The 56,861-nt window shown below is 63.3% G+C and carries 52 protein-coding genes, 3 tRNA genes and 1 riboswitch (2 of these 56 cut by a window edge); of the genes, 33 read left to right on the top strand and 22 right to left on the bottom strand.

From position 1 onward, the window contains the following. From R2N11_RS00570 to R2N11_RS00585, 4 genes are all read right to left on the bottom strand, one after another. A protein-coding gene (locus R2N11_RS00570; protein WP_199031631.1) for a phosphatidylserine decarboxylase crosses the window boundary here: on the bottom strand, window positions 1-64 show its start. The gene continues 584 nt to the left of window position 1, outside the view; 64 of the gene's 648 nt are visible here — the first part of the coding sequence; its start codon is at window positions 62-64; its stop codon lies beyond the left edge, outside the window. A 145-nt stretch (window positions 65-209) separates the two neighbouring features. Next, window positions 210-1,226, bottom strand: a complete 1,017-nt coding sequence (gene ilvC, locus R2N11_RS00575) for a ketol-acid reductoisomerase (RefSeq protein ID WP_199031630.1) — start codon at window positions 1,224-1,226, stop codon at window positions 210-212. A gap of 63 nt (window positions 1,227-1,289) precedes the next feature. Further along, a complete protein-coding gene (ilvN, locus tag R2N11_RS00580) occupies window positions 1,290-1,781 on the bottom strand; it encodes an acetolactate synthase small subunit (RefSeq protein ID WP_021195003.1) in 492 nt (163 codons plus the stop codon). Further along, window positions 1,781-3,538 carry an acetolactate synthase 3 catalytic subunit gene (locus R2N11_RS00585; RefSeq protein ID WP_316679770.1) on the bottom strand — a complete coding sequence of 586 codons (1,758 nt, stop codon included), beginning with the start codon at window positions 3,536-3,538 and terminating at the stop codon, window positions 1,781-1,783. Before R2N11_RS00585 ends, ilvN begins: the two co-directional genes overlap by 1 nt. Window positions 3,539-3,906: 368 nt before the next feature. On the opposite strand from R2N11_RS00585, the gene R2N11_RS00590 reads away from it, so the two are divergent. From R2N11_RS00590 to R2N11_RS00635, 10 genes are all read left to right on the top strand, one after another. Continuing rightward, window positions 3,907-4,473: an RNA polymerase sigma factor gene (locus R2N11_RS00590; RefSeq protein ID WP_199031628.1), complete on the top strand. Its 567-nt coding sequence runs from the start codon at window positions 3,907-3,909 to the stop codon at window positions 4,471-4,473. Beyond that, on the top strand, window positions 4,470-4,913 hold the full coding sequence (locus tag R2N11_RS00595; protein ID WP_316679771.1) for a DUF3619 family protein: 444 nt from the start codon (window positions 4,470-4,472) through the stop codon (window positions 4,911-4,913). The genes R2N11_RS00590 and R2N11_RS00595 overlap by 4 nt, the downstream gene beginning before the upstream one ends. 11 nt (window positions 4,914-4,924) lie before the next feature. Next, complete coding sequence (locus tag R2N11_RS00600; protein WP_316679772.1) at window positions 4,925-5,785, top strand: DUF3106 domain-containing protein; 861 nt, start codon at window positions 4,925-4,927, stop codon at window positions 5,783-5,785. A 94-nt stretch (window positions 5,786-5,879) separates the two neighbouring features. Continuing rightward, the gene (locus R2N11_RS00605; protein WP_316679773.1) at window positions 5,880-6,404 is read left to right on the top strand and encodes an RDD family protein; all 525 of its coding nucleotides are present in this window, start codon (window positions 5,880-5,882) and stop codon (window positions 6,402-6,404) included. A 26-nt stretch (window positions 6,405-6,430) separates the two neighbouring features. Then, window positions 6,431-7,450: an esterase/lipase family protein gene (locus R2N11_RS00610; RefSeq protein WP_316679774.1), complete on the top strand. Its 1,020-nt coding sequence runs from the start codon at window positions 6,431-6,433 to the stop codon at window positions 7,448-7,450. 244 nt (window positions 7,451-7,694) lie between these two features. Then, complete coding sequence (locus R2N11_RS00615) at window positions 7,695-8,645, top strand: UDP-2,3-diacylglucosamine diphosphatase (RefSeq protein WP_199031639.1); 951 nt, start codon at window positions 7,695-7,697, stop codon at window positions 8,643-8,645. A gap of 68 nt (window positions 8,646-8,713) precedes the next feature. Then, window positions 8,714-9,784, top strand: coding sequence for a glycosyltransferase family 4 protein (locus tag R2N11_RS00620; RefSeq protein WP_430715405.1), 1,071 nt, complete (start codon window positions 8,714-8,716; stop codon window positions 9,782-9,784). 12 nt (window positions 9,785-9,796) lie between these two features. Next, window positions 9,797-10,249 carry a diacylglycerol kinase gene (locus tag R2N11_RS00625; protein ID WP_199029171.1) on the top strand — a complete coding sequence of 151 codons (453 nt, stop codon included), beginning with the start codon at window positions 9,797-9,799 and terminating at the stop codon, window positions 10,247-10,249. Window positions 10,250-10,398: 149 nt separating this feature from the next. Continuing rightward, window positions 10,399-11,118, top strand: coding sequence for a TetR/AcrR family transcriptional regulator (locus tag R2N11_RS00630; RefSeq protein ID WP_199029169.1), 720 nt, complete (start codon window positions 10,399-10,401; stop codon window positions 11,116-11,118). Further along, entirely contained in the window at window positions 11,115-11,699 is a 585-nt protein-coding gene (locus tag R2N11_RS00635) for an LOG family protein (protein WP_199029167.1), read from the top strand. The genes R2N11_RS00630 and R2N11_RS00635 overlap by 4 nt, the downstream gene beginning before the upstream one ends. 12 nt (window positions 11,700-11,711) lie before the next feature. Here R2N11_RS00635 and R2N11_RS00640 read toward each other — a convergent pair whose 3' ends face one another. The 4 genes from R2N11_RS00640 to R2N11_RS00655 all read right to left on the bottom strand — a co-directional run bounded on the left by R2N11_RS00640 (window position 11,712) and on the right by R2N11_RS00655 (window position 16,490). Next, a complete protein-coding gene (locus tag R2N11_RS00640; RefSeq protein ID WP_316679775.1) occupies window positions 11,712-12,290 on the bottom strand; it encodes a DUF924 family protein in 579 nt (192 codons plus the stop codon). 67 nt (window positions 12,291-12,357) lie between these two features. Beyond that, on the bottom strand, window positions 12,358-12,762 hold the full coding sequence (locus R2N11_RS00645; protein ID WP_316679777.1) for a group II truncated hemoglobin: 405 nt from the start codon (window positions 12,760-12,762) through the stop codon (window positions 12,358-12,360). A gap of 27 nt (window positions 12,763-12,789) precedes the next feature. Further along, entirely contained in the window at window positions 12,790-15,324 is a 2,535-nt protein-coding gene (locus R2N11_RS00650; protein ID WP_316679779.1) for an ABC transporter permease, read from the bottom strand. A gap of 65 nt (window positions 15,325-15,389) precedes the next feature. After that, window positions 15,390-16,490, bottom strand: a complete 1,101-nt coding sequence (locus tag R2N11_RS00655) for a substrate-binding domain-containing protein (RefSeq protein WP_199029158.1) — start codon at window positions 16,488-16,490, stop codon at window positions 15,390-15,392. A gap of 159 nt (window positions 16,491-16,649) precedes the next feature. Here R2N11_RS00655 and R2N11_RS00660 point away from each other — a divergent pair, with 159 nt between their 5' ends. Beyond that, the gene (locus R2N11_RS00660) at window positions 16,650-17,498 is read left to right on the top strand and encodes an ABC transporter substrate-binding protein (RefSeq protein WP_316679780.1); all 849 of its coding nucleotides are present in this window, start codon (window positions 16,650-16,652) and stop codon (window positions 17,496-17,498) included. Between the two features lie 42 nt (window positions 17,499-17,540). Here R2N11_RS00660 and R2N11_RS00665 read toward each other — a convergent pair whose 3' ends face one another. After that, complete coding sequence (locus R2N11_RS00665; protein WP_021195021.1) at window positions 17,541-18,485, bottom strand: LysR substrate-binding domain-containing protein; 945 nt, start codon at window positions 18,483-18,485, stop codon at window positions 17,541-17,543. 225 nt (window positions 18,486-18,710) lie between these two features. Here R2N11_RS00665 and xdhA point away from each other — a divergent pair, with 225 nt between their 5' ends. The 6 genes from xdhA to R2N11_RS00695 all read left to right on the top strand — a co-directional run bounded on the left by xdhA (window position 18,711) and on the right by R2N11_RS00695 (window position 26,995). Further along, window positions 18,711-20,237, top strand: coding sequence for a xanthine dehydrogenase small subunit (gene xdhA / locus R2N11_RS00670; protein WP_199029154.1), 1,527 nt, complete (start codon window positions 18,711-18,713; stop codon window positions 20,235-20,237). A 23-nt stretch (window positions 20,238-20,260) separates the two neighbouring features. Beyond that, the gene (gene xdhB / locus R2N11_RS00675) at window positions 20,261-22,627 is read left to right on the top strand and encodes a xanthine dehydrogenase molybdopterin binding subunit (protein ID WP_316679781.1); all 2,367 of its coding nucleotides are present in this window, start codon (window positions 20,261-20,263) and stop codon (window positions 22,625-22,627) included. Window positions 22,628-22,647: 20 nt separating this feature from the next. Continuing rightward, window positions 22,648-23,682 (top strand): xanthine dehydrogenase accessory protein XdhC, encoded by a 1,035-nt coding sequence (gene xdhC, locus R2N11_RS00680; protein WP_316679782.1) that lies wholly within the window; start codon window positions 22,648-22,650, stop codon window positions 23,680-23,682. A gap of 2 nt (window positions 23,683-23,684) precedes the next feature. Beyond that, window positions 23,685-24,722 carry an adenosine deaminase gene (locus tag R2N11_RS00685; RefSeq protein ID WP_316679783.1) on the top strand — a complete coding sequence of 346 codons (1,038 nt, stop codon included), beginning with the start codon at window positions 23,685-23,687 and terminating at the stop codon, window positions 24,720-24,722. A 27-nt stretch (window positions 24,723-24,749) separates the two neighbouring features. Next, on the top strand, window positions 24,750-26,084 hold the full coding sequence (gene guaD / locus R2N11_RS00690) for a guanine deaminase (RefSeq protein WP_199029146.1): 1,335 nt from the start codon (window positions 24,750-24,752) through the stop codon (window positions 26,082-26,084). A gap of 13 nt (window positions 26,085-26,097) precedes the next feature. After that, a riboswitch (yybP-ykoY riboswitch) is annotated at window positions 26,098-26,215 on the top strand. A 210-nt stretch (window positions 26,216-26,425) separates the two neighbouring features. Beyond that, on the top strand, window positions 26,426-26,995 hold the full coding sequence (locus R2N11_RS00695; RefSeq protein ID WP_316679784.1) for a TMEM165/GDT1 family protein: 570 nt from the start codon (window positions 26,426-26,428) through the stop codon (window positions 26,993-26,995). 267 nt (window positions 26,996-27,262) lie between these two features. On the opposite strand, the gene R2N11_RS00700 is transcribed toward R2N11_RS00695, so the two are convergent. Further along, a complete protein-coding gene (locus R2N11_RS00700) occupies window positions 27,263-28,531 on the bottom strand; it encodes a urate hydroxylase PuuD (RefSeq protein WP_316679785.1) in 1,269 nt (422 codons plus the stop codon). A 17-nt stretch (window positions 28,532-28,548) separates the two neighbouring features. Next, window positions 28,549-28,902 carry a hydroxyisourate hydrolase gene (gene uraH, locus R2N11_RS00705; RefSeq protein ID WP_199029134.1) on the bottom strand — a complete coding sequence of 118 codons (354 nt, stop codon included), beginning with the start codon at window positions 28,900-28,902 and terminating at the stop codon, window positions 28,549-28,551. Window positions 28,903-29,292: 390 nt separating this feature from the next. Here uraH and R2N11_RS00710 point away from each other — a divergent pair, with 390 nt between their 5' ends. From R2N11_RS00710 to R2N11_RS00735, 6 genes are all read left to right on the top strand, one after another. Then, complete coding sequence (locus R2N11_RS00710; protein WP_316679786.1) at window positions 29,293-30,051, top strand: GntR family transcriptional regulator; 759 nt, start codon at window positions 29,293-29,295, stop codon at window positions 30,049-30,051. Window positions 30,052-30,150: 99 nt separating this feature from the next. Then, window positions 30,151-31,560 carry a nucleobase:cation symporter-2 family protein gene (locus R2N11_RS00715; RefSeq protein ID WP_199029129.1) on the top strand — a complete coding sequence of 470 codons (1,410 nt, stop codon included), beginning with the start codon at window positions 30,151-30,153 and terminating at the stop codon, window positions 31,558-31,560. A 4-nt stretch (window positions 31,561-31,564) separates the two neighbouring features. Next, a complete protein-coding gene (locus tag R2N11_RS00720; protein WP_316679788.1) occupies window positions 31,565-32,986 on the top strand; it encodes an 8-oxoguanine deaminase in 1,422 nt (473 codons plus the stop codon). 197 nt (window positions 32,987-33,183) lie between these two features. Then, window positions 33,184-34,158, top strand: coding sequence for an allantoinase PuuE (puuE, locus tag R2N11_RS00725; RefSeq protein ID WP_199029125.1), 975 nt, complete (start codon window positions 33,184-33,186; stop codon window positions 34,156-34,158). Beyond that, window positions 34,155-34,676, top strand: a complete 522-nt coding sequence (gene uraD / locus R2N11_RS00730; protein WP_316679789.1) for a 2-oxo-4-hydroxy-4-carboxy-5-ureidoimidazoline decarboxylase — start codon at window positions 34,155-34,157, stop codon at window positions 34,674-34,676. Before puuE ends, uraD begins: the two co-directional genes overlap by 4 nt. Before the next feature lie 137 nt (window positions 34,677-34,813). Beyond that, window positions 34,814-35,884: a porin gene (locus tag R2N11_RS00735; RefSeq protein WP_316679790.1), complete on the top strand. Its 1,071-nt coding sequence runs from the start codon at window positions 34,814-34,816 to the stop codon at window positions 35,882-35,884. 219 nt (window positions 35,885-36,103) lie between these two features. Here the strand turns inward: R2N11_RS00735 and R2N11_RS00740 are convergent, their stop codons facing one another. Together R2N11_RS00740 and R2N11_RS00745 are read right to left on the bottom strand one after the other, a co-directional pair. Next, entirely contained in the window at window positions 36,104-38,425 is a 2,322-nt protein-coding gene (locus tag R2N11_RS00740; protein WP_199029119.1) for an NADP-dependent malic enzyme, read from the bottom strand. Between the two features lie 306 nt (window positions 38,426-38,731). Then, entirely contained in the window at window positions 38,732-39,385 is a 654-nt protein-coding gene (locus R2N11_RS00745; protein ID WP_199029117.1) for a DUF4136 domain-containing protein, read from the bottom strand. Between the two features lie 153 nt (window positions 39,386-39,538). Between R2N11_RS00745 and pepN the strand changes: the two genes are divergently transcribed. From pepN to R2N11_RS00760, 3 genes are all read left to right on the top strand, one after another. Next, window positions 39,539-42,241: an aminopeptidase N gene (pepN, locus tag R2N11_RS00750; protein WP_316679791.1), complete on the top strand. Its 2,703-nt coding sequence runs from the start codon at window positions 39,539-39,541 to the stop codon at window positions 42,239-42,241. A gap of 41 nt (window positions 42,242-42,282) precedes the next feature. Beyond that, on the top strand, window positions 42,283-43,299 hold the full coding sequence (locus R2N11_RS00755; protein ID WP_199029113.1) for a class 1 fructose-bisphosphatase: 1,017 nt from the start codon (window positions 42,283-42,285) through the stop codon (window positions 43,297-43,299). 76 nt (window positions 43,300-43,375) lie between these two features. Further along, window positions 43,376-43,451: transfer RNA gene (locus R2N11_RS00760), tRNA-Thr, on the top strand. Window positions 43,452-43,525: 74 nt separating this feature from the next. Here R2N11_RS00760 and lysM read toward each other — a convergent pair. Next, a complete protein-coding gene (lysM, locus tag R2N11_RS00765; RefSeq protein WP_199029109.1) occupies window positions 43,526-44,011 on the bottom strand; it encodes a peptidoglycan-binding protein LysM in 486 nt (161 codons plus the stop codon). A 291-nt stretch (window positions 44,012-44,302) separates the two neighbouring features. On the opposite strand from lysM, the gene R2N11_RS00770 reads away from it, so the two are divergent. Next, a complete protein-coding gene (locus R2N11_RS00770; protein WP_316679792.1) occupies window positions 44,303-45,334 on the top strand; it encodes an extracellular catalytic domain type 1 short-chain-length polyhydroxyalkanoate depolymerase in 1,032 nt (343 codons plus the stop codon). Window positions 45,335-45,348: 14 nt separating this feature from the next. On the opposite strand, the gene R2N11_RS00775 is transcribed toward R2N11_RS00770, so the two are convergent. The 3 genes from R2N11_RS00775 to R2N11_RS00785 form a co-directional block, all read right to left on the bottom strand. Further along, window positions 45,349-45,657, bottom strand: a complete 309-nt coding sequence (locus R2N11_RS00775; RefSeq protein ID WP_199029105.1) for a hypothetical protein — start codon at window positions 45,655-45,657, stop codon at window positions 45,349-45,351. 105 nt (window positions 45,658-45,762) lie between these two features. Then, a complete protein-coding gene (locus tag R2N11_RS00780; protein ID WP_316679793.1) occupies window positions 45,763-46,200 on the bottom strand; it encodes a YXWGXW repeat-containing protein in 438 nt (145 codons plus the stop codon). A 71-nt stretch (window positions 46,201-46,271) separates the two neighbouring features. Then, window positions 46,272-47,207, bottom strand: coding sequence for a transcriptional regulator GcvA (locus R2N11_RS00785; protein ID WP_316679794.1), 936 nt, complete (start codon window positions 47,205-47,207; stop codon window positions 46,272-46,274). Between the two features lie 146 nt (window positions 47,208-47,353). Here R2N11_RS00785 and R2N11_RS00790 point away from each other — a divergent pair, with 146 nt between their 5' ends. Further along, entirely contained in the window at window positions 47,354-48,187 is an 834-nt protein-coding gene (locus R2N11_RS00790; RefSeq protein WP_316679795.1) for an EamA family transporter, read from the top strand. A gap of 9 nt (window positions 48,188-48,196) precedes the next feature. On the opposite strand, the gene greB is transcribed toward R2N11_RS00790, so the two are convergent. Further along, window positions 48,197-48,760, bottom strand: coding sequence for a transcription elongation factor GreB (gene greB, locus R2N11_RS00795; RefSeq protein ID WP_316679796.1), 564 nt, complete (start codon window positions 48,758-48,760; stop codon window positions 48,197-48,199). 115 nt (window positions 48,761-48,875) lie between these two features. On the opposite strand from greB, the gene R2N11_RS00800 reads away from it, so the two are divergent. Further along, window positions 48,876-48,952: transfer RNA gene (locus R2N11_RS00800), tRNA-Arg, on the top strand. A gap of 251 nt (window positions 48,953-49,203) precedes the next feature. Continuing rightward, window positions 49,204-49,280: transfer RNA gene (locus tag R2N11_RS00805), tRNA-Arg, on the top strand. Window positions 49,281-49,429: 149 nt separating this feature from the next. Here the strand turns inward: R2N11_RS00805 and R2N11_RS00810 are convergent. From R2N11_RS00810 to R2N11_RS00825, 4 genes are all read right to left on the bottom strand, one after another. Continuing rightward, window positions 49,430-51,856, bottom strand: a complete 2,427-nt coding sequence (locus R2N11_RS00810) for a RelA/SpoT family protein (RefSeq protein WP_316680021.1) — start codon at window positions 51,854-51,856, stop codon at window positions 49,430-49,432. A gap of 249 nt (window positions 51,857-52,105) precedes the next feature. After that, window positions 52,106-52,309 carry a DNA-directed RNA polymerase subunit omega gene (gene rpoZ, locus R2N11_RS00815; RefSeq protein WP_004630929.1) on the bottom strand — a complete coding sequence of 68 codons (204 nt, stop codon included), beginning with the start codon at window positions 52,307-52,309 and terminating at the stop codon, window positions 52,106-52,108. Between the two features lie 137 nt (window positions 52,310-52,446). After that, window positions 52,447-53,112, bottom strand: a complete 666-nt coding sequence (gene gmk, locus R2N11_RS00820; RefSeq protein ID WP_316679797.1) for a guanylate kinase — start codon at window positions 53,110-53,112, stop codon at window positions 52,447-52,449. A 25-nt stretch (window positions 53,113-53,137) separates the two neighbouring features. Continuing rightward, the gene (locus R2N11_RS00825) at window positions 53,138-54,073 is read right to left on the bottom strand and encodes a YicC/YloC family endoribonuclease (protein ID WP_316679798.1); all 936 of its coding nucleotides are present in this window, start codon (window positions 54,071-54,073) and stop codon (window positions 53,138-53,140) included. 157 nt (window positions 54,074-54,230) lie between these two features. Here R2N11_RS00825 and R2N11_RS00830 point away from each other — a divergent pair, with 157 nt between their 5' ends. The 3 genes from R2N11_RS00830 to rph all read left to right on the top strand — a co-directional run. Then, the gene (locus R2N11_RS00830) at window positions 54,231-55,253 is read left to right on the top strand and encodes a serine/threonine protein kinase (RefSeq protein ID WP_199032795.1); all 1,023 of its coding nucleotides are present in this window, start codon (window positions 54,231-54,233) and stop codon (window positions 55,251-55,253) included. 105 nt (window positions 55,254-55,358) lie between these two features. Next, window positions 55,359-56,273, top strand: coding sequence for a PP2C family protein-serine/threonine phosphatase (locus R2N11_RS00835; protein WP_199032794.1), 915 nt, complete (start codon window positions 55,359-55,361; stop codon window positions 56,271-56,273). A gap of 95 nt (window positions 56,274-56,368) precedes the next feature. Next, window positions 56,369-56,861, top strand: the 5' portion of a protein-coding gene (gene rph, locus R2N11_RS00840; RefSeq protein WP_199032793.1) for a ribonuclease PH. It continues 230 nt past the right edge of the window; 493 of the gene's 723 nt are visible here — the first part of the coding sequence; it begins with the start codon at window positions 56,369-56,371; the stop codon falls past the right edge of the window.

Genomic DNA, 56,861 nt, shown 5'->3' on the forward strand with positions numbered 1-56,861 from the left:
AAATCCCGCCCAGGTACGGCCAGCCCTCGCGGGCGATGATGGGATGCGGATACGTGTTGTTCAAATGAGACCTCGACAGCGTCTTGGGGGAAATGCGGCATTCTAGCTGACACAGGGCCGTGCCAGCACTTGAAACGGCCTCTTACCACCTAGATTCAGCATAAAAAAAGCCAGCCCGAAGGCTGGCTTTTCATACGAGGCTTGCTCGATCAGTTCTTCGTCTGGTCGACCAGCTTGTTCTTGGCGATCCACGGCATCATCGCACGCAGCTTGGCGCCGACTTGCTCGATCTGGTGCTCTTCGGTCAGGCGGCGGCGCGAGATCAGCGTCGGTTGGCCTGCCTTGTACTCCAGCAGGAAGCTCTTGGCGTATTCGCCGGTCTGGATGTCCTTCAGGCACTGCTTCATGGCCTTCTTGGTCTCTTCGGTCACGACACGCGGGCCGGTGACGTACTCGCCGTATTCGGCGTTGTTCGAGATCGAGTAGTTCATGTTGGCGATGCCGCCTTCGTAGATCAGGTCGACGATCAGCTTCAGCTCGTGCAGGCACTCGAAGTACGCCATTTCCGGAGCGTAGCCGGCTTCCACCAGGGTCTCGAAGCCAGCCTTGATCAGCTCGACGGTACCGCCGCACAGCACGGCTTGTTCGCCGAACAGGTCGGTTTCGGTTTCTTCGCGGAAGTTGGTTTCGATGATGCCGGCGCGGCCGCCGCCGTTTGCGGTGGCGTACGACAGGGCGATGTCACGCGCAGCGCCCGACTTGTCCTGGTGCACAGCGATCAGGTGCGGCACGCCGCCACCTTGCGCGTACGTGCCACGCACGGTGTGGCCCGGAGCCTTCGGGGCGATCATGATGACGTCCAGATCAGCACGCGGGATCACGGCACCGTAGTGCACGTTGAAGCCGTGGGCGAACGCCAGTGCAGCGCCTTGCTTGATGTTGCCATGCACCTCGTTCTTGTACACATCAGCGATCTGCTCGTCCGGCAGCAGGATCATGACAACGTCGGCTTCCTTCACCGCCTCGGCCACTTCCTTGACCTGCAGGCCAGCATTGACGGCCTTGTTCCACGACGCGCCACCCTTGCGCAGACCGACCGTCACCTTCACGCCCGAGTCGTTCAGGTTCAGAGCGTGGGCGTGGCCTTGCGAGCCGTAGCCGATGATGGTGACGTTCTTGCCCTTGATCAGGGAGAGGTCGGCGTCCTTGTCGTAAAACACTTTCATGGTGATGTCCTAATTTTCAAATACTTCAATATCGATGGGGGCCGGCAGCACGCTCGCGCCGGTTCAAACCTTCAGAATGCGCTCGCCGCGGCCGATGCCCGAGCCGCCCGTGCGGACGGTCTCCAGAATGGCAGTGCGATCGATGGCATCGAGAAACGCGTCAAGCTTGCTGCCGTTGCCGGTCAGCTCGATCGTGTAGGTCTTCTCGGTCACGTCGATGACGCGGCCGCGGAAGATGTCCGCCGTACGCTTCATCTCCTCGCGTTCCTTGCCGACCGCACGCACCTTCACGAGCATCAGCTCGCGCTCGATGTGCGCACCTTCGGTCAGGTCGACGACCTTGACGACTTCCACCAGGCGGTTCAGGTGCTTGGTGATCTGCTCGATGATGTCGTCCGAGCCCGTCGTGACGATCGTCATGCGCGACAGCGAGGCGTCTTCGGTCGGCGCGACCGTCAGCGTCTCGATGTTGTAGCCGCGCGCCGAGAACAGACCCACCACACGCGACAGCGCGCCCGCTTCGTTTTCCAGCAGGACGGAAATGATGTGACGCATTACAGGTCCTCCGCGCCAAGCAGCATTTCAGAAATCCCCTTGCCCGCCTGGACCATCGGCCAGACGTTTTCGGTCGGGTCGGTCTGGAAGTCGAGGAACACGGTGCGATCCTTGAGTCGGAAGGCTTCGCGCAACGCCGGCTCCACGTCTGCCGTCTTCTCGATGCGCATGCCCACGTGGCCATACGCTTCGGCCAGCTTCACGAAGTCGGGCAGCGCCTGCATGTAGGAATGCGAGTAACGGTTGTCGTACTCGATTTCCTGCCACTGACGCACCATGCCCAGGTAACCGTTATTGAGCGAGCAGATCTTCACCGGGGTGTCGTACTGCAGGCAGGTCGACAGCTCCTGGATGCACATCTGGATCGAGCCTTCACCGGTGATGGTGACGACTTCTTTGTCCGGGAACGCCTTCTTGATGCCCATCGCGTACGGCAGGCCCACGCCCATCGTGCCCAGGCCACCGGAGTTGATCCAGCGGCGCGGCTCGTTGAACTTGTAGAACTGCGCGGCCCACATCTGGTGTTGACCGACGTCGGAGCAGACGAAGGCGTCGCCATTCGTCAGTTCCCAGATCTTCTCGACCACATACTGCGGCTTGATGATCTCGGAGGTGCGGTCGTACTTCAGGCAATCGACGCTGCGCCACTGCTCGATCTGTTCCCACCACTTGGCCAGCGCCGTCTTGTTCGGCTTGGCCTCACCGCTCTGGATCTGGGCGATCATCTCCTGCAGCACGTCCTTGACGTTGCCGACGATGGGGATGTCGACCTTCACTCGCTTGGAAATGGAGGACGGATCGATGTCGATGTGGATGATCTTGCGCGGCTGCGACGTGAAGTGCGCCGGGCTGCCGATCACGCGATCATCAAAGCGCGCGCCGATGGCGATCAGCACGTCGCAGTTCTGCATCGCCATGTTGGCTTCGTACGTGCCGTGCATGCCCAGCATGCCCACGAACTGCTTGCTCGTACCCGGGAATGCGCCCAGGCCCATCAGCGTGTTCGTGACCGGGTAGCCCGTCAGCGCAGCCAGTTGGCGCAGCTCTTCGCTGGCCTCGGCAAGCACCACGCCACCACCGGAGTAGATGTACGGGCGCTCGGCCTGCAGCAGCAGACTCACCGCCTTGCGGATCTGACCGGAGTGCCCCTTGTTGACGGGGTTGTACGAACGCATCTCGATCGTCTTCGGATACTCGTACTTGCACATCTCGCGCGAAACATCCTTCGGGATGTCCACCACCACCGGGCCCGGACGGCCGGTCGAGGCGATATAGAACGCCTTCTTGATGGTCGAAGCGAGGTTGCGCACGTCCTTGACCAGGAAGTTGTGCTTGACGATCGGCCGGGTGATGCCGACGGTGTCGCATTCCTGGAAGGCGTCCTGGCCGATGGCGTGTGTCGGCACGTTGCCGGTGATGATCACCATCGGAATCGAATCCAGGTAGGCGGTGGCAATGCCGGTCACGGCATTGGTCACGCCCGGACCGGAAGTCACCAGGGCGACACCAACCTTGCCCGTGGCGCGCGCATAGCCGTCAGCCGCATGGACTGCCGCCTGTTCATGGCGCACCAGGATGTGTTCGATCTTGTTTTGCTTGTAGAACGCGTCGTAGATATAGAGCACCGCGCCGCCGGGGTAACCCCAGACGAACTCGACGCCCTCTGCCGCGAGCGCATTGACGAGGATGTCAGACCCCATCATGTCGGCAGATGAACCGCTATTGGCGTGGGAAAATTCCGCGCTTGGCATATTCATGTCAGTCCTTTGCAATTTTCGGCAAAAAATTGTTTGGATGCTCTCTACCGGGCTTGTGGCGCGGATTTGAGCGGTGCGCGTCTGCATGGATGGTCCGCCTGATGAGCGGCCAGATGAGACAACCACAGATGTTGTGAACCGACGATGATACTGCAATGCCGCATGGCGGTCCAGCGGCGGCAAGATTCGCCACACGAGGCGGTCCGCCAGACAGTCGGACTGTCCGTGGACCCGCATTTTTGCTAGCATCGCAACATTTTTGACGGTCTAGGCCGTCGTTGCTGCGAGGCGCAATGCTCACATTGCATCACATGATGACAATGTGAAATTTCGCCAAACCGCCCCACAGGATTCGCACCCGCCGTTGTATGGCCTCTGAACAGGAACTGTCGGCCTTCCTCGTAAGCGTCGAAAAACGCGCCTTCAAGCAGGCAGTATTCGCGGTCCGCGATGATGACGCCGCACTCGACATCGTGCAGGACGCGATGATCAAGCTGGCCGAAAAGTATGGCGACAAGCCCGAGGCCGAACTGCCCCTGCTGTTCCAGCGCATTCTGCAGAACACGATCCACGACTGGTTCCGTCGCTCCAAGGTGCGCAACACGTGGGTCAGCCTGTTCTCCAGCTTCCGTACGGATGCAGAGGGCGACGATACCGACCCGCTGGAGCTGATCGAAAGTGAAGCCGGCTCCACAGCAGCAGAAAGCAGCGCCGACAAGGTTGAGCGCACGCAGATGTTGGAAATTCTGGAGCGCGAAATCGAGAAGCTCCCCACACGTCAACGGGAAGCCTTTCTGATGCGTTACTGGGAAGACATGGATGTTGCCGAAACCGCCCAGGCGATGGGCTGTTCCGAGGGGAGCGTGAAAACGCACTGCTCGCGGGCAACGCACGCCCTGGCCCAAGCGCTGAGGGCGCGAGGGATCCGACTATGAACAAGGTAGAACTTCGAGAACGCCGCTTTGTGCATGCTGTCCGTACCGCTCTGAACGAGTCGGCAGGACAGTTGCCGCCCGACGTACGTGACCGCCTCTCCGCGGCACGCCGGACGGCGCTCGCGCATAAAAAAGCGGAAGCACCGAGCACGGTGCGCTCGCCTGCCCTGGTCATGCCGGGTGTAGGTCAGGTGTCCTTCGACTTGGAAGACGATGCTGCGTCGCCGCTGCACCGTATTGGCGCGTTCCTGCGTCGCTTCGGTCTGCTGTGGCCAACCATCGCACTGGTCGCAGGGCTTGCCGGCATTTATCAGTGGCAACAGCAGCAACGCGTGGACGAACTCGCCGAGGTCGACGCCGCCATGTTGCTCGACGACCTGCCACTGGCTGCCTACGCCGATCAAGGCTTCCATCAGTACCTCGATAAACGCGATCAGTGAAAGGCTGATCGATGAGCAACTTCCACCGCACCCACGGCCAACCACCGCGAGGCGAACGGACCTTGCGCCTGCGCGTCGCCCTGATCTCGTTGATCGGCGCGGCAGGGCTGTCCGCAGGATTGGCAATCGCACAAGCACCGGCAGCATCGGCACCGTCCGCCGTACCGGATACCACCGCCAGCACACCGCTGGCGCTGCCGACGCCGCCGACCACCAATCCGCAGCCCTCCATTCATCCGAACTGGTCTGAGCTGACCGTCGTGCAGCAGCGCATCCTCGCGCCGTTTGCGCCGGAATGGAACGGCATGCCCGAGCTGGCCCGCAAGAAGTGGCTACAGATTGCCCAGGCGTATCCGAAGTACACGCCGGCACAGCAGCAACGCCTGCAGACGCGAATGGCCGACTGGGTCAAGCTGACGCCCGAGCAGCGGCATCGTGCCCGCGAGAATTTCCAGACCACCAAGTCGGTTCCCGTCCAGAAGAAGAGCGAAGCTTGGCAGCGCTATCAGCAGTTGCCTGACGAGCAGAAGAAGGAGCTTGCTGCGGCAGCCAAGGCACAGAAACGTCCGTCTGCAGTCACGGCATTGCCGGGCAGTACGAGCCTGGCCAAGGATGCGGCCAAGGCACTGCATCACGGTGCGCGCACCAAGCCGGGCACGACCAAGTCGGCACCGAACCCGTTGGCGCCGGCCAAGCCGACTGCAACGGCAACGGCAGCAGCATCTGCGCCGACGGCAACCACGCCCGCTCCTGCGGCAACGGCCCCGGCACCAGCAAGTACGCCGATCACGCCTGCGCATCCAGTGACCCCAGCCACCAGCCCGGACGGCGATTCGGGCAACCCGCCACCATCAACCGTGCTGGGCGGCTAAGCCCGCATGCCCTTTGGCATAATCCGGTCACGCGCCGCGCACACGTTGTGCCGGTGCATGATCGATTACGCCCCGCCTGCGCTCACCCGGTTCGATGGCCACTACCGCTTCTACCACCTCGCCTGTCACGGCACCTGATCCGCTTGCCGCTCCCACGCTGCGCCGCCGCCTGGCTGCGATGCTCTACGAGGGCCTGCTGCTGTTCGGCGTCATGTTTGGCGCGACGGCCATCTTTCTGCTGCTGCGCGCGATCATTCCTCCGCTGGCGCGCACGGGCGATGTTGGCCTGCAGGTGTGGGGCTTCCTCGCGCTTGGCCTGTATTTCGTGGGCTTCTGGCGCAAACGCGGGCAGACACTCGCCATGCAGACCTGGCGCATGCGCGTCGTCAACGCAGACGGCTCGCCCATCTCGCTTGGCCGCGCCATTGCGCGTTATGCGCTGGCTTGGATCTGGGTGGTTGTGGCGGTCGGCATCATCCACATAAGTGGGGTTTCCCGCTGGACTGGCGCGGGTGTTGCCTTGACCTGCGTGCTGGCCTGGGGCGCGCTGGCGTGGCTCGACCCGCAGCGCCAGTTCCTGCATGACCGCCTTGCTGGCACGCGGCTGGTGCGCGCCTGATTCCATCTTCGGCGACGGTACACATCATGACACGCGCCGATCTGCCTGCCTCCTCTGCGCCGCTTGCCTCGTTGACGGCAGCCAACGCGCGGCGCATTGCGGTAGTACTGCAATGTGCCGCGATGTTGACGGTCGCGTGGGCCGCCCATCGCTGGGGTGCATTGAGCTGGCCAGGCTCCGCAGCCGTTGCCGCTGGGGCACTGATACTCGGCTATCTCGTCTCGGTTGGTTGGGCATTCCTCATCGCATCCACGAGTCTCGGCACAGCCATTCCGGATGACCCTGTGTGGGATCGCATACCCGTACCACGCGAGCAGCGCATCGGCATGACAGGCTTTATCGCGTGCTGGTTGCGCGAATGCGTGTCGGTGGCCTGGATGTTCAACGTGCTGCAGCCGTTTCGGGCACAGGCAGCGTTCGATGCAGCCGCGATTGACGGCGCACGCGTACCCGTACTGATGGTCCACGGTTACGGCTGTAACCGAGCAGTGTGGTTGCCGATGCAAAGGCACCTGGCCGCCGCGGGCCACCCGATCGAGGCCATCGATCTGATGCCGTTGCTGGGAGACATCGATGACTACGCCCACGACATCGCCGCCGTTGTCGCGCGCATGACGCACACGTACGGCCGCGCGCCGGTCCTGCTCTGCCACAGCATGGGCGGGCTCGCTGCACGAGCGTTGCTGCGGCAATCAACGGATATCTGCCCGGTCGCACACGTCATCACGCTGGGCACCCCACATCGGGGCACGGCGATGGCGCGCAGTGGGCGCGGGCGCAACGTGCGCCAGATGGCCTGGGCCAGTGCATGGCTGCGCCAACTTGCGGCGTCCGAAACGCCGGCCGTGCGAGCACGCATCACGTCGGTCTTCTCGTGGCACGACTCCATCGTCGGGCCGGCCGGCGCGTCTTGGCTGGAGGGCGCGCGGCATGTGCCGTTCTCCGGCATCGGCCATGTGTCGCTGCTATGCGACGCGCGCGTGCGTGATGCCGTGCAGACAGAACTGGCGCGCATCGAGGGCAAACCGCTGCCCCCATCCGCCTAAAACGCACGCCGGGCGCAGGTCTCCGGCAACCGCTTCGATCTTCCACGGCAACTACGTCATGTGACGGTCATGTTTCTGACACGGCTTATTCACGCGGCGGTGGCGAAATCCGTCCAACGCAGCCTCTGTTGCCGACATGGTCCTGCCAAATCTGCCATCGCGCCCTGGTTTCCTCCGCCGCCTCGCGCAACGCTTTCGCGCTGCTCCCCTCACCGGTTCCGACTGGAACGCACCACCGCCTCTGATGCACATGGCCGCCGGATTAGCCGCCGCCGGCGCGCTGGGTTCCGCTGTACCAGCCGGCCGCGGTGATGTGCGAGACCACCAAGCCCCTGCCGCCACCCCGCTCCCGGCCCTGGCATCCGACCAGCAGGCCGACAAGGACGCCGACCCGCCCGCAGAAAAAGTCCATCGCTATCGCACGATCTGGCTGTCGGACATCCACCTCGGCACGCCGGGCTGCCAGGCAGACTATCTGCTCGATTTCCTCAAGCACAACGACTCCGACACGCTGTACCTCGTTGGCGACATCGTCGACGGTTGGCAACTGCGCAAGGGCTGGTACTGGCCACAGGCGCACAACGACGTGGTACAGAAGGTGCTGCGCCGCGCGCGCAAGGGCACCCGCGTGGTGTTCATCCCCGGCAACCATGACGAGATGGCGCGCCAGTTCCACGGCCTGAACTTCGGCGACATTGAAGTGGCAGAAGACGCGGTGCACGTGACCGCCACCGGCAAGCGCCTGTGGGTCGTACACGGCGATCTGTTTGACGGTGTGATGCAGCATGCGCGCTGGCTCGCTTACGTGGGCGACTCGCTCTACACCTTCATCCTGGCAATGAACCGGCATTTCAACCGCATCCGCGTGAAGCTGGGGTTCCCGTACTGGTCGCTGTCGCAGTACCTCAAGCATCAGGTCAAGAACGCGGTCAATTTCATCAACTCGTTCGAGCGCGTGATGACCGACGAGGCACGCCGGCGCGGCTGCGATGGCGTGGTCTGCGGACACATTCACAAGGCCGAGATCCGCGAGATCGACGGCCAGCTTTACTGCAATGACGGCGACTGGGTGGAGAGCCTCTCCGCCCTGGTCGAAACCATGGAGGGCGAACTGCAGATCGTCTACTGGACGCATCTGCTCGATGCGCCGCGCACTACCCGCCGGGCACGCCGTGCCGCAGCGGCCGCCGCCTGATGGAAGCCCACATGACCAACACAAGCATTGATCTCACACAACCTGCCGTTGTTGCCACGCCGGCACCCATGCCCCAAGGAGAGCCCGTGAAAGTCATGATCGTCACCGATGCCTGGGAACCGCAGGTCAACGGCGTCGTCCGCACCCTCACCCAGACGCGCCGTGAGCTTGAAGCCATGGGCCACGTCGTCGACATGATCACGCCGCTCGAATTCAAGACGGTGCCGTGCCCGACGTATCCGGAGATCCGCCTGTCGATCCTGCCGGCTAAGCGCGTGCGCGAGCGCATCGAGAAGTTCGCGCCGCAAGCCCTGCACATCGCGACCGAAGGCCCGCTCGGGCTGGCAGCGCGCGCCTATGCGTTGCGCCACAAGCTGCCCTACACGACGGCGTACCACACACGCTTTCCGGAATACGTGCAGGCGCGCTTCGGTATTCCGCTGGCGTGGACGTACCGTTTCCTGCGCTGGTTCCACAGCCCGGCTCAGGCCGTGATGGCACCAACGCCCGTAGTGCTGAAAGACCTGGCTGACTACGGCATCACCAACGGCGTGCTGTGGACGCGTGGCGTGGATTTGGATGTATTCACCTCGCAGCGCGGCAACATGCTCAACACCGCGCACCCGATCTTCCTGTACGTTGGCCGCGTGGCTGTCGAGAAAAACGTGGAAGCCTTCCTGGAACTCGACCTGCCCGGCTCGAAGTGGGTGGTGGGCGAAGGCCCCGCGCTGGCCGGCCTGAAGGCGAAGTACCCGAACGCCAACTACCTGGGTGTGCTCAAGCAGCCGGAACTGGCCAAGGTGTACGCCTCGGCTGACGTGTTCGTCTTCCCGAGCCGCACGGATACGTTTGGCCTGGTGTTGCTCGAAGCGCTCGCCAGCGGGTTGCCGGTGGCGGCTTATCCGGTGACGGGCCCGATCGACGTGCTGGGCGATTCGCCGGCCGGTGCGCTGCGCGAAGACCTGCGCGAAGCTTGCCTGGAAGCGCTGCGCATTGATCGCGTCACAGCGCGTGCGCATGCCGAGAAGTTCTCGTGGCGCGCAGCCTCCGAGCAGTTCCTGGCGCACCTGCGCCCGATGCCGGCCGTACAATCCGGCGATGCCAAGACCGCTCAACCCTCGACTGCCACAGGCGCTTAAGCCTTGCGTTCAATGAAGCCGACAACGCCGCCTGAGCGTCCAGCTCCGCCACCCGCGGCGGGCGCCTACTCGCCGGCCGACAACCCGCACAAGGGCAATCGCGGCATCACGCGGGCCTGGTTCGCGCTCAAGAACTCCATCAGCGGCATCCGCTTCGCCATCGACGAGGAAAGCGCATTCCGCCAGGAGTTGACGCTGTGCGCGATCCTGCTGCCGTGCGCGTTCGTCATCCCCGCCACCGTGGTGGAACGCATCCTGATGCTCGGCACGCTGGTGCTGGTGCTGATCGTCGAGTTGCTCAATTCAAGCGTGGAAGCGGCTGTCGATCGCATCTCGCTGGAGCAGCACGGGCTATCCAAACGCGCCAAGGATTTCGGCAGCGCAGCGGTCATGCTGGCCCTGCTGCTCTGCGTGGGGACGTGGGTGGCGATTGCCTGGCCGTGGGTGGCGTCGCTGGTGCACTAGGGTGATAGGGGCTTACCCGCGCACACGCCACGTCAACGTTTGGCAGCATCTAGTCCCGCTTTATGTGGGGAGTCGTTGCTGCAGCACGATCTTTTATAATCCGGGCACACACACGCCACGGAGACAGGGCCACCGGCCTTGGCAGTTCAATGGAAACCAAGCAGCATTCCACCGGCCCACGCCGCACGCGCGATCGCATCCTCGAAGTATCGCTGCGCCTGTTCAATGAGCTGGGCGAACCCAACGTCACCACCACGACGATTGCCGAAGAGCTGGAGATCAGCCCCGGCAACCTGTACTACCACTTCCGCAACAAAGACGACATCATCAACTCGATCTTCGTGCAGTTCGAGCAGGAGATCGCGCGTCGCCTGAAGCTGCCAGATGACCACAAGGCTACGCTGGACGAGACCTGGGGCTATCTGCAGTACATGTCGGAGTTTCTGTGGAACTACCGCTTCCTGTACCGCGATATCAACGATCTGCTGGCACGCAACCGCATGCTGGAGCTGAACTTCAAGCGCATCGTTGAGCAGAAGCGCCATTTTGCGATGGACATCTGCCACCAGTTCATTGAAGACGGCGAAATGGAAGCCACGGCAGAACAAGTCGACGCGATCTGCACCAACATCGTGGTGATCGCTACCTACTGGCTGTCGTTCCAGTTCGTGCAGCACCCGCGCCAGTACAACGACCAGAACGCAATCCGTGACCACCTCCACGGCGCGAGTTACCACATCCTATCGATCCTCGCGCCTTACCTGCGCGGCAAGCCACGGCGGGCCTTCGATCTGCTCGCGGTCAGCCGCAGCAACGACCCGCCCGTCGGTACACTAGGCGCCCCCGGCACCACCACCCCTGCAAAATGAAATCGATCTGCGTCTATTGCGGTTCCAGCCCGGGCGAGCGCCCGGAGTACAAGACCGGCGCCATTGCGCTGGGCAACGAGATGGTCAAGCGCGGCCTCACGCTCGTCTACGGCGGCGGCAACGTCGGCCTGATGGGTATCGTGGCGGATGCGGTGCTGCACGGCGGCAACCCCGTGGTGGGCATCATCCCCAAGTCGCTGGTGCGCAAGGAGGTCGGCCATAAGGAACTGACCGAGCTGCACATCGTCGACAGCATGCACCAGCGCAAGCAGATGATGGCCGACCGTGCGGATGCCTTCATCGCCATGCCCGGCGGTGTGGGCACCTACGAAGAATTGTTCGAGACCTTCACGTGGCTGCAACTCGGCTATCACAACAAGCCGATCGGCCTGCTGAACGTCGCGGGCTTCTATGACAAGCTGCTGGCCTTCATCGACCACGCCGTGCAAGAAGGCTTCCTCAAGCGCCACCACGCTGACCTGCTGCACGTAAGCGACAATCCGGCCGAACTGATCGACATGCTCTCGCGTGCACCGCGCGAGACAGTCGACAAATGGTCGGAACGCCGCGAGCGCACCTAAGCAGCAAGCGGCCTAGAAAGACGACCCGGGCTGGGCCAGAAACTGCAACTCCTCGGGCGTGGACACGCGCCCGAGAACCGCATTGCGATGCGGAAAGCGCCCGAAGCGAACAACAATGTCCCGATGCTTCTCTGCCCAGATGAGCGACGCTGCGTCGCCTTCTTGGTCCCGCAGGCGGGTGTAGAGGCGGATCGATTCGTCCTGCGCAGCCAGCGTCTCGCTGTGTTCGAACGGCAGGTAGCAAAACACGCGATGAAAGCGTGTTGGGAGCTGGGTATCCCAACCGGCGGCCACGACGATCTGCGCGGTGCGCAGTGCCGCCGCGTCGCTGGAGAAGGCACGCGGGCTGTTGCGAAACATGTTGCGCGAGAACTGATCCAGCACCAAGATGCGCGCAATCGCGTCCAGCGGCGTGTCCATCCACGTGTCGGCTTCGCCGGTTGACAGCGCTTCCCACAACGGCAGGAAACGCGCACGGATCTCGGCATCGAAGGCGTCGGACTTGGTGAACCACTCAGGCCGATCGGCGGTGAGCGGCGTGGTGCCAAACCAGAACGCGAGCACATCGTCAGCAGTAGGCAAACCGATCATGCGGCTGTCTCCTCAGGTTGTTCTTGTGTTGTGACGTGCGCTTAGCGCGACACCTTACAGTGACACCTCAGCGCGGCACATTGCGCATCCAGTCGGCGGTCTGCCAGAAGGCTTGCATGAGGCGCATCTGCAGCGCTTCGTCCAGGCCAACGTCCTGCATCGCGAGCGCCATGCAGCGCATCCATTGGTCACGCTCCTGCGTGCCGATCTCGAACGGCAAATGGCGCGCACGCAAGCGCGGGTGGCCGAAACGTTCGATGTAGTGGTTCGGGCCGCCGAGCCAGCCGCACAGGAACCAAAACAGCTTGTCGCGCGCACTATCAAGGCTGGGGGGATGTACTCCGCGCAGCACGGCAAACGCCGGCTCGAGGTCCATCAGGTCATAGAAGCGATCAACGAGTTCGCGCACACGCGCCTCGCCACCAATCAGATCGAAGGCCAGGGTTTCCTGGCCGGAAGTTGCGTCAGTCATACAGCGTCAATCACATCAAAAAAACGATCAGGCATCGCGCAGCGTTGCCATGGCTGGGCGTCGCAGCACATCGCGCAAACCCAGCCAGCCACCGGCAAAGGCGCACAGCATGCCGCCCACGATGCCCACCGGCAAGATCGCCGGGTTGAATCGGTATGGGAAGTCGAACACATGCGCCGACAACACCCAGCCAATGGCGATGGCACCCACACCCGCCATCAACCCGGCCAGGCCGCCCACGATCAGCACCTCGGCATACTGCGTCTGTCGCACAATGCCGGAACTCGCACCCAGCGCGCGCAACACGCCAGCATCGCGCAAGCGCTCGTCGCGAGAACCGGATAGCGCGGCATACAGCACCAGCACACCCGCCGCCAGCGTGAAGACAAAGAGGAACTCCACCGCCACCGTCACCTGATCCAACACGCCTTGCACCTGTTGCAGGATCAGCTCGGTATCCACCACCGTCAGGTTCGGGAACTCGCGCACCAGCTTGGCCGGCAGATCAGCCTGTCCTGCCGGAATGCGGAACGCCGTCACGTAGGTCTGCGGCATGTCGTGCAGCGCCACGGGCGGCAGGATCACAAAGAAGTTCACGCGCATCGAGCTCCAGTCGAGCTTGCGCAATGACGTGATGGGCGCATCCACCGTCTGCCCGGCGACATCGAAACGCAGTACGTCGCCCAGGTGCAGATTCAACGTCTTGGCGATGCCCTCCTCCACCGACGCCTCGGGCTTCTGCCCGCCAAACCACTGGCCGGCGATGATGCGGTTCTCAGGCGGTTGCTCGGTCGCGTAGGACAGATTGAACTCGCGCTCGACCAGGTTACGCGCACGGGATTCCGCATACGTCTCTCGGCCGATGGTCTGACCATTCACCTGCGTCAGGCGACCGCGCACCATCGGGTAAAGCTTGGGATCGGCCACTCCCGCACGGGCCAGCACCTGCGACACCGCCTCCATCTGGTCAGGCTGGATATTGATGATGAAGCGGTTGGGCGCATCGGCCGGCGTGGCGTTGTGCCAAGAGCGGATCAGGTCATTGCGCGTCATGGCAAGCAGCAGCAGTGCCATCAGCCCGACAGCCAGCGCCACGGTTTGCAGCACGCTCACGCCGCGGCGGCGCTCCAGCACAGCCAGCGCAAAACGCCAGCCGACGCCCAGCGCACGACCGCGCCCGAGGGACGCCGCCAACGCGCGCAGCCCGCCGGCCGCCAGCAACGCAAAGACAAGGATGGCGCCAGCAAACCCGCCCGCCGTCAGCACCCCCAGCTTCACATCACGCGCCGACACCACCAGCAACGCGAAGAATGCGGCCGCCCCCAGCGCATAGCCCACCCACGCAGCGATAGCACGCTCATCCACGTCACGTCGCAGTACGCGCAGCGGTGGCACGCGCACCAGGCTTAGCAACGGCGGCACGGCAAAGCCGACCAGCAGCACCAGACCCGCCGCCACCCCCACCGCTGCCGGCCACACAGACGGCGCCGGCAACGAGACCGTCACCAGATCGCCCAGCGAGGCCAGCAGCAGCCAGTGCGCGCCATAGCCCAGCGCCACACCCACCAGCGAACCCAGCACGCCGATCAGCAGAAACTCCAGCGCAAAAGTCCCGAGAATCTGCCCCTGCCGCAGCCCGAGGCACTTGATGATCGCCACCGCATCGGTATGCCGTGCGGTGTAGCGGCGCGCCGCCATGGTGATCGCCACGGCCGCGATCATCGCGGCGAGCAAGGCGACGAGCGAGAGGAAGCGCTCGGCACGATCCAGTGTTTCGCGCATCTGCGGCTGGCCGTTCTGCAAAGACTCGATGCGCACGCCGCGTACTTGGCGTGTCTTCAGTTCCCTTTCGGTCCAGTTGCGGAAGGCGATGGTAGCGGCATCGGGCCCGGCCACCAGCAGACGATACGTGACGCGGCTGCCGTAAGTGACAAGGCCGGTGGAAGCCAGATCGGCCATCGGCAGCATCACGCGTGGAGCAAAGTTCATGAAGCCGGCACCGCGGTCCAGCTCCTGCGTGATGACGTGGGCGATCTGGAAGGTGCGCGTGCCCAGGCGGATGGCATCGCCCACGCGCAAGCCCAGGGCTTCGAGCAATGGTGCGTCAACCCACACCGTGCCCGCAGAAGGAATGGCGCGGATAGGCGCACCAACGGTATCGCGCCCGTCGCCGCTTACCTTGAGCGTGCCACGCAGCGGGTATCCTGCATCCACCGCCTTGATGGCCGCCAGTTGCGATGCTGGCTCGCCGGAAGCACCGTTGGTGAGCGTGCTGGCCATGCTGGGGAAGGTGGCGGTATGCGTCACCTCCAGGCCACTGGCGCGCGCATGCGCCTCGATGTCGGCTGGCAGCGGCTGATCAGACACCACAAGCACATCTGCGCCGATCAATTGACGCGCATCGCGCTCCAGACCAGCGTGCATGCGGTCAGCCAGAAAACTGACAGAGGCCAGCGCGGCCACGGCCAACACCAGCGCAACAAGCAGCAGGTTCAGCTCGCCGGCGCGCCAGTCGCGGCGCAGCATGCGCAGGGCTTGAGTCCAGACGAAAAAACGTGACATGGGCAGAACATGGATGGGGCGCATATCGTCATTGATCGCGCAAACCCCGCCATGTTCGCACGACTTCAATGGGCCAGCGCGCGGGCGTCCTCAGCGTGCCAAGGGAGCGCCTGGTCGGCTGTCAGCAACGAAACGTGTTCCGTCGCACGATATCCCGCCAGATGGCTCAGGCCTTCACGGAACGTCGGCTGACCGATGCGCTCGATCAGCTCGCGCACCCACGAGGCAAGCGCGTCATTGCGGCGCACCGCCAGGTAGTACGTCTCACGCGTGAGCGGCACGAAATGCAGGCCGTGGGCCTGCGCACCGGGGCGCAGGCCAAACCCGACATCCGCCCGCCCTTCCTGCACGGCCACGGCGATCTTGTCGCTGGAGAACTCCTGCTCGTCGTAACCGTTGATCTGATCGGGGTACAACCCGGCCGCCACCAGCAGTTGATCGAACAGCAAGCGCGTGCCCGAACTGCGCTGACGGTTGATGAAACGTGCCTGGGTCCGGGCCAGATCCTGCAGCGACTGCACGCGCCCCGCCCACTCCGGCGACATCATCAACCCCTGCTCCCGATCGGCCAGGGCGATCAGGCGCACGGCGGTCGGACGCAGCCACTTGCGCAGCGTCTGATGGGCAAGTGAGCCAGCGCCCTGTTGCGGCGCCACATAGAAGCCAGCCACCTCGCACTGTTTCTCCTGCAGGCAGATCAGTCCTTCCACGGCGCTGCAGAACACGGTATCGAGCTGCGAAGCCTGGCTTTCATGCGCAAAGGTCTCGGCCAGCACTTCCACCGCCGGATCATGACTGCCCGAGAAGCGAATGCGCGTTTGCGATTGCGAGGCGTCTTCCAGCTCCGCCATGAACTGGCCCATGGCCTGGCGCACGGCCGGGTCCAGCTGCTCGCGCAGGCGCATCTCCGCACGCAGCATCCGCTCGCCAAACAGCGTGAGCGATGCCCCACGACCGCGTTCCATATCCAGCAGCGCCCGCCCGAGCATCTCTTCCCATGAGCGCATCACGCCCCATGCGTGCCGGTACGACAACCCCACCTGCTTGGCTGCCCGGTGCAGCGACCCCGTTTCACGCACCGCCCGCAGCAACTGAAAGACCTTGCCGTTGGCGCGCGGATTGTCGTCCGCGCCAACCACCGGGAACACCTCAAACTGGAACGTCATTATGTTTGTGATTTCCTATTTACTTCGCTCATGCTCCCGGAGAACAATTCCCGTCATTTCCCGGGGCGGGCGCATCGTGGCTGCCGACCGCCTCAATGTTGCCGCCATCATGCAACATCCGACATAAAGCGTCCACGCCTCTTACATCCTGCTCACCACATGCCTGGATTGCTCCAAACCCTTCGGCTGTCAGCCATTACGTGCCTGGCCCTCACTTTTGCCAGCGCTGCATATGCAGGCGATCTCCGCATGGCTACCACCACCAGCACGGAAAACTCCGGTTTGCTCAAGGTGCTGCTGCCCAAGTTTGAGGCGGCCACCGGCATCCATGTGCAGGTGATTGCCGTTGGCACCGGCAAGGCGGTCAAACTGGGGGAATCGGGGGACGTGGACGTGGTGCTGGTTCACGCCCGCCAACTGGAAGACGCCTTCGTGGCCTCGGGCGGCGGCATCGACCGGCGTGACGTGATGTACAACGACTTCATCCTCGTCGGCCCGACGGCGGACCCGGCGGGCATCCGCGGCCAGAAGAACGTGATTCAGGGCATGGAGACCATCGCCAGCGCCGGCGAGAAGGCTGGCACCAAGTTCATCTCGCGTGGCGACAACTCCGGCACCGATGTGATGGAAAAAGCCTACTGGAAGACCGCCAACATTGAGCCGAAGGGCAAGCCCTGGTACGTGAGCGCAGGCCTGGGCATGGGTGAAGTGCTGAACATGGCCGCGCAGATGAACGCGTACACGCTATCCGACCGCGCCACCTACGGTGCCTACCGCGCCAAGACGGGCCTGGACATCGTGCTGGCCGGCGACCCGCGTATGTTCAACCCGTACGGCATCATCGCCGTGAACCCGAAGAAATACCCCAGCACGAACTATGTGGATGCGACCAAGCTGATCGAATGGATCACCTCGCCCGCCGGCCAGCAGGCCATTGCCGATTTCAAGGTGAACGGGGAGCAGGTGTTCTTCCCGAACTACGGGAAGGCGTTGGCGAGCGGGAAATAATCACGCTGCGTGCGGAACGTCTTTCTGGGACAGGACGGCAGCTCAGGCTGCCGTTTCCAATTGCGGATGCTGCGGCAGCTCAGCAGCCACTTCGCCGATCATCCGGCGCAGCCACATCACATCGGGCGCGGCATGGCTGCGCTCGTGCCAGAGCTGGTAGAAGCGCATCTTCGGGAACGCCATGGGCGTCGGCAAAATGCGGATCGGCAGGTACTGCGCACAATGCGCGGCAAACTGGCGGCCGGTCGTGAAGACCAGATCCGTACGCATCAATACGTACGGCACCAGCCCGAAGTACGGCAGCGACACCTGGATCTGGCGCTTAAGCCCTTGCTCTGCAAGTGCCTGATCGATCATGCTGCGCTGCATGACAGCGTACGGCGCGGGTGCCAGGTGCGGCATCTCCACGTAGTGCTTGAGCGAGATCCCCTTGCGCGCCAGCGGGTGCTGCGCACCCAGCATGCAGACGACTTCATCGTCGAACAGCGGCGAAATGTGCAGATGCTCGGGCGGCGAAAGCCAGTTGCCGATCACCAGATCCATACCGCCCTGCTCCAGCGCCGCCAAATAGTCGACACCGGCATTGAGCGGGTGCACCACCAGCTTGGCCTGCGGTGCTTGCTTGCGCAGGCGCTCCACGATGTTCGGCAGGAAAAAGGCGTCGAGGTAATCCGGTGCGCCCAGGTGGAAGGTGCGTGTTGTGTTGGCCGGATCGAACTCCTGTGACGGGCGCGCAATACGCTCCATCGCCTCCAGGCTCTGCTGGGCCAGTGCAAGCAGGTCGTGGCCGCGCTCGGTCGGCACCATGCCGTTCTTGCCGCGCACGAGGATGGCGTCGCCCGTAATCTCGCGCAGGCGCTTGAGCGTGTTGCTGATGGCCGGTTGCGACTGGCCAAGCTTGACGGCCGTACGCGTCACGCTCTGCTCGGTGAGCAGCGTGTACAGGACGCGCAGGAGGTAGGTATCGAGGTGATCTTTGCCGTGCATCTGGAGGCGAGAATGGGTGGCGAAGGGGGCAGCGCCGTACCGTCTATAAAACGTGCGAGGGGGACGCTGTCAGTGTATGTCACTTGTACATCGCGCCGCCAGACCACTACCGGCGGGTATACCCCGGATTTTGGCTTTCCGATGCGGGTTATCACATGGGCCAAATATTGCATTCCTGGCCCGGTGCTATGGTTCCGTTACACACACAAACAGGCGTAAAACCCCATGGAGACTCAGCCCATCCGCTTCTTTCACCGCGGCCAGGTGCGCACCGTCACGGATGCCCCGATCACCCGCACGGTGCTTCAATACCTGCGTGAAGACGCACACTGCACAGGCACCAAGGAAGGGTGTGCTGAGGGCGATTGCGGTGCATGTACCGTGGTGCTCGGTGAGCTGCAGGAAGACGGCAGTGTCGGCCTGAAGGCTGTCAACGCGTGCATCCAGTTCCTGCCCACGCTCGACGGCAAGGCACTGTTCACTGTGGAAGACGTGCGCGGCAAGGACGGCACGCTGCACCCCGTGCAAGAAGCCCTGGTGGAGTGCCACGGCTCGCAGTGCGGCTTCTGCACGCCGGGCTTTGTGATGTCGCTCTACGCGCTGTATGAGAACACCGGCAACGAGGCGCCCATCCCCTCGCGCCAGGCCATCTGCGATTCGCTGACTGGCAACCTGTGCCGCTGCACCGGCTACCGCCCCATCATCGACGCGGGCGAGCGCATGTTCGAGCTGCCCTCCCCGGCTGGCATCGACCGCACGCAACTGGCGGAAACGCTGCGCAACATCCAGCGCAAGGACACCTTCAGCTACGCCCCTGTCGGCACCGAGAATGCGCCGCGCTTCTACGCCCCGCGCACCGCCTCAGCCTTCGCCGCCATCAAGGCCGCGCACCCGAACATCCGCATCCTGGCCGGCAGCACCGACGTAGGGCTGTGGGTCACCAAGCAGTTCCGTGAGCTGGGCGACATCCTCTACATCGGTCAGGTGGCCGACCTGTACGCACTGGAAAAGCGCAACGGCTGGATCGAAATCGGCGCTGCCGTCTCGCTGGAAAAGGCCTACGACTTCCTCGCCGCGGACTACCCCGAGCTGACCGAGCTGTGGAAGCGCTTTGCCTCACTGCCGATCCGCAACGCCGGCACGCTGGGTGGCAACATCGCCAACGGCTCGCCGATTGGTGACTCGGCACCGGCCCTCATCGCTATCGGCACGCGCGTCGTGCTGCAGCGTGGCGAAGTGCGTCGCGAACTGCCGCTCGAAGACCTCTACCTCGCCTACCAGAAGAACGCGATGGAAGAAGGCGAATTCGTGGCCGGCCTGCGCATTCCGGTGCGCGAAGGTCGCGATGCCATGCGCTTCCGCACGTACAAGCTGTCCAAGCGCTTTGACGAAGACATCTCGGCCGTGTGCGCAGCACTCGCCATCGAGCTGGACGGCGACATTGTGCGCAGCGCACGCATCGCTTACGGCGGCATGGCAGCAACGTCTAAGCGCGCCACCGAAACCGAAGCCGCCATCACCGGCCAGCCGTGGAACGAAGCGACCGTGCGTGCTGCCATGGCAGCCATGTCGCGTGATTACACGCCGCTGACCGATATGCGTGCCACCGACAACTACCGCCGCATCTCGGCGGCCAACACGGTGTACCGCTTCTGGCTGGAAACCCGTACCGACGCGCCGCTCACGCCCGAACAGATCAATGTGCGTGCGGTCGAACTGAATACCCTCACCGCTGCAGGTAGCGTCAACTAAGTCCGACTGCAAAGAGACATCGTATGAACAAGCAAACCGAGGCCTTCCTGCTGGCGGAAGCCGATATTGCGGCGGCCATTCCTGATCAGCGCGGTGCTGTAGTCGGCATCTCGCGCCCGCACGAGTCCGCCCACCTGCACGTTGCCGGCACCGCCACCTACACCGACGACATCCCCGAGCTGGCCGGCACGCTGCACGCTGCACTCGGCATGAGCACGCAAGCGCATGCGCGCATCGTCAACATGGACCTGGACCGCGTGAAGGCGGCGCCGGGTGTGGTGGCCGTGTTCACGTCGGCGGACATTCCGGGCACCAATGATTGCGGCCCGATCATCCACGATGATCCGATTCTGGCGACCGACACGGTGCACTTCATCGGCCAGCCGATGTTCATCGTGGTGGCCACGTCGCACGACGCGGCGCGCCGTGCGGCACGCCTGGGCAACATCGAATACGAAGTCCTGCCCGCGCTGCTGACGCCCGAAGACGCACGCGCCGCCGGCCGCTCCGTGCTGCCGCCGATGCACCTCAAGCGTGGCGAACCCGCCGAGCGCATCGCGGCCGCGCCGCATTCGGAAGCCGGCCAGATGTCGCTGGGTGGGCAGGAACAGTTCTACCTGGAAAGCCAGATCTCGTACGCGGTGCCGAAGGAAGACAATGGCATGCACGTGTGGTGCTCGACGCAGCACCCGACCGAGATGCAGCACATGGTGTCGCACATGCTGGGCTGGCACGCCAACCAGGTGCTGGTGGAATGCCGCCGCATGGGCGGCGGCTTTGGCGGCAAGGAATCGCAATCGGGCCTGTTTGCCTGCTGCGCTTCGCTGGCCGCATGGAAACTCGCCTGCCCCGTCAAGCTGCGTCCGGACCGCGACGACGACATGATGATCACCGGCAAGCGTCACGACTTCCGCTTCGGTTACGAAGCCGGTTATGACGACACCGGCCGCATCCTCGGCATCACGTGCGACATGACCTCGCGTGCCGGTTTCTCGGCCGACTTGTCCGGCCCGGTGATGACGCGTGCCATCTGCCACTTCGACAACGCCTACTGGCTGTCGGACGTGGAGATCGACGGCTTCTGCGCGCGCACCAATACGCAGTCGAACACCGCATTCCGCGGCTTCGGCGGCCCGCAGGGCGCGTTTGCCATCGAGTACATCATGGACAACATCGCGCGCTCGGTCGGCAAGGATGCGCTGGACGTGCGCCGCGCCAACCTGTACGGCAAGGACAAGAACAACGTCACGCCTTATGGCCAGACCGTGGAAGACAACGTCATCCACGAACTGCTCGACGAACTGGAAGCGACGTCCGACTACCGCGCCCGCCGCGAAGAGATTCGCGCATTCAACGCAACGAGCCCGGTACTCAAGCGCGGCTTGGCGCTGACGCCCGTGAAGTTCGGCATCTCGTTCAACGTGAAGCACTTCAACCAGGCCGGCGCGCTTGTGCACGTGTACAACGACGGCTCCATCCTCGTGAACCACGGCGGCACCGAAATGGGCCAGGGCCTGAACACGAAGGTCGCGCAAGTGGTTGCACACGAACTGGGTGTGGCCTTCACCCGCATTCGCGTGACGGCAACGGACACCAGCAAGGTGGCCAACACGTCAGCCACGGCGGCATCGACCGGCAGCGACTTGAACGGCAAGGCCGCGCAGGACGCCGCACGCCAGATCCGCGCACGCCTGATCGCGTTTGCCGCAGAACACTACGAAGTGCCCGTCGAGACCGTCGCCATCGTGGGCGATCAGTTGGAGATTGGCGCACGCCGCGTACCGTTCAACGAGCTGATCAACAAAGCCTATGTTGCCCGCGTGCAATTGTGGTCTGACGGTTTCTACGCCACGCCCAAGCTGCATTGGGATCAGTCCAAGCTGAACGGTCGTCCGTTCTATTACTACGCGTACGGCGCCGCCGTGTCGGAAGTGGTGGTGGACACGCTCACCGGCGAATGGCGTCTGCTGCGCGCTGACGTGCTGCACGACGCCGGCCGCTCCATCAACCCAGCGCTGGATATCGGCCAGGTGGAAGGCGCCTTCATCCAGGGCATGGGCTGGCTGACCACGGAAGAACTGTGGTGGAACAAGAACGGCAAGCTGATGACGCACGCGCCGTCCACCTACAAGATCCCGACCGTGAACGACTGCCCGCCGGACTTCCGCGTGCGACTGTTCAACAACGCCAACGTGGAAGACAGCATCCACCGCTCCAAGGCGCTGGGCGAGCCGCCGCTGCTGCTGCCGTTCTCGGTGTTCTTTGCTATCCGCGATGCAGTGGCCGCCGTGGGTGATGGCCGCACCAACCCGCCGCTGAACGCCCCGGCGACCAGCGAGGAAATCCTCAAGGCCGTCGACGCCATCCGCAGCGCCCCGCTGTCCGCTTGAGCCGAAGTACGGAGACCGTCATGGACCACACGCAACTGCGCCCGTTCCGTTTTGCCGACGTGCTTGCCACCGTGCAAGCGGGGCAGCCGTGCGTGCTGGTCACGGTGACGGACGTGCAAGGCTCCGCCCCACGCGAGCCGGGCACGCTCATGCTGGTGTGCACCGACGGGTTCTTCGGCACCATCGGCGGTGGCCATCTCGAATGGCGTGCCATGGAAATCGCGCAAGCGATGATGGATGCACCCCAAGCCATTGGCGACGCCCGCCGCCAGTTCGTTCGCATTCCACTCGGCCCGGCATTGGGCCAGTGCTGCGGCGGCGTGGTGCGCCTGTCGCTGGAGCGCCTCGACGCACGTGACGCGGAGTGGATCGCCCTGGCCGACGACGCCATGCGCCAGCGCCGCAGCCTGCGCCGTTTTGTCTCCGCTGACGCGGCTATGCCTGTTGAAGCAACGATCGGTGATGCGGCAGCAGCAGGCGTTACGCTCGACGCCAGCGGCTTCACCCAAACGGTGTTGCCACCCGACATGTCGATCGTGCTGTGCGGTGCCGGCCATGTCGGCCACGCCATCGTGCGTGCACTCGCGCACCTGCCCTGCCGCGTGACGTGGGTGGACGAACGCGATGCGATGTTCCCGTTCCCCACCGAGGTACCGGCGAACGTCGTCATCGAATCCACCGATACGCCGGAAGCCGTGATCGACAACGCGCCTGCCGGCAGCTACTTCCTGGTCATGACGCACAACCATGCGTTGGACCTCGCTCTGTGCGAACGCATCATGCGCCGCACGGACTTTGCCTACTTCGGCCTGATCGGCTCCAAGACCAAGCGCGCCCGCTTCGAGCACCGCATGGTGGAGCACGGTGTGGACCCGGCACGCTTGCCGGAAATGGTGTGCCCGATTGGCGTGGCAGGCATCGTGGATAAGGCGCCGGATATCATTGCAGTATCCGTCGTCGCCCAACTCCTGCAGGTGCGTGAGCTTCAGCAGCACGCGCTCACCACAGCCAGCGGTGGAGCGGCGGTCCCTTACCGCGTCCCCACACCCGTCTGATTATGCCGCTCTCGCCCACCCTTGCAGAACGCATCGCCACCAGCCCGAAAGCCGAACTGCACATCCACATCGAAGGCTCGCTCGAACCCGAACTGATGTTCGCGCTGGCCGAGCGCAACGGCGTCAAGCTGCCGTATGCCTCCGTTGAAGAAGTGCGCGCGGCTTACGCCTTCGACGATCTGCAATCGTTTCTCGACCTCTACTACGCAGGCGCCAGCGTGCTGCTCACCGAGCAGGACTTCTACGACATGACCGCCGCCTACGTGGCGCGTGCGCTTGCCGACAACGTCCGCCACGCCGAAATCTTTTTCGACCCGCAGACGCATACCGCGCGCAACGTGCCAATGCACGTGGTGATCGGCGGCATCGTCCGCGCCCTGGATGACGCGGAGCGCGAGCATGGCTTCTCCAGCAGCCTGATCCTTTGCTTCCTGCGCCATCTGAGCGAGGAAGATGCGTTCGCCACGCTGGAAGCCGCCCTGCCCTACATCCAGGACCCGGCCAACCGGATCATCGGTGTGGGGTTGGATTCGTCCGAGCGCGGCAACCCGCCGGAGAAGTTCGCGCGCGTGTTTGCCGAGTGCAAGAAGCTCGGCCTGCGCCTGGTCGCCCACGCGGGTGAAGAAGGCCCGGCGCAATACGTGATCGACGCGCTCGACATCCTGAACGTGGAGCGCATCGACCACGGCGTACGGGCCATCGACGATGCCGCACTCGTCAAGCGCCTCGCCGCCGAGCGCATCGCGCTGACGGTCTGCCCGCTGTCGAACGAGAAACTGAAGGTCTACCCCGACTTGCGCGATCACTCGCTCAAGCAATTGCTGGACGCAGGATGCGCAGTGACCCTGCACTCCGACGATCCAGCCTACTTTGGCGGCTACATGAACACCAACTGGCTCGCCACCTTCAACGCCCTGAACCTGTCCGCCGCCGACGCCCATGCGCTCGCGCGCAACAGCTTCGAGGCGTCCTTCCTGCCCGAGCAGGACAAAACGATGTGGCTTGCCAAGGTCGACGACCACTGGAAGCACACGCACTAAATCACACACCGCGCCCACGAAACAAAGATGACCACCATGCCTCCGACTTCCAACACCGTTCACGCGTACCGCGGCCGTGTGCTGCATTTCCTGCACGATCCGCAGTATCGCGAGCGCGATGCCTATGAGTATTGGGAAGACGGCCTGCTCGTGGTCATGGGGGGCAAAGTCGTGCAAGCTGGCGACTACGCCGCTCTGCGCGAGAACCTCCCTGCTGGTACCCAACTGCACGACTACAGCGGCAAGCTGATCGTGCCGGGCTTTATCGATACGCACGTGCACTTCCCGCAGACGGACATGATCGCCTCCCCGTCGCCTGGGCTGCTGCATTGGCTGGAGACGTACACCTTCCCGGAAGAACGCCGCTTCGAGAGCGAGCAGTACGCCGCGGGCGTCGCCTCGTTCTTCCTCGATGAGTTGCTGCGCAACGGCACGACCAGCGCGATGGTGTGGAGCACCGTGCATCGCGGCTCCGCCGAGACGCTGTTCAGCCAAGCGCAGCAGCGCGGCATGCGCCTCATTACCGGCAAGGTGATGATGGACCGCAACTGCCCGGAATACCTGCAAGACACGGCGGAATCCGGCGCACGTGATTCGGCGGATCTGATCTCGCGCTGGCACGGCAAGGATCGCCTGGCCTACGCCATCACGCCGCGCTTCGCGCCCACCTCGAGCGAAGCACAGCTGGCGGCCACCGGCGAGTTGGCCAGGCAGTACCCGGACGTCTTCATCCAGACCCACGTTGCCGAAAACCCGGACGAAGTGAAGTGGGTGGCCGAGCTGTTCCCGAACGCACGCAGCTACCTGGACGTGTACGACCGCTACGGCCTGCTGCGCAAGGGTGCCTTCTACGGCCACGCCATCTGGCTGGACGACAGTGATCGCCAACGCATGGCGGAATCCGGCGCTGCCGTGGCGCACTGCCCCACGTCCAACCTGTTCCTGGGCAGCGGCCTGTATAACTTCCACAAGAATGATGCACACCGCCTGGCGCTGACGCTCGCCACCGACGTGGGCGGTGGCAGCTCGTTCTCGATGCTGCGCACGATGGGTACGGCGCACAAGGTTGCGCGCATGGGTGGCTATCACCTGACCGCACTGCGCATGTTCTACCTGGCCACGCGCGGCGCTGCCGAGGCACTGGGCTGGGAAGACCGCATCGGCAGCTTCGTCCCGGGAGCGGAAGCCGATTTCATCGTGCTGGACCCAGCCGCCACGCCGTTGCTGGCACGCCGCAACGCGCGCTCGGAAACGCTGGAAGAACTGCTGTTCTCGCTCGCGCTGCTGGGCGAAGATCGTGCCGTATCCGCCACGTACATCCAAGGCGAGCCGGCCAAGTTTGCGGTTGGCGCCAACGCCTGATCCACTTATAATCCACGCTTCCATTGGGGAGTAGCCGCCCGGGGTCGATACCCTGGGGGCCACGTCAACAGACTTGACCGTCGTCGCAATGACTGACGGTTATGGCGTGGTCAGCCGCACCCGAATCTGCTCACGATCCGTAGCGAGCAGCCCGAGATTGGACCGAGAAGCGCAACCGTACATGGGTACGGTGGGCATCGCAGGTTCAAGATCGGGTTGTGCAGTGGGATCGGGAGTGGATTCGACGGTGACGCGCCTGGCGAGACCGATGACACACCTCTGCGGATAGGGCCGGCAGCGGTGCGTCATTGGTTCGCATACGGCCCGGACACCACCACAACATGGAAGCCTTCCTCGTCTCCACCGGCATCGTCGCGCTCGCTGAAATCGGCGACAAAACCCAACTGCTGTCGATCCTGCTGGCTGCGCGCTTTCGCAAGCCGGTCCCGATCATCATCGGCATCTTCGTCTCCACGCTAGTCAACCACGCGCTCGCCGGCGCCGTCGGCGGCTGGATTACGCATGTGCTCGGTGAAAACGTGCTGCGCTGGATTCTCGGCGCCGCCTTTATCGCCATGGCCGGCTGGATGCTGATCCCGGACAAGCTCGACGACGAAGAGGCACCGAAAGACACGCGCGGCCTGGGCATCATCGGTACCACCATCGTTGCGTTCTTCTTTGCGGAGATGGGCGATAAGACGCAGATCGCCACCGTGGCACTGGCAGCGCGCTTTAACGACGTGGTTTCGGTGGTGGCTGGCACGACCATCGGCATGCTGCTGGCCAATGTGCCGGCAGTGTTGATGGGCAACAAGTTCGCCTCGCGTATGCCGATCAAGCTGGTGCACCGGATTGCGGCGTTGATCTTTTTGGCGCTGGGGGTGTTGGCGTTGTTGGGCGTCGGCAAGTAAGTGCAGATCAAAGGCGCTCGGCGCCTGCTTACAGCTTCGCAGCAACTACTCGAGGTGGGGGCGAGACACCGCCCTCAAGTCGCACTTGCAAAACACGTATAGCGGTATCGAGATCGGTCCCACAGAAGCGCCGTAGACAAACTCTCGGAGCGAAAAAAAACGGGGCCTTAGCCCCGTTCAACCCTCACCGGTCATGTCACCCGCTAGGGAACGAATGACATGCTCCGATAAACCGTTTCTGTTGTTGCTCTTGCTCTGGCAAGCGCCTCAGTTGGTCTTGGCGCCGCCTTCAAACCACTTGGCGATGATCGTGCGCTCGTCGTCGGTGATGTTCGTGACGTTGCCCAGCGGCATCAGCTTCTGTTGCACCACCTGCTGGTAGACGAGCTGTGCGTGCGCAGACAACTGGTCCGGCGTATCGAGCAACACGCCCTTAGCCGGAGAAGGCATCAGAGTAGGATGCGCCGAGTGACATTGGTAGCACCGCGCGGTAACGACTGCCTGTACTTTGGCGAAGTCCGAACCGCCAGCGGCTGCCGGAGCGGCTGCAGCAGGCGCAGAAGCACCACCTTCTGCCGCTGCTGCGGGCACTACCGCTGCCGGTGCTTCTGCCACAGGGGCTGCCGGACGCTGCACCGGCGCCAGCCACACAGCCACGCCCAGCAGCACTGCAACGCCGGCTGCCGGATAGGCCCAGTTCACCACGCCCTTGTGCTTCAGGATGAAGAACTGACGGATCAGCACGCCTGCCAGCATGATCAGCACCAGCACAACCCAGTTGTACTTGAAGGCGTACGTCATGCTGTAGTGGTTCGACAGCATCGCGAACAGCACTGGCAGCGTGAAGTACGTGTTGTGCACGCTGCGCTGCTTGCCACGCTTACCGTGGATCGGGTCCGGCTTCTCGCCGGCCTTGAGCGAAGCCACCACCTTGCGTTGCCCCGGGATGATCCAGAAGAACACGTTGGCGCTCATGATGGTCGCGATCATCGCGCCGATCAGCAGGAATGCCGCGCGGCCCGAGAACAGGTGGCACGCCGCAAACGCCGCCAGCACCACATAGATCGCCACCAGAATGCCCACCACGCGATCGTTCTTGCCGAACACACGGCAGATGGTGTCGTACACCAGCCAGCCAACCACTAGGAAGCCCAGCGCCAGCAGCACCGCCGTCGTCGCCGACATGTCGAACACGTTGCGGTCGATCATGTAGACGTTGGCGTTGAACAGGTACACCACCGTCAGCAGCGCAAAGCCCGACATCCAGGTGGAGTACGACTCCCAGTAGAACCAGTGCAGATGATCCGGCAGTTGCTTTGGTGCCAGCAGGTACTTCTGCGGGTTGTAGAACCCGCCGCCGTGCACGGCCCACAGCTCGCCGTCGACGCCCTTGTCCTTCAGGTCCGGTGCGGTCGGCTTGGTCAGGCTGTTATCCAACCAGACGAAGTAGAACGACGAACCGATCCACGCGATCGCGACGATCACGTGCAGCCAACGCAGCAAGAGGTTGGCCCAGTCGAGGATATAACCTTCCATGATGACTCCCTGCCCTGTTAGCTACCGCGATAGGTCGAATACGACCACGGCGACACCAGCAGCGGCACGTGGTAATGCGCGCTGGTATCAGCCACGCCAAAGCGCAGCGTCACCACGTCCAGGAACGCGGGCTCGGGAAGTTTGACGCCGGCTGCGCGGTAGTAGTCGCCCACCGCGAAGTCCAGCTCATAGACGCCGGTCTGCAGCGCGTCGCCTTCCAGCAGCGGCGCATCGCAACGGCCATCGTGATTGGTGCGAACCGATTTCACCGGTTGGCGTTGATTGTCGACAATCTTGAACAGAGCGATCGCCAGGTTTTGACCCGGCGTGCCTGCAGCGGTGTCGAGCACATGGGTAGTCAAGCGTCCCATTTGTCTTCCTCTGTAGTTCGAATTTTCAGAAGCGCCGCTGCCTCCACTTGCACCTCGCGCCAAACCCTTGCGTGACAAGGGCTGGCGTCGGGGCCCGCTCGGTACGTGCTGAGCACGCATCCCGGCGCGCGTCCAGCCGGTTTACGCTTGCCCCCCATGCCTGTTACCCAGACTGGAGGGGACATGCCAAACCGGCAAAGCCGTCGCTCGTTCGGGGTCCGACTCCGTGCTTCCGCCGTGTCCCTAGACCGGACTCGAAACAGGGATTTCCCTAGTTTGTCGGATTCCTGAACGCATTTTGTTGACAATATTGAAGGCGCCCACGAATAATTGTCAACAGATTTTCGCAGCAGCTTATGCGGCGCTGCACTACTGAAAGACAGGTCTGCCATGTCCAAGAATCTCAAGCTGGTCTCCACAGAAACGACGTCCAAGCCTGGCGCCAAAGCATCGGGAGCAACGCGCATGTCGGTTGAAGAGCGGATGTACCACGAGATCTACGATGCGATCATGGAGCACCGTCTGCCTCCGCGCACCAAGCTGACGGAGCATGCGCTTTGCGAAATCTATGCCACCGCACGCCATACGGTGCGCAAGGTCTTCTCCCAACTGGCCGCCGATGGCCTGGTTGATCTGGAGCCGAACCGCGGCGCCTTCATTGCCGCCCCTTCGATCGACGAAGCGCACGCCATGTTCGAGCTGCGCCAGATCCTCGAGCGCGCGGTGCTTGACAAGGTTGGCAACAGTGCCAACCCCAAGGCTGCCATCGCACCCCTGATGGAACTCGTCAAGCAGGAGCGCCAGGCCTTCGTGACACACGATCGCCCGCGGTGGATTCGCCTGTCGGCCGAGTTCCACGTTGCGCTGGCTGAGCAGTCGGGCAACCCGCTGGTGGTCGAGATGATGCGGCGACTGGTGTCGCGCACCACGCTGATGATCGCCAGCGTCGAAGCCCCGGGCAACAACGCCTGCTCGTTCGACGAGCACCTCGACATCCTCAACGCACTGGAGCGCGGTGACGCCAGCGCTGCCCAGGCCCACATGGCCCAGCACTTGCAATGCTGCGCGGACCGCGTGCGCCCGGAGGCGCCCGCTGATTTCGATCTGCGTTCGGTATTGGGCCCGCGTGGCAGCGGCGAGAAAGGCTAAGTCTAGGACCGGTTTTGCTGTATTGGGCGAGCTGGCACGACAGAGGCCGGCCGCCACAAGCCGGACGCCCGTCCGGCTCACCACCCAAAGGAGACGTATATGGCAAGCAGCACCCTCGCCGCCCCCACGGCGGATCTGACCAATGAGCGCGTGGCCTACGGCCGCCTGCTCGCATTGGGCCTCCAACATGTATTGGTGATGTATGCAGGCACCGTGGCAGTGCCGCTCATCGTCGGCGGTGCACTGCATCTGCCCAAAGAGCAGATGGCCTTCCTGATCAACGCCGACCTGTTTGCTGCCGGTCTTGCCACGCTCATCCAGGCGTTCGGCATCTGGAAGTTTGGTATTCGCATGCCGGTCATGATGGGTGTGACCTTCGCCTCCGTCGGCCCGATGATCGCCATCGGTACCGACCCCACCATCGGTCTGCTGGGCATCTACGGCGCGGTGATCGCGGCGGGGATATTCGGCATCATCGTTGCGCCGCTCATGGGGCGTGTGCTGGGGCTCTTCCCACCGGTCGTAACAGGCACCGTCATCACGCTGATCGGCATGTCGCTGATGGGCGTGGGCATCAACTGGGCCGCTGGCGGCCAGCCGACCAAGAAAGCGGTGGTCGACGGCGTACTGCAAACCGTACCGAATCTGGAATACGGCAACCTGGGCAACCTCGGCATCGCGGCGGCGGTGCTGGTCATCATTCTGCTGCTGACCAAGTACGGCAAAGGCCTGATCGGCAACATCGCCGTGCTGCTGGGCATCGTGATCGGCACATTCATCGCCATGGCTTTCGGCAAGGTGAACTTCAGCGGCATGGGCGATGCCGACTGGGTGGCCGTCATCACGCCGCTGCACTTCGGCATGCCGACCTTCCACTTTGGCGCCATCGCTTCGATGTGCATCGTGATGATGATCACGCTGGTGGAATCGACCGGTATGTTCTTGGCCCTGGCCGAGATCACCGGCAAGAAGCTGTCCACCGATGACCTGACCCGCGGCCTGCGCGCTGACGGCCTGGGCACCGTGATCGGCGGCCTGTTCAATACCTTCCCGTACACCTCGTTCTCGCAGAACGTGGGGCTGGTGACCGTCACGGGCGTGCGTTCGCGCTTCGTGGCAGCCATGGGCGGCATCATCCTGATCGTGCTGGGCCTGTTCCCGAAGATGGCGCACATCGTGGCTTCGGTGCCTTCCTTCGTGCTGGGCGGCGCGGGCATCGTGATGTTCGGCATGGTGGCGGCAACGGGCGTGCGCATCCTCGGCTCGATCGATTTCAACAAGTACCGCCACAACCTGTTCATCGTGGCCATCTCGATTGGCTTCGGCATGATCCCGACGCTGGCACCGACCTTCTTCCAGTACCTGCCGCATTGGCTGGAGCCAGTCACGCACAGCGGCATCGTGCTGGGCACGCTGGTCGCCGTCACGCTGAACCTCTACTACAACGGCATGCAGTCGGCCGAGCACGCCATGCGCGACGCTGCTGCCAACACTCACGGCACGGAGTAACTGCATGAACAACGCCACTGTCGCGCACAGCGACCCGCTCCTGATTGCCCGTCATGCCGACGTGCTGGTCACGATGGATGCGCAACGCCGCGAGATCCCCGACGGCGCCCTGGTGGCGCGCGGTGGCGTGATCGAATGGGTGGGCGCCACGGCCGATCTGCCCGCGCAGTATCGCGATGCCATCGGCCAGCCCAACGTGCGTGTGATGGAACTGCGTGTCCACGTGGTCACGCCCGGCTTCGTCAACACGCACCACCATATGTATCAAAGCCTGACGCGCGCGCTGCCCGCTGCGCAGGATGCCGAGCTGTTCGGCTGGCTCACGAATCTGTACCCGGTGTGGGCGGGCCTCACGCCCGAGATGGTGCGTGTATCCACGCTCACGGCAATGGCGGAACTGCTGCTCTCGGGCTGCACAACCTCCAGCGACCACCTGTACCTGTACCCCAACGGCAGCCGGCTCGATGATTCGATTGAAGCCGCGCAGCAGATCGGCATGCGCTTTCACGCCGCACGGGGCAGCATGAGTGTCGGCCGCAGCCAGGGCGGCCTGCCGCCGGACCGCGTGGTCGAAGGCGAAGAAGCCATCCTCAAGGAAACGCAGCGCTTGATCGAAACCTGGCACGACGCCGATCGCCACTCCATGCTGCGCTTGGTGGTGGCGCCGTGCTCGCCCTTCTCGGTCTCGCGCGATCTCATGCGCGAATCGGCCAAGCTCGCGCGCAGCTACGGCGTGTCGATGCACACCCACCTGGCCGAGAACGATAACGACATCGCCTACTCGCGCGAGAAGTTCGGCATGACGCCAGCCGAGTATGCGGAAGACCTCGGTTGGGTCGGCCGCGATGTCTGGCATGCGCACTGCGTCAAGCTCGACGCGCACGGCATCGACGTGTTCGCACGCACCGGTACGGGCGTAGCGCACTGCCCATGTTCGAACATGCGTCTGGCCTCAGGCATTGCGCCGATCCGCACCATGCGGGACGCCGGCGTACCCGTCGGCCTGGGCGTGGATGGCAGCGCCTCGAACGACGGCGCACACATGCTCGGCGAAACGCGCCAGGCGATGCTGCTCGCCCGCGTCGGCTTCGGTCCCGCCGCCATGAGCGCGCGTGAGGCGCTGGAAATCGCCACGCTCGGCGGCGCCCGCGTGCTCAACCGCGACGACATCGGCGCGCTCGCCCCCGGCATGTCGGCTGACTTTGTCAGCTTCGACCGCCATCAAGTCAGCTTTGCTGGTGCGGACCACGACCCGGTTGCCGCATTGGTGTTCTGCGCCCCGTCCAACCTGGCGCACAGCGTGATCAACGGGCGCGTGGTCGTCGAAGATGGCCGCCTGACCACGCTGGAACTCGATGCCCATCTCACGGTTCACCGCAGGCTCGCGCTGGAGCTGGCGCAGGCTGCCCGGGCAGTTCCGGCCTGACGTGATGGCGCCTTGCCTGTTTCACGACGTTGCCCGCAGCTCTGCGGCGTTCCCGCAACGGCACGAGCCCAGCAACTTTCAAGCGGCTGGGCCATGCAATCACGGGAACAACATCTATTCGTGATGTCGTGAATTTGGAAAGTCTCATTCCACTGCCTGACCGGTGTTGTATGAAGTCTCCTCGACATGAAAAAACCATGACAAACAATAACTATCCGCGCGATCTGATCGGTTACGGCAAGAACCCGCCCAATGCAAAGTGGCCGGGTGGCGCGCGCGTAGCACTGCAATTCGTCCTCAACTACGAAGAAGGCGGTGAAAACTGCGTGCTGCACGGCGATGCGGGCTCGGAGCAGTTCCTCTCCGAGATCATCGGTGCGGCCGCTTACCCTGCTCGCCACATGAGCATGGAAGGCATCTATGAATACGGCTCGCGTGCGGGCGTGTGGCGCATCCTGCGCGAGTTCGAGAAACGTGGCCTGCCGATGACGATCTTCGGCGTGTCGATGGCCTTGCAGCGCCATCCGGACGTGACACAAGCCTTCGTCGATCTCGGTCACGAAATCGCCTGCCACGGCTGGCGCTGGATCCACTACCAGAACGTTGACGAAGCCACCGAGCGCGAACACATGCGCATTGGCGTCGAGATCATCCGCCAGCTGACCGGCAACGCGCCGCTGGGCTGGTACACCGGCCGCGACAGCCCCAACACGCGCCGCCTGGTGGTCGAGCACGGCGGCTTTGCCTACGACGCCGACTACTACGGCGACGACCTGCCTTTCTGGACCGAAGTCGAAGTCTCGGGTGGCGAGCGCAAGCCGCACCTGGTGGTGCCGTATACGCTCGACACCAATGACATGCGCTTCGCCAGCCCGCAAGGCTTCAACACCGGCGACCACTTCTACCAGTACCTGAAGGATGCCTTCGACGTGCTGTACGAAGAGGGTGACCCCAACGGCCTGGCGCAGCCGAAGATGCTGTCGATCGGCATGCACTGCCGCCTGCTGGGCCGTCCGGCGCGTTTCCGCGCGCTGCAGCGCTTCCTGGATTACGTGCAATCACACGACAAGGTGTGGATCTGCCGGCGCATCGACATCGCGCAGCACTGGATGCAGAACCACCCATACGGCCAACAACCGGCCAAGCAACCCGTTTTGAGCACCACAGCATGAGCCAGACCACCTACACCCTCTCCCAACTCAACGGCATGGACGCATCGCAGTTCGTGCAAGTCCTGGGCGGCATCTACGAGCACTCGCCATGGGTGGCTGAACAGACCGCAACGCAACGCCCGTTCGCCTCGGCCGACGCGCTGATCGCTGCCATGCGGCATGCCGTGGATGCGGCCGGTGAAGCACCGCAGCTCAAGCTCGTCCGTGCTCACCCGGAACTGGCGGGCAAGGCTGCCGTGCGCGGTGAGCTAACGGCGGAGTCGACGCGCGAACAGAGCGGCGCGGGTCTGAACCAGTGCACGCCAGAGGAGTTCGCACGCCTGCAGGCACTCAACGAGCAGTACAACGAGAAGTTCGGCTTCCCGTTCATCCTGGCAGTGCGCGGCTACGACCGCCACGGAATCATCGACAACTTCAGCAAGCGTGTTGAGAACGACCGCGACACCGAGCTGCGTACGTCGCTGGAACAGATTCATCGCATCGCCGGTTTCCGTCTGAACGATTTGATTTCAGGTTAACCAATACAACAACGCTGTGGGTGCGGTGTCATGGGGCATGGGACACCGCCCGGCATGGAGCCTGACCGGCCGGCCTGCGATCGCATCAAAGAATGCGGCGCAACCTGCAGTGATCCTCAACAACAAAGGAGGTAGCAATGCAGTCGAAATTCAAGCGTGGTGCTGCCGCGCTCGCAGTGGCATCCGCGCTGGGGGCGTTGAGCGCCGGCGCACAAGCGCAATCGTCCGTCACGCTGTACGGGCAGGTCGACAACTGGGTGGGGGCGACCAAGAGCCTGGGCGCATCCGACCGGGCCTGGGTGGTCAACGCCGGCGGTATGTCCACATCGTATTGGGGCATGAAGGGTAGCGAAGACCTGGGTAACGGTCTGAAGGCCATCTTCACGTTGGAAGCGTTCTTCCGCCCGGACACCGGCAAATCCGGCCGCTTTGATGGCGACACGTTCTTCGCCCGCAATTCGTTCGTCGGCCTGCAGTCGAACACCTGGGGCTCGATCAAGCTCGGCCGCGTGACGCCGCCGTACTTCGTCTCGACGATCCTGTTCAACCCGTTTGTTGATTCGTACACCTTCTCGCCGATGGTGTTCCACACCTACCTGGGCAACGGTCTGAGCGGCCCCGGCGGCATTTCGGGTCTGGTGGGCGATTCGGGTTGGAACAACTCGATCCTGTACTCCACGCCGGACTTCAACGGCCTGACCGCTAACTTCATCTACGGCGCAGGCGAGCAAGCTGGCCACAATGGCCAGAACAAGTGGGGCGGCAACTTCCTCTACTTCCACGGCAACTTCGCAGCCACAGCAGCCTTCCAGCAAGTGCGCTTCGATTCGAACCCGGGTGACCTGAACAGCCTGGTGGCGGGCTTCCAGCGTCAGTCGGCAGCACAACTGGGTGCAACGTATGACTTCGGTGTGGTCAAGCTGTACGGTCAGTACCAGTACATCAAGAACACGATCGCTTCGGGCGACGCCAAGAGCAACGGCGGCCAACTGGGCGTGTCGATTCCGGTCGGTCCAGGCAGTGTGCTGGCGTCGTACGCGTACACGAAAACCTCGGGTGCAGCTGACGTGAAGCGCAACACTTGGGCAGTCGGCTACGACTATTCGCTGTCCAAGCGTACCGACGTGTACGCCGCTTACTTCCGCGACAAGGTCTCGACCCTGTCGTCCGCCGACACCTTCGGCGTGGGCATCCGCGCAAAGTTCTAAGCGGTTGCTTTCCTTGTCACCGCCCGCGTATCGACAGCGCGGGCGGATCCTTCAAACGGCGTTCCGGGGCTCGGGCGCCGTTTTTTTACGCCTGCAGACCCTGATCACCCTGATCCCGAACCCACCATGAAAGACGGCGCCTGAATCGCTTCAGGCGCCGTTTCTCATGCTTCATTCGGGCCGCCACATGCTGGCGGCCCTGGTTTGGTGATCAACCGATCAACGTGCCGCCGACACGTCTGCCACCGCCAATGCCGTCATGTTGACGATACGGCGCGATGTGGCCGACGGGTTCAGGATGTGCACCGGCTTGGCTGCGCCCAGCAGGATCGGGCCCACCGTCACGCCCTGCCCGCCCGTCATCTTGAGCACGTTGAACGTGATGTTGGCCGCGTCCAGCGTCGGCATCACCAGCAGGTTGGCGCTGCCGGCAAACGCGCTCTTGGGCAGGAAGTGGTGGCGGATGTCTTCCGACAGCGCAGCGTCGCCCTGGATCTCGCCTTCCACCTGCAGCTCGGGCACCTCCGCCTTCAGCAGGTCATACGCCGCACGCACCTTGCGCGCCGACGCGCTCTTCGACGAGCCGAACATCGAGTGCGACAACATCGCCACCTTCGGCTCCTGGCCGAAGCGGCGCACTTCCTCTGCCGCCAGCTTGGTGATGTCGGCCAGCTCTTCAGCGGTCGGGTTCTCGTTGACGAACGTATCCGTGATGAACAGCGTGTGCTTCTCCAGCATCAGGCCGTTCATGGCGGCGAACACCTTGGCATTCGGGGCCAGGCCGATCACGTCACGCACGTGCTCCAGGTGCGCATCGAAGCGGCCGACCGTGCCGCACAGCATCGCGTCGGCATCGCCCAGGCGCACCAGCAGCGCGCCGATCAGCGTGTTCGAGCGGCGCAGCGCCGACTTGGCCATGTCCGGCGTCACACCGTTGCGCCCCATCAGTTCGTGATACGCGGTGTGGTACTGGTGGTAGCGCGCGTCATCTTCCGGGTTCACCAGCTCGAAATGCACACCGGCCTTCAGGCGCAGACCGGCCTTCTGGATGCGCATTTCGATTACGTGCGGGCGGCCGATCAGGATCGGCTTGGCCAGGCCTTCGTCCACCACCGTCTGCACGGCGCGCAGCACGCGTTCTTCTTCGCCTTCGGTGTAGACAACGCGTTTCGGATTGGCCTTGGCGGCCGAGAACACCGGGCGCATGGTCAGACCGGTGTGGTACACGAAGTCGCTCAGTTGGGCGCGATAGGCGTCCAGATCCTTGATCGGGCGCGTGGCCACGCCGGACTCTTCTGCGGCCTTGGCAACTGCCGGTGCGATCTTCTCGATCAAGCGCGAATCGAACGGCTTCGGAATGATGTAGTCCGGACCAAAGTTCAGGTCCTGACCGGCGTACGCCTGAGCCACAGCGTCGTTCGTTTCCGCCTCTGCCAGTTCAGCAATGGCCTTCACGCACGCCAGCTTCATCGCTTCCGTGATCTTGGTAGCGCCGCAATCGAGCGCGCCGCGGAAGATGTACGGGAAACACAGCACGTTGTTGACCTGGTTCGGGTAGTCCGAACGGCCCGTGGCGATGATGCAGTCCGGGCGCGCGGCCTTGGCCACTTCCGGGCGGATTTCCGGCTCGGGGTTGGCCAGCGCCAGGATGATCGGCTTCGGCGCCATGGTCTTGACCATGTCGGCCGTCACCACGCCGGCCGCCGAGCAGCCGAGGAACACATCGGCATCGCGCATGATGTCGGCCAGCGTACGGGCCGACGTGTCTTGCGCATAGCGCGCCTTGTTCGCTTCCATCTTGGCGTCACGGCCGACGTAGATCACGCCCTTCGAGTCGACCACGTAGATGTTCTCGCGCTTGACGCCCAGGCCCACCATCACATCCAGGCAGGCAATCGCCGCGGCGCCCGCGCCCGACACCGCCACCTTCACCTTGGCGATGTCCTTGCCAACAACCTTCAGGCCGTTGAGCAGTGCCGCCGACGAGATGATCGCCGTACCGTGCTGGTCGTCGTGGAAGACGGGAATGTTCAGGCGGTCACGCAGCTTCTGCTCGATGTAGAAGCACTCCGGCGCCTTGATGTCTTCGAGGTTGATACCGCCCAGTGTCGGCTCCAGCGAGGCGATGATGTCGACCAGCTTGTCCGGATCGCGCTCGGCCAGTTCGATGTCGAACACGTCGATGCCGGCAAACTTCTTGAACAGGCAGCCCTTGCCTTCCATCACCGGCTTGCTGGCCAGAGGGCCGATATCGCCCAGGCCCAGCACGGCGGTGCCGTTGGTGATTACGCCAACGAGGTTGCCGCGCGAGGTGTACTCGGCCGCCAGCGCCGGATCCTGCTCGATCGCCAGACACGGATACGCCACGCCCGGCGAGTACGCCAGCGACAGATCGCGCTGGTTGATCAGCGCCTTGGTCGGGCGCACTTCGATCTTGCCGCGCGTCGGGGCGCGGTGGTATTCAAACGCGGCGCGGCGCAATTCGGCCTCGGCACCCTGGTCTTGGGAATCGGGCGAGGCGTCGTGAAGCTTGTCGTTCATATCGATGAATCCTGATGGAGCCTGATGAGGAGTTCCGCAGATGAGACGCACATGCGCTCAGGCAGAAACTCCCCGAGACGATGTGGCAAAAAACAGTGGGGACAGAGAGAAACCGGGAGCAAGGCCGCAGGCGTTGCGGTACACCGTCAGGAGGGTGGCGACGGCGCGCAGGCTGCGCCGGCCAGGGGTGGCGGTCGGCGCGAGATGGGATGGAGTGACAACGCTCAAGCGAGGGTACGGCTGGCGGCCCGCAAATTAGGTCATACATTCTAACGTAGACCGCCAGCCAAAACCCACTCGGGCGCACTACTTAGCCGCCGGTTTCACTGATGGATCAACGGGCAGCTCCACGACGATGGGCTGCGCGTTCGGCGCCGGGAAATTGGCAAAGGCGCTGCGAATCAGGTAGGGCATCACTGCGGTCAGGGAACCGTCCCCACCCTGGGTCTGCGCCGTTACCTGGTAGACGCGCTTGCCCGATGCAGCCTCTTCAATGTCAACGTGATAGGCATAGAACGGCACCTGCACGTTGGTGTCGACATACTGCGGACCCCACGGGCCCCAGGGTCCCCACGGACCACGCCACGGCCCCCATGGGCCAGGGCCCCAGTACGGATCCGGGTAGACCGGCTGGCGCACCTGCACGAGGCGCGTGGCGGTCGAGTAATTCAGACGGACAAGATAGCGTGCACTGGCACGCGGCGCACTGGTAAAGCCGCGAGCGGCCAGTTGATCGGATGTCCAAGCCTCGTAGGTCTGGTGCTCCAGATCATTTTGCTGCGCTGCAGTGTGCTCAAACGCATACGTGCGCGGCGGCGCGTCTTCCCAGCCGGGCTGCTTGAACGCGGTGACCTGGCTGGTGACGGTGCTTGCGCAACCCGCCAGCAGGCTGGCTGCCATCAGCGCGCCGGCTATCGGCCAGATGCCGGATGGTTTGATCCTCTTGGCCCAATTCCACATAGAAAATCCCCCTACTCTTCAATCAGACAGGTTCCGGCGCGCCCGCAAAGCGTTGCGCCCGGCCTTTTCCTCAGAGTCACGCTGTGCGCCGAAGATTCCCGCCAAGCGCCTGAGTACAATGGTCTTTTGCGTTCCGCTACGAGGATGTTACCGATGTTGCGCACCGATACCGCCGTGACGATTTACCGCAAGGATTACGCCGCCCCCGCGTTCCGCATCGATGAAGTGGCCCTGGAGATCGACCTGGTGCCCGAGCGCACCCGCGTCGTCAACCGCCTGCGCATGACGCGCACGGCCGCCGGCAAGCCGCTCGTGCTGATGGGCGAAGGGCTGGAACTGGCGGGCGCAACCGTCGACGGCCAGGCACTGCCCGGCCTGCAAGCCAACGGCGACACGCTCACCATCGATGCCGTACCAGCGGAGGTCGGTGCCAGCTTCACGCTGGAGCTCACCACCTACTGCAACCCGGCTGCCAATTCATCGCTCATGGGGCTGTACGTCTCCAACGGCAACTTCTTCACGCAGTGCGAGGCCGAGGGCTTCCGCAAGATCACCTACTTCCTCGACCGGCCGGATGTGATGACGGTCTACACCGTCACGTTGCGTGCATTGAAAGCCGACTACCCGGTGCTGCTGTCCAACGGCAACCTCATCTCCGAGCGCGACCTGCCGGATGGCCGTCACGAAGCCGTGTGGCACGACCCGTTCAAGAAGCCGTCGTACCTGTTCGCGTTGGTGGCGGGCAAGCTCGAATGCATTGAAGAACGCATCCAGTCCGCCTCGGGCAAGGAAAAGCTGCTGCAGGTGTGGGTGGAAGCGCAAGACCTGGGCAAGACGCGTCATGCGATGGATTCGCTCATCCACTCGATCCATTGGGATGAGCGCCGCTTCGGGCTGGAGCTGGATCTAGACCGTTTCATGATCGTCGCCGTGGGCGACTTCAACATGGGCGCGATGGAGAACAAGGGCCTGAACATCTTCAACACGAAGTACGTTCTGGCCAATGCGGAAACCGCCACCGACGTGGACTTCGCCAACATCGAATCGGTGGTCGGCCACGAATATTTCCACAACTGGACGGGCAACCGCGTCACCTGCCGCGACTGGTTCCAGTTGAGCCTGAAGGAAGGCCTGACGGTGTTCCGCGATCAGGAGTTCTCGGCGGACATGGCAGCACTTGCTGGCAACGAAGCCGCCGCCGCAAGCGCCCGCGCCGTCAAGCGCATTGAAGACGTGCGCCTGCTGCGTCAGGCGCAGTTCCCGGAAGACGCGGGCCCGATGGCCCACCCGGTGCGCCCCGACAGCTACGAAGAGATCAACAACTTCTACACCGTCACGGTGTACGAAAAAGGCGCCGAGGTTGTGCGCATGTACCAGACCCTGCTCGGCCGCGATGGCTTCCGCAAGGGGATGGACCTGTACTTCCAGCGCCACGACGGCCACGCCGTCACGTGCGATGATTTCCGCGCCGCCATGGCCGATGCCAATGGCCGCGACCTCACACAGTTTGGCCGCTGGTACAGCCAGGCCGGCACGCCGGTGGTTGCCGTGGAGGGCCACCATGATGCCGCCACGCACACCTACACGCTCACGCTGCGCCAACGCTGCGAGCCGGTCGGTATCGAGATCAACAGCGGCATCCAGAAGCAGCCGTTCCACATTCCGTTTGCTGTCGGCCTGATCGACAGCCAGGGCCGTGATCTGCCGCTGCGCTTGCGTGGCGAAACCGCATCGCCTTCGTCCGTCACCACGCGCGTGCTCGACTTTACCGAGACCAAGCAAACCTTCGTCTTCGAAGACGTGACCGAGGCGCCGCTGCCCTCGCTGCTGCGTAATTTCTCAGCGCCGGTGATCGTCGAATACGACTACACCATCGAGCAGCTCACCTTCCAGCTCGCGCACGATTCCGACCCGTTCAACCGCTGGGAAGCCGGCCAGCGGCTGGCCACCGATACGCTACTGCGCATGGTGGCGGACATCCAGCACGGCCGCACCCCTGTGGTCGACCCCGCACTGGTGGAAGCACTGCGCGCCGTAGTGGCCGATGCCTCGCTCGACCCTGCCTTCCGCGAGCAGATGCTCATCCTGCCCGCCGAAAGCTACCTGGCCGAGCGCATGGACGTGGCCGACCCGGCTGCCATTCACACCGCACGCCGCACGCTGCTCTGCACGCTGGCGGAAAAGCTCAACGCCGAACTGCTGCGCGCCTACCAAGACAACCAGACCGAAGGCGCCTATTCGCCGGACGCAATATCCGCTGGTAAGCGCGCGTTGAAGAACATCGCCCTGGGCTATCTCGCGAATACGGAAACGCCCGAAGCATTGGCGCTGGCGGAACAACAGTACGCCCAAGCGACAAACATGACCGACCGCATGGGCGCTCTCACCGCCCTCGTCAATAGCTTTGCCCCTGGCCGCGAAGCCGCTTTGACGGACTTCTACACACGCTTTGCCGACGACGCGCTGGTCATCGACAAGTGGTTCTCGTTGCAGGCCATGCAGCGGGGTGCCACCGGCAAGCCAACGTTGGAGACCGTGCGCGCGCTGATGGCACATCCGGCCTTCACGCTGCGTAATCCGAATCGAGCACGCTCGCTGATCTTCAGCTTCTGCTCGGGCAACCCGGCCCAGTTTCACGCGGCCGACGGTTCAGGCTATGCCTTTTGGGCCGAGCAGGTGCTGGCGCTCGATGCCATCAACCCGCAGGTGTCCGCCCGCCTGGCACGTTCGCTGGACCGCTGGCGCAAGTATGTGCCCACGCTGCGCGACGCCATGCAGGCTGTGCTTAAGCGCGTGGCCTCGCACCCGAGCCTGTCGCGCGACGTGCGCGAGATCGTCGGCAAGGCACTGGCGTGAACATTGCGTCAGGTAAAATCGCGCCCGTCTCAGGAGAACCCATGAAGCGCATCAACCTCACCCGCTACCTGATCGAAGAGCAGCGCGAGCACAACACCATCCCCGCCGAGTTGCGTCTGCTGCTCGAAGTCGTGGCACGCGCCTGCAAGGCGATCTCGCACAGCGTCAACAAGGGCGCCCTTGCTGGTGTGCTCGGCTCGGCCGGCACCGGCAACGTGCAAGGCGAAACCCAGCAGAAGCTGGACGTGATCGCCAACGAAGTCCTGCTCGAAGCCAACGAATACGGCGGCAACCTGGCCGCCATGGCCTCGGAAGAGATGGAGTCGTTCTACGAGATTCCCCATCGTTATCCGAAGGGCGAATACCTGTTGCTGTTTGATCCGCTCGATGGCTCGTCCAACATCGACGTGAACGTGTCGATTGGCACGATCTTCTCGGTGCTGCACATGCCCAAGGCCGGCGAGGCCGTGACAGAAGCCGACTTCATGCAACCCGGTGCCAAGCAAGTCGCCGCCGGCTATGCCGTGTACGGCCCGCAGACCACGCTGGTGCTGACCGTCGGCAACGGCGTGCACATGTTCACGCTCGACCGCGAAATCGGCAGCTTCGTGCTGACCAGCCGTGACGTGAAGATTCCTGCCGACACGAAGGAATTCGCCATCAACATGTCGAACATGCGCCACTGGGCCCCGCCCGTGCGCCGCTATATCGACGAATGCCTGGCCGGCACCGAAGGCCCGCGCGGCAAGGATTTCAACATGCGCTGGATCGCCTCGATGGTGGCCGATGTGCATCGCATCCTTACGCGCGGCGGCATCTTCATGTACCCCTGGGACAAGCGTGAACCAGGCAAAGCCGGCAAGCTGCGCCTGATGTACGAGGCCAACCCGATGGCATTCCTAGTGGAGCAGGCTGGCGGTGCCGCCACCAATGGCCAGCAGCGCATTCTGGACATCCAGCCCGAAAAGCTGCACCAGCGCGTGGCGGTGGTCCTGGGCTCGAAGAACGAGGTGGACCGCGTCACGCAATACCACCTCGAGGCCGAAAAAACGGCGTAACAACGCCACTTGAGGCCGCCATTACAGCGACGCTTGCAGGGCGACAAAAAGTTCTGTTAGAATCGCTGTTTCCGACGCCGCTGTAGCTCAGTCGGTAGAGCAGCGCATTCGTAATGCGAAGGTCACCAGTTCGATTCCGGTCAGCGGCACCAGAATTCAAAAAGCCCAGTCTTCATCGACTGGGCTTTTTGCTTTTGGGCCTTAGGAAGCGCCTGAACTACCTCGATCAGGCCGCCGGAATACGCAACTTCTGCCCCGGATAGATCTTGTTCGGGTCCGACAGCATCGGCTTGTTCGCCTCGAAAATCACCGGGTACTTGTTGGCATCGTCGTAGAACTTCTTGGCGATGGCTGACAGCGTATCGCCGCGCTCCACCGTGTGCCATTGCGACTCTTCCGACTCGGTGTTGACCGACATCTGGTCGTCGACTGACTTGATACCGTCAACGTTGCCGCAGCACAGGATGATCTTCTCGCGCGTGGGCTGATCTGGCGCCACGCCGAATACCTTGGCCGCATCGCCTTCCACCTGCACTGACAGTGCCGTGGCGCTCAGGCCCTGCTGGGCGATGTAGTCCTGGATAGCTTGGCCCTTGGCATCGTCGGCGGCCTTGGCAGCATCGGCGTCTGCAGATGCGTCGGCCGGCGCGGCTGCGGCGCTGCCATGGAACAGCTTCTCACCAGCCTCTTTGATGAAGTCAAAAAAACCCATAACGACCTCCATAAGTACACAACGGGGAAAGGGAAAGCATCAGGCGCGGGACATCCGGGGCGCGCCCGTCGCCGCAGTGTAGCCGCTCGCGTGCGGTGTCTCCATGACAGGCAGGAAGCAAATGCAAACTTTGCAGCACGCGGAACACGCGGTTACATCGGTTATCCTGCATTGCTGCAGCGCAGCAAGATCACTGGCACAATGGTTCTCCATCCGAACCTACAATGCGCCGGAGGGAGCGCATACCGCAGCTCCCCGTCCGAGCCACCCGCCGCCATGCACCGCACGTGGATGAAGTCCATCACCCGGCTGGTTGACGCGTTGACCACGCCGGATTTCGGCCGCCAATCGTGGCCACCCAAGCCGGTCAAGCCGCCCAAGCCCGGCACTCGCCGCGTGCGTGTACCCGCCGTGCCGACACCCACGGCCGGCACGTTTGTACGAGAGCAATTCATCTACGAGCCTGAATCACCCGCTGTGGTGGCTCGCCGCCCGGAATATTGGCTGTACACACCGCCCACGCGTGGCAGCAAGCCCCCCGCGCTGATGGTGATGCTGCACGGCTGCAAGCAATCGGCTGAGGTGCTGGCGCACGGCACGCGCATGAATGCACTGGCGGATCGTGAAGGCTTCATCGTGCTGTATCCGGAGCAGCCGCGCCGCGCGCATCCGCAATGCTGCTGGCACTGGTACGACCCCGAACACGCCGGTGCCCGCGAGGCAGACGGCATCTGTCGGCTGATCGAACAAACGCTGGAGCGGACCGGCGCCGATCCGGCACGCGTGTATCTGGCAGGGTTGTCGGCGGGTGCGGGATTGGCCGGCCTGATGGCGCTGCGTCATCCAAAGCTGTTTGCCGCGCTGGCACTGCACTCCGGCCCGGCGCTGGGTATCGCGCGTACGCCCGCCTCGGCGCTGAACCTGATGCGGCGCGGTGCGCGCGTGGATCCGCTCGATGCGCTATCGGCGGTGGTGGACGTTGCCACCTACCCCGGCATGCCGACGATGATCCTGCACGGCCTGCGCGATGACGCCGTCAACCCGGCCAATCAGGCACAGCTGGCCTCGCAGTTCCGTGCGCTGAACCACCTGGGCGACACCACCGGCGTGTCTCGCGAAACCGCACGCGGCGATGGGTTCGTCCTGCGCAACGACATGCGTCATGGCGAATGCATCGTCAGCCTGTGCCAGCTCACGGCAGCCGGTCACGCCTGGAGCGGTGGCGACCCCCGCTACGCCTTCCACGCACCCGGGCCGGATGCGACCTGGCTGTGGTGGCAATTCGCACGACGCCACGTGCGCGAAGCCGCGCTGGCAGCGTAGAAAACGCGTCAGAGTCAGAGATCGATCGACTGCTGAACGCCGCCGCGCCCCAGCAACTCGTCGATCAGGCCGTAACCACGCGCGAGGCCGGCATCCTCAGCTGCCTCGCGCGTCGGCAACGGACGCTCGTCATGTGAATGCGCGACCAGAGTTTCAACGGCCGTCGGGTCTGCACCCGATTCGCAGATGCGCACAACGAAGTCCCACAACCTCAGCGCTGATGCCGCTTCCTGGTCCGACTTGCGCGCTGCGCGCGGAATAGCCAGCACGTAGACGTCGAAATCCTTGTAAACCTCGGTGCGCCAGTTCGATTCCACGGTCATGTGACCTCCTTGAGAACGCCTGCATGACAGACACATCGTGTCGACACTGCAAACGCATCCCGAAAAAAACACAGGCCGGTACATGACCGGCCCGTCTTCACAGCATCAGCATTCACCCTTCCTGGCGTGGCCCGGAGGGCAGTGGTAGCGATCATCACGATCACGGCGATCGTGGTCCCAGTCTCGGCCCCGATCACGACCGCGCCAACGGCCATCATCGCCGCGATCCCAACCGCCCTCACGCATCTGCCAACCGCGCGGACCTTGCTCCCAGCGCGGCTCGCGCCAGTGATAACCGTCACGGCCGTGCTCACGATAGCCGCGACGCCAGACATAGCGGCCATCGCGCCATTGCCAGTACCCAGGCACCCATACGTAGCCCGGTTGCATGACCGGCACAGGCTCATACTGGGGCGGCGGCGGCGCGTACGTCGGGCCAATCTGCACACCGATGGACACCTGCGCCTGCGCAGGCAATGCAATCGACGCCGTCACACCAGCCGCAGCCAGGCACGTGGCGAGAATCCATGCGTTCTTTTTCATCCGGGACTCCTTCTTCTGCAATCGAGCTTGATTCGATCCTAGCATCGGCCTGCGCCGCCTTCCCTAGGGTGTTACGCGGCGTTACCTTCGTTACCGGATGCCGAAACTGTATTCACGATTGCGTGACGCGGCCCTCGCGCCTCTTCCAGCCATGCGCAAAACGCCTGCACCACCTCGTCACCGAGATTGCGTGCTGGGCAGTACCAGTAGTAGCTGCGTGCGGCAAGCGCCAACTCCGGAAATGGCGCGACCAACCGCCCCTCCCCCAAGTCTTCAGTGATGAGTGCCGACGGCCCCATCGCCACCCCAAGCCCATCGATGGCTGCCTGGATCGATAAGTAGAAATGCTCGAACGTGAGCGCGTGCGCGGGCCGCAGATTGGGCACGCCCGCCAGTACAAGCCAGCTTGGCCAGATCGAGGGCAGCGTGTCTGAATGCAGCAGCGTGTGTCGCCGCAAATCCGACGGCGCAACCAACGGCGCGCGCTTGAGCAATGCTGGGCTGCATACGGGAAAGCGACTTTCATCCAGGAAGCGCCCCGATCGAAACCCCGCGTGGTTCTCCGGCCCACCGCGAATGATCACGTCAAAGTTGTCCGGAAGATCTTCGATCTCTTCGATGGATGTGGTGAGCCGCACCTCCACACGCGGAAACCGCATCTGAAATGTCGACAGGCGCGGAATCAACCAGCGCATCGTGAACGTCGGGATGCTGTTCACGCGCAGGATGCGCGCCGCATCGCGATCGCGCACCGACCGGCTGGCCACGCTGATGCGGTCAAGCGCCACACCAATCTCAGAGAGGTAGCGCTGCCCCGCGTCGGTCAACTCAACACGCCGGTTCAAGCGCCGGAACAGCGGCACGCCCAGCCACGCTTCCAGCATTTGAATCTGCCGACTGATGGCGCCATGCGTGACGTTCAACTCCTCGCCCGCACGCGTAAAGCTCAGATGGCGCGCGGCTGATTCAAAGGCACGCACAGCATTCAGTGGAGGCAGCTTGCGCATATCGCGTGAGTTTTTTGCACAGATCGAGTCAGTATATATCGATTGTTGATCAAAATCTGCGGCGATACGCTGTCGACTTCCCACTCAAGCCGCTGCGCTGTCGAGTGAGAAAAATCGACTCGACCTCACCCTCTCCCCTGCCCATCGTGACTCCCATCGTCATCGCCCTGGTTCTGTGCGCAGCCCTGCTCCACGCCTCGTGGAATGCGCTACTGAAAAGCGGCTCCGACCGCCTGCGCGCGATCACGCTCATGACACTGGCATCCGGCGTTGCCGCTATCCCGATGGCGATCGCACTTCCGTTGCCGGCCCCAGCTGCGTGGCCGTACGTAGCGTTGTCCGCTGTGCTGCACGTCGGCTACAACGTGTTTCTCGCGCGGGCCTATCGGTTCGGGGAGTTCGGACAGGTGTACCCGATCGCGCGCGGCTCATCGCCGCTGCTGGTGACCATGGGTGCTGCGCTGTTCGCAGGTGAAATGCCCGGCGTCATTGCGCTCGCGGGCGTGGTGCTGGTGAGCGGTGGCATTCTCAGCCTGGCGCGAGGCCGCAAGGCGGACCTCGGCTCCACGCTCGCCGCACTGACCACCGGTGTATTCATCGCGTGCTACACGGTGTGTGATGGCATTGGCGCGCGCGTGGCCGGCAACGCGAATGCATATTCCGCATGGCTGTTCATGCTCGATGGCCTGCCGATGGTGCTGCTCTATCGCGCATGGAAAGGCCCACTGAACATCGATCTGCGCGACACCAACACGCTCAAGACATTTGGCGGCGGCGTGGTCTCGCTTGTCGCGTATGGCATCGTCATCTGGGCCGTGACACTCGCGCAAATGGGGCCGGTGTCGGCCCTGCGCGAAACGTCGGTGGTGTTTGCCGCACTGCTCGGCCGCTTCTTCCTGAAGGAATCGCTCACGGCGCGACGCCTGTCGGCCTGCTCGGTCATTGCCTTCGGTGCTTACTGCCTCGGGCACCCGGCGTGAGCACAGCGCTCATGCAGCGCGCGGCGGGTATTTGACTTCCAGGATGTCGATCTGCTCGACGCCCGCGGGCGTGCGCAGCGGCACCGTATCCCCCTCACGCGCCTTGATGAGCGCGCGCGCAATCGGCGAGACCCAACTCACATAGCCCTTATCGAGATCGACCTCGTCCATGCCGACGATGGTGACGGTGGTCTCCTCTCCGGCCTGGTTGGCATAGGTGACGGTCGCGCCGAAGAAAATCTGATCGTTGTCGCCCTGTAGGCTGGCATCGACCACTTCCGCCTTTTCGATACGGCGCGTGAGGAAGCGGATGCGCCGGTCGATCTCACGCAAGCGCTTCTTGCCGTAGAGGTAATCGCCATTCTCGGAGCGATCACCATTGGATGCAGCCCACGACACGATGCCGACCACCTCGGGCCGCTCCATGTCGATCAGATGCATCAACTCCGAGCACAGGCGTTCATAGCCGGCGGGCGTGATGTAGTTCTTGGAGCCCGGCGGCAGCGGCGCGGCGCCCTCGGGCAGATCGTCTTCGTCGTCGCCGGAGTCTTCCCGGACGAAAGCCTTGTTCATGGTAGAAGCAACGTGGGTTCAGAGCCCCATTATAGAAAGTTGGCCCTTCCAGAAGAAAAAGTGAAGAAGGGGGTTCACAAGGTCGGAAAACTCTGTATAATCTCATTTCTCGGTTGCGGCTGTAGCTCAGTTGGATAGAGTACTTGGCTACGAACCAAGGGGTCGTGGGTTCGAATCCTGCCAGCCGCACCAACCTAATAAAGGCAAAAAGGGCTTCCAGAAATGGAAGCCCTTTTTGTTTGCCCGCTCGCTTCTCGCCTCTCGTTGGCAAGCTGCGCACGCGCCACAAACGCAAGGCGCCGACAGGGAAAGCAGGCAGAAAAAAAGGGGATCAATAAGCCGGGTTTACAGGCCTCACCCCCTTCTCGGCATTACGCACATCGCAATGCGTGAATCGCCACTAGACTCCCTGCAGATCACATGTATAATCGCGCCCTTCGGTTGCGGCTGTAGCTCAGTTGGATAGAGTACTTGGCTACGAACCAAGGGGTCGTGGGTTCGAATCCTGCCAGCCGCACCAACCTGATAAAGACGAAAAGGGCTTCCATTTCTGGAAGCCCTTTTCTTTTGCCGGCGCCTCCTCCATCAGGGTGCTGCGCGCACGGGCCACAAACAAAAAAGGCGAAGCCAGCCGGCCTCGCCTATTCGCGCATCATTGCCTCGCGCCGGCTAATCGCCGCGGTCCCGCGCAATACGAATCACATCGGGGTTACGCCGCAGCGCGCGCATCACGTCGGCCAAATGCACACGGTCGTGCACCTGGATCAGGAACGTCATGTACGTCGCCTCCTGATTGCCCTCTTGCTCCATCGACACATGCGCCACGTTGGCATCGGCCGAGGTCAGGTCTGCCGCCACGCGCGCAAGGATACCCTTCGTATTGCGCACGAGCACCTTGATCGACACGTCGAACGCACGCGTGGTGTGCTCGGCCCACATGACATCGATCCAGTGCTCCGGATCCTTGCTGTGCAGGCGCTTGGCCACGCGACATTCCTGCGCATGGATCTGCAACCCCTCGCCCTTGCCGATGTAGCCCACGATGGAATCCCCGGGGATCGGCCGGCAGCACGACGAAAACACCATCGCCATGCCCTCATCACCGCTAACGGTGACCGCAGGTGCCTCTTCGTTGGCGAAGGTATGCACGGCGGCCATCAGGGCTTCGTCGCCTTCGTGCCCGCCCTCTTGCAGCACGATCTCAATGCGGCGTGCAATCACGGCCGGCACACGGCGGCCGAGCGCAAGGTCTGCAAAGATATCTTCGCGGGCCTTGTTGCCCGTCCATTGCACGATGCGTTCCCACACCGGCGCGGGCACGGCCTTCATGTCGATGCCGATCTGGCGCAGCGCCTGCTCCAGCAAGCGCTCGCCAAGCTGGATGGCTTCATCAAGCTTGGCCGTCTTGAGGAAATGTCGGATCGCCGCACGCGCCTTGCCGGTGCGTACGAATGTGAGCCACGCCGGATTGGGCTTCGAGTACGGCGCCGTCACCACTTCGACGATATCGCCGTTCTTCAGCTCCGTACGCAGCGGTAGAAGTTCGTTGTTGATCTTGACTGCCACGCACTGGTTGCCCAGGTCGCTGTGCACCGCGTAGGCGAAGTCCAGCGCCGTCGCGCCACGCGGCAACGCGCGGATCTCGCCCTTGGGGGTGAACACGTACACGGCATCCGGGAACAGGTCGATCTTGACGTGCTCCAGAAACTCCTGCGAATCCCCGGTCTGACTCTGGATGTCGAGCAGCGACTGCAACCACTGGTGGGCCTGCTGCTGGGCGCGGTCAGGCTCGTCCTGATGTTGCTTGTACATCCAGTGCGCTGCCACGCCGGCTTCCGCAATCTGGTTCATCTCGCGCGTGCGGATCTGGAACTCGACTGGCGTGCCAAACGGCCCCACCAGCGTCGTGTGCAGCGACTGATAACCGTTGATCTTGGGGATCGCGATGTAGTCCTTGAACTTGCCGGGCATCGGCTTGTACAAGCTATGCAGCGCGCCCACGGTCATGTAGCACTGCATCTGCGTGTCCACCACCACGCGAAAGCCATACACATCCAGCACCTGCGAGAACGACAATTGCTTGTCGTGCATCTTGCGGTAAATGCTGTAGAGCGTCTTCTCGCGCCCCGTGAGTTCTGCCAGGATGCCCGCATCAGCCAGCGCGCGCTGCGCCGTCTCAAGAATGCGCGTCACCACCTCGCGACGGTTGCCGCGAGCCGCCTTCACGGCCTTCTCGAGCGTCGCGTAACGGAATGGCGAACCGATACGGAAGCTCAGTTCCTGCAGTTCGCGATATGTGGTGTTCAGGCCGAGTCGGTGTGCGATCGGCGCGTAAATCTCCATCGTCTCGCCCGCGATGCGGCGGCGCTTTTCGGGCGGCACGTGGTCGAGCGTACGCATGTTGTGCGTACGATCGGCCAGCTTGACGAGAATCACGCGCACATCGCGCGCCATCGCAAGCAACATCTTGCGGAAGCTCTCAGCCTGCGCCTGCTCGCGGCTTTGGAATTCCAGCTTGTCCAGCTTGGTCAGGCCGTCGACCAGTTCCGCGACCTTGGGGCCGAATTTCTCAGCCAGCTCGCTCTTGGTAACCCCCTGATCTTCGATCACGTCGTGCAGCAGCGCCGCCATGATCGATTGCACATCCAGCTTCCAGCCTGCGCAGATCTCTGCCACGGCTACCGGATGCGTGATGTACGGCTCACCGCTCTGACGATACTGACCGAGGTGAGCTTCGTCGGAGAAGTGGAACGCCTCTTTCACCAGCTTGATATCGGCCGGCTTCAGGTACGACGACAGCTTCTCGGTCAACCCCGAGATGGAGACGACCTGTTGACGCGGTGGCGTAGCTGGCTGCGAGGTCGGGCCGAACAGATGCCGATAGGTCTGCTCCAGCACCGCATCGATGAAGAGCTCATCGCCAGTCGCGTCAGGCTTGGCCTCTTGCGCGGCGCCTTCGGCAGCTTGCGCCTTGTGCGACTTAGGCGACTTCGGCAACAGCGCAGACCGCTCGCCTACCAGGTCCGCACCACGCGGGTCAGGCAGGTTCGGCGCCCCCGTGCGAGGCGACGCGGGGCCGGAAGCGGAAGTCGGCATGGGAACAAGAGAAGCAGTGGAAGACCCAGGCAGCGGTGTAGAACCACTCGCCACGTCCGACGTGTTGCCGGACGACTCCGCCGGCGGCACGTTGTGCTCGTGCGTGGCGGAGCGTTGGGTCCTGTGCGAAGAAGAAGCGGGCGAGGTAGGCATGCCGGGGTCTTGTGCGTTCGCGGCTTTCACATCCATGAAAGATCGCTAGAACGATCAGTGACCAAGGCAGCGTACCACGCCAGGTACTGCGTCAGCTCAGGACGGAACCTTTTTGAGCATTTCGATACCGACTTGGCCGGATGCGATCTCGCGCAGCGCGGTCACGGTCGGTTTGTCCTTGGCATCGACCTTGGGCGTGTGGCCTTGCACCAACTGACGGGCGCGGTACGTTGCGGCCAGCGCCAGTTCGAAGCGATTCGGAATCTGTTTCAAGCAATCTTCGACGGTAATACGCGCCATGAAAACTCCACCTGGTGGCAAATCTTGTTGATATCGGTATTTTAGCAGCAGCGCAGCACTCGGCCCGGACAGCACCTCGGCGCGGGCCCTACCACACTTTTACAAAAGCGCCGGAAAACGCCGGCACTTCATGTCGTTCAGTGAATGCCCAGCTCGACGAAAAGCTCGCCGTGGCGCGCCTTCTGCGCACCAAAGCGTAAGCGCGTGGCCTGTACCACCGTACGCAATTCAGTGAGCGCGGTTTCAAACACTTCGTTGATGATGATGAAGTCGGCCTCGGGTGCGTGTGCCATCTCGGAACCCGCAGCGAGCAAGCGGCGCACGATCACGTTCGGTTCGTCCTGGCCGCGCTTCTTCAGGCGATCTTCCAGCGCCGTGAGCGACGGCGGCAGGATGAAGATCTCGACCGCATTGGCAAACCGCTTGTGCACCTGTTGCGCACCCTGCCAATCAATCTCGAGCAGCACGTCGGTGCCGGCGCGCATCTGTTCTTCAATCCACACGCGCGAGGTCGCGTAGTAGTTGCCGTGCACCTCGGCCCATTCGAGAAACTCGCCGCGATCACGGCAGGCCTTGAACTCCTCGACGGTCATGAAGTTATATTCACGGCCGTGTTGCTCGCCTGGACGCGGCTGGCGCGTGGTGGCCGAGACCGACAGGCGGATCGACGGGTCCTGCGCCAGCAGCGCATTCACCAGCGTCGACTTGCCGGCGCCGGAGGGTGCCACGACCATGAACAGGCTGCCCGGGAAATGATTCTCGATGGGCGTATCGACGGCAGAGTGCGCTTGAGTGGATGGCATGTTCTAGTGCTGTTGTTCTGGGGTGTTATTCGAGGTTCTGGACTTGCTCGCGCATCTGCTCGATCAGCAGCTTGAGCTCCATCGATGCATCGGCCAGTTCCTTGGCGGCAGCCTTGGAGCCCAGCGTATTCGCCTCGCGGTTGAGTTCTTGCATCATGAAGTCCAGGCGCTTGCCGATCTGACCGCCCTTCTCCAGGATGTGGCGCGTCTCGCGCAGGTGCGCCTGCAGGCGCGAGAGTTCTTCAGCGATGTCGATGCGGATGCCGTAGACGGTCGCTTCCTGTCGGATGCGCTCGGACAGTTCATCGCGCGTGAGCGCCGGTGTGCCGTCGGGCGCGGCCAGCCCAAAGGCCTCGCGCAGGCGTTCAGTCAGCTTGTCCTGATGTTGCTGGATCAGGTTCGGCACCATCGGCGACAGTTCGTCGACAATCTTGAGCATGGCATCAACGCGATCCAGCAACATCGCCTTGAGTGCATCACCTTCGCGACGGCGGGATTCCAGAAGTTGCTTGAGCGCCTCTTTGGCAGCGTCGACAACGGCATCGCGCAGCGCATCCTGGGTCAGCTCAGGTTCAGCCAGCACACCGGGCCAGCGCAGGATTTCGCCCATGCGCAGCGAACCCGACGCGGGCAGATAGCGCGTGACCTCCTGTTCGAGCTTGGCCAACTGTTGCAGCACGCCGACATTGAGCGCCGCCACATCGCTGGCGGCTTCCTGGCGCTGCAGGTTGATCCGGCATTCCAGCTTGCCGCGCGACAGTGCGCTCATGAGCATCTCGCGCAGCGCCGGCTCAAAGGCACGGCACTCTTCCGGCGCGCGGAAGAACAGATCGAGAAAACGCGAGTTGACGGTGCGGAATTCGACCGACACGGTGGCGACGTTGCCGCTCGGTGCACCATGGGCGTCGGTAAAGGCTGCCTGGCGTGTAGCAACGCCGTAGCCGGTCATGCTGTGGATCATGAAATCGAGGTGTCTTTTTAGAGGTGCTGGATGCCCGGCGTGCCGCAATGCAGACCTCGGCAGGCTGAGAATTGGCGGGGAATCCCCCACCTTTTGTCGCTTTACAACGTGTGGACGGGTCAGAGAAAATCCGACAGCCATTTCGCCACACAAACCCATGACAGAGTCAAAAGGCTCAGGACAGCCACGCAGTGCACCGTTGCCGGTCGGCACCCTGCTGTCCAATTACCGTATTGTAAAGAAGTTGGCCAGCGGGGGGTTCAGCTTCGTCTATCTCGCCACCGATGAGCATGGGACGCCGGTGGCCGTGAAGGAATATCTGCCGTCTTCGCTGGCTCGTCGCTCGCCCGGCGAATTGATTCCTGTCGTGCCGGAAGAAAGCGCGAGCGCGTTCCGCCTCGGGCTCAAATACTTCTTTGAAGAAGGCCGGTCGCTTGCCCGTATCTCTCACCCCGCCATCGTGCGCGTGCTCAATTTCTTCCGGGAGAACGGCACCGTCTACATGGTGATGACGTACGAACAGGGCAAAACCCTGCAGGAACACATCCTCAACGCACGCCAGCAGGGCAAGCTGAAAATGCTGCGCGAGCGCTTCATCCGCCAGGTCTTCCATGACCTGATGAGCGGCCTGCGGGAAGTCCATATCCACAAGCTGCTGCATCTCGATATCAAGCCGGGCAACATCTACCTGCGCGAAGACCATTCGCCGATCCTGCTCGACTTTGGCGCCGCACGGCAGACGCTTACTGCTGAGGCCTCGCGCTTCCAGCCGATGTACACGCCGGGATTTGCCGCACCGGAGCTGTACCGCAAGCACAACGAACTGGGGCCGTGGACCGACATCTACAGTATCGGCGCCACCATCTACGCCTGTATGGCCGGCACGCCACCGCAGGAAGCCACGCAACGCGAAAAAGAAGACAAGCTTGAAGAAGGCCTGGAGCGCCTGCGCAAGGTCTACACCAGCAGCCTGATCGACCTGGTTGGCTGGTGCCTGAAGATGAAACCGGACGAACGCCCGCAAAGCGTCTTCCGCCTGCAGAAAGTGTTGCGCGAAGAGAGCAACGCGCTGACCGAATTGCAGGCCCTGACCGCCGTCACCCAGGGTGGCCCCATTCCAGAAGAAAAAGAGGCGTTGACGACGCGTTTCATGAGCCTGTTGCGCCGCCGGGACAATTGACCGCCGGGTTGCCTCCGGCGGGCGGAGTATGATTTCAAAACGGTGCTGCGCTAGACGGGACCAGTCACCGCACCGCTCCCCTTTACCGAATACTCAATAGCCGCAATGCGATTCTCGGTCTATCAAGAAAGCAAAAAAGGCGCGCGACGCGTCAACCAGGACCGCATGGGGTACTGCTTCACGCGCGACGCCATGCTGATGGTGCTGTGCGACGGCCTGGGAGGGCACTCGCTGGGTGAGGTCGCGGCCCAGCAGGCGCTGCAGACCATGGCACGCCAGTTCCAGCGCCACGCACGTCCGTCGATCCGCAATCCGCACGACTTCCTGCACGAGAGCATCATGCTCGCGCATCGCGACATCCACCGCTATGCCGAAACCAACGGCCTGCCGGATGCACCGCGCACCACGATCGTCTGCGCCCTGGCGCAACGTGGCTCACTGCACTGGGCACACGCGGGCGATTCGCGCATGTATCTGATGCGCAAGGGCGCGCTGGTGACGCGTACGCGCGATCACTCCAAGATCGAAAACCTGTTGCAGCAGGACCGCGTGCTGCCGATGCAGGTCGCGCATCACCCCGAGCGCAACAAGATCTATAACTGCCTGGGCTCGCCCAACCTGCCGCTGATCGACATCGGCGGTCCGGCCAATCTGGAGCCCGGCGACGTCGCCATGCTGTGCTCCGATGGCCTGTGGGGCAGCGTGCAGGAAGACGAACTGGTTGACACCTGCACGAGCTTCTCGGTCACGCAGGCGATTCCGGAACTGATTGCCCGCGCACTGCGCAGCGCCGGCGACACCGCCGACAACACCACCGCCATCGCCATGATGTGGGAATTGGATGCGGTGACCACCACGCAGGACTCGGTGCAGACCGACACACTGCCGCTGAACGCTTTCACCACCTCCATCCTGGATGCGCCGGGTGGTGAGTCGGGCCTGATGTCGGAAGAGGAAATCGAGCGCTCCATCGCCGAGATCCGCGCCGCGATCGACAAGACCAGCAATCTGACGCGCTAAATAGCTTCGCTCAGCCCTTCACCGGCCTGCCCTGCCCCCATGCAGCGCGGGCCGGTATCATGTCGGGCTATCCGTTTTCTCAAGCGAGACCCCTCATGCGTCCCAGCGGCCGTCAACCCGACCAACTCCGCCCCGTCACCCTCACCCGCCACTTCACGCGCCATGCTGAAGGCTCCGTGCTGGTGTGCTTTGGCGATACGCAAGTGCTCTGCACGGCCAGTGTGCTGCCCAAGGTACCGCCGCATAAGAAAGGCAGCGGCGAAGGCTGGGTGACGGCCGAATACGGCATGCTGCCGCGCTCGACGCACACCCGCTCTGACCGTGAGGCCGCACGCGGCAAGCAGACCGGCCGCACGCAGGAAATCCAGCGCCTGATCGGTCGGGCGATGCGTTCGGTGTTCGATCTGGCGGCGTTGGGCGAATACACCATCCACCTCGACTGCGACGTGCTGCAGGCTGACGGCGGCACGCGCACGGCCAGCATTACCGGTGCATTTGTTGCGGCGCATGACGCCATCTCTGCGATGCGCGCGAAGGGCCAATTGCCCGAGGGCGCACAGCCGATCCGCGACTTCGTCGCTGCGGTAT

The sequence above is a fragment of the Ralstonia flaminis genome (assembly GCF_958415495.1).
GTDB lineage: Bacteria > Pseudomonadota > Gammaproteobacteria > Burkholderiales > Burkholderiaceae > Ralstonia > Ralstonia flaminis.

Bases quoted from the DNA above. Each gene is read 5' to 3' on its own strand.
- R2N11_RS00590 (WP_199031628.1), top strand. From the start codon at position 3,907: ATGGCCTCTGAACAGGAACTGTCGGCCTTCCTCGTAAGCGTCGAAAAA.
- R2N11_RS00755 (WP_199029113.1), top strand. From the start codon at position 42,283: ATGAAGCGCATCAACCTCACCCGCTACCTGATCGAAGAGCAGCGCGAG.
- R2N11_RS00700 (WP_316679785.1), bottom strand. From the start codon at position 28,531: ATGGAAGGTTATATCCTCGACTGGGCCAACCTCTTGCTGCGTTGGCTG.
- R2N11_RS00685 (WP_316679783.1), top strand. From the start codon at position 23,685: ATGCCGCTCTCGCCCACCCTTGCAGAACGCATCGCCACCAGCCCGAAA.
- ilvN (WP_021195003.1), bottom strand. From the start codon at position 1,781: ATGCGTCACATCATTTCCGTCCTGCTGGAAAACGAAGCGGGCGCGCTG.
- R2N11_RS00615 (WP_199031639.1), top strand. From the start codon at position 7,695: ATGCACATGGCCGCCGGATTAGCCGCCGCCGGCGCGCTGGGTTCCGCT.
- R2N11_RS00625 (WP_199029171.1), top strand. From the start codon at position 9,797: ATGAAGCCGACAACGCCGCCTGAGCGTCCAGCTCCGCCACCCGCGGCG.
- R2N11_RS00810 (WP_316680021.1), bottom strand. From the start codon at position 51,856: ATGCCGACTTCCGCTTCCGGCCCCGCGTCGCCTCGCACGGGGGCGCCG.
- xdhC (WP_316679782.1), top strand. From the start codon at position 22,648: ATGGACCACACGCAACTGCGCCCGTTCCGTTTTGCCGACGTGCTTGCC.
- R2N11_RS00635 (WP_199029167.1), top strand. From the start codon at position 11,115: ATGAAATCGATCTGCGTCTATTGCGGTTCCAGCCCGGGCGAGCGCCCG.
- R2N11_RS00710 (WP_316679786.1), top strand. From the start codon at position 29,293: ATGTCCAAGAATCTCAAGCTGGTCTCCACAGAAACGACGTCCAAGCCT.
- R2N11_RS00785 (WP_316679794.1), bottom strand. From the start codon at position 47,207: ATGCGCAAGCTGCCTCCACTGAATGCTGTGCGTGCCTTTGAATCAGCC.
- R2N11_RS00835 (WP_199032794.1), top strand. From the start codon at position 55,359: ATGCGATTCTCGGTCTATCAAGAAAGCAAAAAAGGCGCGCGACGCGTC.
- R2N11_RS00645 (WP_316679777.1), bottom strand. From the start codon at position 12,762: ATGACTGACGCAACTTCCGGCCAGGAAACCCTGGCCTTCGATCTGATT.
- R2N11_RS00735 (WP_316679790.1), top strand. From the start codon at position 34,814: ATGCAGTCGAAATTCAAGCGTGGTGCTGCCGCGCTCGCAGTGGCATCC.
- R2N11_RS00830 (WP_199032795.1), top strand. From the start codon at position 54,231: ATGACAGAGTCAAAAGGCTCAGGACAGCCACGCAGTGCACCGTTGCCG.
- guaD (WP_199029146.1), top strand. From the start codon at position 24,750: ATGACCACCATGCCTCCGACTTCCAACACCGTTCACGCGTACCGCGGC.
- rpoZ (WP_004630929.1), bottom strand. From the start codon at position 52,309: ATGGCGCGTATTACCGTCGAAGATTGCTTGAAACAGATTCCGAATCGC.
- R2N11_RS00600 (WP_316679772.1), top strand. From the start codon at position 4,925: ATGAGCAACTTCCACCGCACCCACGGCCAACCACCGCGAGGCGAACGG.
- R2N11_RS00620 (WP_430715405.1), top strand. From the start codon at position 8,714: ATGCCCCAAGGAGAGCCCGTGAAAGTCATGATCGTCACCGATGCCTGG.
- gmk (WP_316679797.1), bottom strand. From the start codon at position 53,112: ATGCCATCCACTCAAGCGCACTCTGCCGTCGATACGCCCATCGAGAAT.
- R2N11_RS00605 (WP_316679773.1), top strand. From the start codon at position 5,880: ATGGCCACTACCGCTTCTACCACCTCGCCTGTCACGGCACCTGATCCG.
- R2N11_RS00660 (WP_316679780.1), top strand. From the start codon at position 16,650: ATGCCTGGATTGCTCCAAACCCTTCGGCTGTCAGCCATTACGTGCCTG.
- pepN (WP_316679791.1), top strand. From the start codon at position 39,539: ATGTTGCGCACCGATACCGCCGTGACGATTTACCGCAAGGATTACGCC.
- R2N11_RS00780 (WP_316679793.1), bottom strand. From the start codon at position 46,200: ATGAAAAAGAACGCATGGATTCTCGCCACGTGCCTGGCTGCGGCTGGT.
- R2N11_RS00695 (WP_316679784.1), top strand. From the start codon at position 26,426: ATGGAAGCCTTCCTCGTCTCCACCGGCATCGTCGCGCTCGCTGAAATC.
- R2N11_RS00650 (WP_316679779.1), bottom strand. From the start codon at position 15,324: ATGTCACGTTTTTTCGTCTGGACTCAAGCCCTGCGCATGCTGCGCCGC.
- puuE (WP_199029125.1), top strand. From the start codon at position 33,184: ATGACAAACAATAACTATCCGCGCGATCTGATCGGTTACGGCAAGAAC.
- uraD (WP_316679789.1), top strand. From the start codon at position 34,155: ATGAGCCAGACCACCTACACCCTCTCCCAACTCAACGGCATGGACGCA.
- R2N11_RS00640 (WP_316679775.1), bottom strand. From the start codon at position 12,290: ATGATCGGTTTGCCTACTGCTGACGATGTGCTCGCGTTCTGGTTTGGC.
- uraH (WP_199029134.1), bottom strand. From the start codon at position 28,902: ATGGGACGCTTGACTACCCATGTGCTCGACACCGCTGCAGGCACGCCG.
- xdhB (WP_316679781.1), top strand. From the start codon at position 20,261: ATGAACAAGCAAACCGAGGCCTTCCTGCTGGCGGAAGCCGATATTGCG.
- R2N11_RS00630 (WP_199029169.1), top strand. From the start codon at position 10,399: ATGGAAACCAAGCAGCATTCCACCGGCCCACGCCGCACGCGCGATCGC.
- lysM (WP_199029109.1), bottom strand. From the start codon at position 44,011: ATGGGTTTTTTTGACTTCATCAAAGAGGCTGGTGAGAAGCTGTTCCAT.
- R2N11_RS00585 (WP_316679770.1), bottom strand. From the start codon at position 3,538: ATGAATATGCCAAGCGCGGAATTTTCCCACGCCAATAGCGGTTCATCT.
- R2N11_RS00825 (WP_316679798.1), bottom strand. From the start codon at position 54,073: ATGATCCACAGCATGACCGGCTACGGCGTTGCTACACGCCAGGCAGCC.
- xdhA (WP_199029154.1), top strand. From the start codon at position 18,711: ATGGAGACTCAGCCCATCCGCTTCTTTCACCGCGGCCAGGTGCGCACC.
- R2N11_RS00770 (WP_316679792.1), top strand. From the start codon at position 44,303: ATGAAGTCCATCACCCGGCTGGTTGACGCGTTGACCACGCCGGATTTC.
- R2N11_RS00665 (WP_021195021.1), bottom strand. From the start codon at position 18,485: ATGCACGGCAAAGATCACCTCGATACCTACCTCCTGCGCGTCCTGTAC.
- R2N11_RS00655 (WP_199029158.1), bottom strand. From the start codon at position 16,490: ATGACGTTCCAGTTTGAGGTGTTCCCGGTGGTTGGCGCGGACGACAAT.
- R2N11_RS00745 (WP_199029117.1), bottom strand. From the start codon at position 39,385: ATGTGGAATTGGGCCAAGAGGATCAAACCATCCGGCATCTGGCCGATA.
- R2N11_RS00775 (WP_199029105.1), bottom strand. From the start codon at position 45,657: ATGACCGTGGAATCGAACTGGCGCACCGAGGTTTACAAGGATTTCGAC.
- ilvC (WP_199031630.1), bottom strand. From the start codon at position 1,226: ATGAAAGTGTTTTACGACAAGGACGCCGACCTCTCCCTGATCAAGGGC.
- R2N11_RS00720 (WP_316679788.1), top strand. From the start codon at position 31,565: ATGAACAACGCCACTGTCGCGCACAGCGACCCGCTCCTGATTGCCCGT.
- R2N11_RS00595 (WP_316679771.1), top strand. From the start codon at position 4,470: ATGAACAAGGTAGAACTTCGAGAACGCCGCTTTGTGCATGCTGTCCGT.
- R2N11_RS00740 (WP_199029119.1), bottom strand. From the start codon at position 38,425: ATGAACGACAAGCTTCACGACGCCTCGCCCGATTCCCAAGACCAGGGT.
- greB (WP_316679796.1), bottom strand. From the start codon at position 48,760: ATGAACAAGGCTTTCGTCCGGGAAGACTCCGGCGACGACGAAGACGAT.
- R2N11_RS00715 (WP_199029129.1), top strand. From the start codon at position 30,151: ATGGCAAGCAGCACCCTCGCCGCCCCCACGGCGGATCTGACCAATGAG.
- R2N11_RS00610 (WP_316679774.1), top strand. From the start codon at position 6,431: ATGACACGCGCCGATCTGCCTGCCTCCTCTGCGCCGCTTGCCTCGTTG.